Here is a 56,604-nt window from a genome sequence, read left to right on the forward strand (position 1 = left end):
CGCGGCAGCGGCGGCGGGCGCGGCGGGGAGGGCGGCCGGTGCGAGCGCGGCGGCAGCGGAACCGGCGAGGAGGCGTCTGCTGAAGCTGCGGCGGGCGAGGTTTCCGGGCTTCTGAGTCATCGGTCCCCCTGTCGGCGTCGGCCCGAACTGCCCTGCGGCGCCCAGGCGTTGAGGTGAGCCGAGAAGGACGGTAGCGGCGCCGGACGCGTTTATCCAGATCCAGGACAAAGTTCGTTGAATCCTGGTCATAGCTCTTGGCGTTCTGCCAAAAGAGGTCTAACTTCATCGTCGTTTCTGTGACTTAAGAGGGGTGGAGCAGTCATGCGGCTCGAACCGCATCAAATGCCCTCAGACCCACGAGGGTTGCGCACGTCACGGCGGAGATCCCGGCGGGGATGGCTCGCGGCGCTCCTGGCGGGGGCGGTCTCGGCCTCCCTGCTCGGCGGCTCCCCGGCCCTCGCGGGCACCGCACCCGATCCGTCCGTTCCGAAGCTCCAGCTCCCCAGTCCACCGGGCGGGGAGAACGTACGCGTACTGGTCTTCCACGGCTCCGCGGGCGAGGAGCCGCCGACCGTGGACGCCGGAATCGAGGCGATCGAGGAGATCGGCCGGAGCGGCCCCGCGGCGAAGCGCTTCACCATCACCGCGACCGGCGACCCGGCGGTCTTCGCCACCGAGAAGCTCGGCCGGTTCAACGCGGTGGTCTTCCTCAGCGGCGGCGGCGACGTGCTCGACCCGGCACAGGAAGCGGGCCTGGAGAGCTACATGGAGGCCGGCGGCGGCTTCCTGGGAGTCCACGACGCGGCACGGGCCGAGCCCTACTCGGAGTGGTTCAGCGGTCTCGTGGGCGCACGTCCCGCGGACGGCGCCCCCGGGAAGGTGCAGCGCGCCACCGTCGAGACCGGGGACCGCCGCAACCCGGCGACCAAGGACCTGCCCGTCGAGTGGAAGCGACCTGACAGGTGGCTGAACTGGGCCGAGAATCCCAGCGGTTCGGTGCACACCGTGGCCCGCGTACGGGAGAGCACCTACAGCCCCGGCGAAGGGGCCATGGGCTGGGACCACCCCGTCTCCTGGTGCCGTGACTACGACGGCGGCCGGTCCTTCTACACCGGGATGGGCGGCACGGCGGACAGCTATCAGGAAGCCGACTTCCGTACCCACCTCCGCGGCGCCCTGATGTGGACGACACGGCTGGCGCGTGCCGACTGCCAGGCGACCATCACCTCCAACTACAAGGCGGAACGCCTCACTTCACCCAACAAGCCCGGCGAGTCCGACCAGATCGGCGAACCGCACGGGCTGGCGACTGCCGAGGACGGACGCGTCTACTACATCGGACGCGGCGGCGGCGACGCCGAGGCCCCCGTCGTCACCGACTGGGAGAACCCGGAGATCGGCAAGGGCGAGGGCACCGTCCACGTTTGGGATCCGGCCACGGGCAAGGCCGCCGAGGTCGGTTCTCTGACGGTGTTCGGCAACAAGGGCGGCGGCGACGAACTCGTCAAGGTCGAGGAGGGGTTGCTGGGGATCGCCCTCGACCCGGGCTTCGCCTCCAACGGCTGGATGTACCTGCACTGGACCCCGCACTCGGAGCTGGACCGGGACAAGCACATGGCCCAGCGCCGGGTGTCCCGCTTCACCGTCGACGCACGGACGGGGAAGCTGGACGAGTCCTCCGAGAAGGTCCTGCTGGAGTGGCCCGTACAGGTGCACAGCTGCTGCCACGCGGGCGGCGGCATGGCCTTCGACTCGAAGCGCAACCTCTACATCGCCACGGGCGACAACAACTCCTCGCGGTTCAGCGAGGGTTACTCCGGCAACAATCCCGAGCCGGACTTCAAGGGCGTCTCCTTCGCCGACGCGCGGCGCACCGCCGGCAACACCAACAACCTCAACGGCAAGATCCTGCGCATCCACCCCGAGGACGACGGCACCTACACGCTGCCCGAAGGGAACCTCTTCACCGGCGAGGAGGACGACGAGGGCGGCGGCAAGACACGCGGTGAGATCTACGTGATGGGCGTGCGCAACCCGGCCCGGATCTCCGTCGACACCAGGACCGACGTCCTCCACGCGGGGTGGGTCGGCCCCGACGCGGGTGCGCCCAGCACCACTTGGGGACCTGCCAAGTACGACACGTTCGCCCGGATCACGAAGGCCGGCAACCACGGCTGGCCGTACTGCATGGGCAACAAGCAGCCCTACCGCGACCGCGGCCTTCCCGACCCGGAGAAGCCGCTGGGCTGGTACGACTGCGACCACCTGAAGAACGAGTCCCCCAACAACGACGGTCTGGTGAACATCCCTCCCGCCGAGGCCAACAACATCTGGTACTCGCCGCAGGGCGGCGGCCCCGACTACCCGCGCGACGAGAACGGCGTGCCCAGCTACGAGGAGGACGAGCAGAAGCTGCTGCTGCCCTGGCTCAAGGGCGGAGGCCAGGCCACGATGAACGGCCCGGTGTACCGCTTCGACGCCTCCACGGCGTCGAAGGAGAAATGGCCCGCCTACTGGGACGGCAAGTGGTTCGTCGGCGACTTCTACGACCAGGAGCAGCCCCGGCACGCCGTGGTGATGCCGGACGGCGACGAGCCGGGCGCGCTGCCCGTGCATGCCGAGAGCCTGCGCAGGATCATCCCCATCGGGGAGGACGGCATCCGCAACCTCATGGACTGGAAATTCGCTCCCGACGGTTCGCTCTACGTCCTCGACTACGGCCGCGGCTTCTTCACCTCGGACGACAAGTCCGCGCTGTGGCGCGTGAGTTACAAGGGCGGCAAGGCCACTCCCCGGCCGGGTGACGTGGTCGGAAAGGCGGCAGCCCGATGAGGACCTTCCGGACAGGCATCCCCGTGAGCGCATACGCCCGGAGAAGGCGCCGCGCACGCCGGGCCGTCCTGGCCCTGTGCTCGTCGCTGCTGATGGTGCTGGGGCTCACCTCCGCCCCGGCGCATGCGCAGCAGCCTCCCGCCGGAGGCGGCGCCCGCGCCGAGCAGGTGCTGAACTGGACCGCGGGCAACGACATCACGCGCTACACCTCGGCACCGGAGACAGCCGTGGCCGGGGCGGCGACGATCGTCTTCGAGAACAGTGAGGCGACCGGCAACACGACGTCCATGCCTCACACGTTGACGTTCGTCACCAGCGACCCCGACTACAACAGCGACGTGAACGTCAACATCCTCGCCAATCCCTCGGACGCGCAGGGCGGCAAGCACTCCGTCGAAGTCACCCTGACCCCCGGGACGTACAAGTACCACTGCACCATTCCCGGTCACGGCCAGATGCAGGGCACGTTCGTCGTCACCGACGGCGGCGGGGGCGAGGACACCACTCCGCCGGAGACGGCGGCGAAGGTCGAGGGCGACCAGAACGCCGACGGGGCGTACGTCGGCATGGCCACCGTCACCGTGACCGCCACCGACGAGGGCGGCAGCGGAGTCGACACGATCGAGTACGCCCTGGGCGACGGCGGCTACCAGGCGTACACCGAGCCGGTGATGGTGCACGAAGTCGGCGAGCACACCTTCCGCTACAGAGCCACCGACAAGGACGGCAACGTGGCGGAGGAGAAGACGGCGGAGTTCACCGTCGTCGCGCCGCCGACGGACGACACCACACCGCCGGAGACCTCCGCGACGGTGGACGGCGAACAGGACGCGGACGGCGCCTACATCGGCATGGCCACCGTCACCGTGACCGCCTCGGACGCGGGCTCGGGCGTCAACACCATCGAATTCGCCCTGGGAGACGGCGAGTTCCAGCCCTACACGGCACCGGTCATGGTGCACGAACCGGGCACGCACACCGTGCGCTACCGGGCCACGGACAAGGCCGGCAACGCCGCCGAGGCGAAATCGGCCGAGTTCACGGTCGTGGAACAACCCGAGGAGGACACCACTCCGCCGGAGACCACAGCGAAGACGGAGGGCAAGCAGAACTCCGACGGACACTACCTGGGCAAGGCGACCGTCACCCTGACCGCGAGCGACGAGGGCTCGGGCGTCGACAAGGTCGAATACTCCCTGGACGGCGGCCCGTTCCTCGCCTACGAGGACCCCGTCGTGGTCGACCGGGCCGGCCACCACAGCGTCGCTCACCGGGCCACCGACAAGGCGGGCAACACCTCGCAGGCGGTCTCGGAGTCGTTCGACGTGGTTCCCGGCGGAGGCGTCCCGGCCCCGGACTGCCCGGAGTACGACGAACGGCCGACCGTCTTCATCGGTGAGACCGACACCGGCGTGCCCAACCGCATGACGGGTGAACGCTGCACCGTCGGCGAGTTGATCGAGGACGAGAAGGACTGGTCCTCGCACGCCCTCTTCGTCAAGCACGTCACGGAGGTCACCGGCGCGCTGCTCGACGACAAGGTGCTCGACGCGCGGGAGCGCAGGCTGATCGTCCGTGCGGCGAAGAGTTCGGACATCGGCAGGCCGGGCCAGCAGGAGGGCTACAAGAAGCTGTTCGACGGGACGAAGGACTCCTTCGAGCAGTGGCAGCACGTGGGCGGCGGCGCCTTCGGTCTCAACGGCGACGGCTCCATGACCAGCAGCACCGAAGCCGAGGGCATGGGGATGCTGTGGTACCCCAAGCGCAAGTACGGCGACTACTCGCTGAAGCTGCAGTTCCGTGACGACGCCCCGGGTGACGGCAACGCCAACTCCGGCGTGTTCGCCCGCTTCCCGTACGTCCACGACAACCCGGAGGAGTCACGGCCCGAATGGGTCGCCATCAAGTACGGGCACGAGCTGCAGATCCTCGACCGGCCCGACGGCGACATGTACAAGACGGGCTCGGTGTACGGCTTCGACCGGGTGGGCCTCGGCGGTGCGGGCGTCACGCCCAAGGGCACCTGGAACGACTACGAGATCAAGGTCGTCGGCCAGCGCTACTCCGTTTACCGGAACGGAGAGCTGATCAACGAGTTCGACAACAAGGGCGGCCAGGTCTTCGAACCGCCCCGCGACGACGACCCGGGAACGGACGGACGGCGCTACGCCTCGGGCTACATCGGCCTCCAAGTGCACGGCGTCACCGACGTGATCTCCTACCGGGACGTACGGATCAAGGAGCTGTAGCGCGGCACCTCTTCGGGCCTCCGGGCCCGTGGCGGGCGGGGTCCGGCCGGAGTTCGGCCGGACCCCGCCGTGCTCCTCCGGCGCCGGGCGCCGCCACGCCGAGCGGAGATGATTCCGGGGCTTCTCCGATCCCGGTCCGGACCGGTGGACCCGGCATGCGCCGGGGCGCGCCCATGGACCTGTTGCGAAATGTGTGCGGCAGCGGGTGTGCCGTAGTACTCCTGAAGCGTCCGGAACCGTTCACACCTGGAGTCGTCGATGGCTGTTCGCCGTGTCATGCCCGTCATCCCGTCGGAAGCTCAGCAGGAGAGCCGGGATTTCTACGGCCTGCTGGGCTTCGAGGAGGTCATGAACCTCGGCTGGATCCTGACGATGGCGTCCCCGTCCACTCCAGCGGCGCAGGTCAGCTTCATGACGGGTGACAAGACCGCCCCTGTCTCCCCCGACATGAGCGTCGAGGTGGATGACGTGGACGCGGTCTACGCGGCCGTGCGGGACAGTGGTGCGGAGATCGTTCATCCCCTGCAGGACGAGGAGTGGGGTGTCCGGCGCTTCTTCGTCCGCGACCCCAACGGCCGGGTAGTGAACGTGCTGAGCCACCGCTGACATCGTTCCGCCCGGCCCCGGTGCGCGGCGCCGGGCGGGCCGGCCCGTCCATGCTCGGGCTCCCGCTTCCGCGGCCGAAATCGGATTGCTCCGAGCACGCGGCAGGAGCACCATTCCGAGGTGCGCTTCTCAGTGAACGTCCCGAATTTCGGCGACTTCTCCGACCCGAGAGCCGTGGCGAAGGTGGCCGCCGCGGCCGAAGAGGCAGGCTGGGACGGCCTGTTCGTATGGGACCACGTCCTGCACCGGCACCACCCGCTGCCGTTCGGCGACCCCTGGATGCTGTTGACGGCTGCCGCGCTGGCGACCACCCGGATCAGGCTGGGCACGCTCGTCACCCCCGTCGCCCGGCGTCGGCCTCAGCAACTCGCCCGTCAAGTGGCCACGTTGGACGCCCTCAGCGGCGGCCGGGTGATCTTCGGCGCGGGGCTGGGCGGCCCGGTCGAGGACGAGTACGGCAGCTTCGGCGAGACGACCGACCTTGTGGTCCTCGCCGAACGTCTGGACGAGGGCCTGGAGTTACTCCGCCGCTACTGGTCCGGCGAGGCGGTGACCCACGAGGGGCGGCACCATCAGGTCCGGGATGTGCGACTCCTGCCCGCCACGGTGCAGCGCCCCGCTCCCCCGGTCTGGGTCGGCGGCTTCTGGCCCAACCGCCCACCGATGCGGCGTGCGGCCAGGTGGGAGGGCGCGGTGCCGCTGTTCGCGTCCGCACGGCACGGCCGCGTACCTCCTGTCGAAGAAGTCCGCGAACTGGTCGCCTGCGTACGACGGCACCGCCCTGACGAAGCAGCGGAGAGGCCCTTCGACATCGTCCTCGGCGGGGCCACTCCCCCGGACCCGGCGAGGGCCCGCGATGCCGTCGGACCGCTGAGGGACGCGGGCGCGACGTGGTGGGACGAGAGGCAGTTGCAGGCGAGCGAGGACCTGCACAGCCTCGCGGCGGTACTGCGCCGCGTCCAGGCGGGCCCGCCGTCGCTCTGACCACCGAACCGTCAGGGTGGCCAGTACCGCCGCCCCCAGACGGTGCAGCGGGATCTCCAACTCATGGGAGATGTCCGGTCGGGGCGAGTCGACCGGACGAGCCGGACGATCCCGCCGAGTCGGGACGCGGCCTGCCCGTCGTGGCGGCGCTCGCCGTGCGCCGGGGCGTGGACTCCGCCGTCGTCCCGCAGAATTCCGTCCGGGCAGTCGTGCTCCTCCGGCGTCCACCTGCCACTCGCGACGGTGTCAGTCCCTCCGGACACACTGAGGCGTACGAGCCAGCGCCCCCTCCCGCTACTGAGAGCACCGATGATCACCACCCTCGCCGTCGAGAACTACCGTTCCCTCAGCCGTCTGGTCGTGCCGCTGGAGAGACTCAACGTGGTCACGGGCGCCAACGGCACCGGAAAGTCCAGCCTCTACCGTGCGCTGCGGCTGCTGGCCGACTCGGCACGGGGCGGTGCCGTGGCCGCGCTCGCCCGGGAGGGCGGGCTGCGCTCCACGCTGTGGGCCGGTGCGGAGAAGCCGGCGCAGGGCGCGGGCCGCAGCGGACCGGTCGGGCTGCGGCTCGGGTTCGCCGGGGACGACTTCGGATACGCCGTGGACTTCGGACATCCCGTACCGGCCGCGTCCTGCTTCGACCTCGACCCCGAGATCAAGCGCGAGTGCACCTGGGCGGGGCCGGTGCTGCGTCCGGCCGCGCTGCTCTCGGACCGCTCGGGACCGTCCGTACGAACTCGCACAGCGGACGGCGAGTGGCACCGCTCGGCGGGCGAACTCCGCCCCTACGACAGCATGTTGAGCGAGTTCGCCGATCCTCAGCTCGCGCCGGACCTGCTGCGGCTCCGGGAGCGCATCAGGTCGTGGCGGTTCTACGACCATGTGCGCACGGACGCGGACGCCCCGGCCCGCAGCGCTCAGATCGGCACCAGGACACCGGTGCTCGCACACGACGGCGCGGACCTGGCGGCGGCGCTGCAGACGATCCGGGAGACCGGCGACGCCGCGGCGCTGAACGCAGCGGTGGACGCCGCCTTCCCCGGCAGCAGTGTGGAGATCACCGGCCAGGGCGGCCGTTTCGAGGTGCAGTTGACGCAGCCCGGTCTGCTGCGGCCACTCGGCGCCGCCGAACTGTCCGACGGGACCTTGCGCTATCTGCTGTGGACGGCCGCGCTGCTCACGCCACGTCCCCCGGCGCTGCTCGTCCTCAACGAGCCGGAGGCCAGCCTCCACCCGGAGCTGCTGGCGCCGCTGGCCGGTCTGATCCTCACCGCCGCCCGGCACACCCAGGTCGTCGTGGTCACCCACGCCACCGAACTGGCCGACGAGTTGGAGCGCGGGGCGGGCCCTCACCGGCTCGGCGTGAACTCCGTGGAGCTCGTGAAGGACGCGTACGGACAGACTGAAGTGGCCGGTCGCGAGGGCCCGTTGGACCAGCCTCCGTGGCACTGGCCCAAGCGGTGAGAGGCTCCCTCAGAGTCGCCTCGCTCTGCGGTCTCGCCCGCAAGCCGTGACGTGTACGGGCCGGTTCCCCGAGAGGGCGGCCGGGGCCGGACGCCGCCAGGCACGGCTCAGCCACAGCCACAGCCGCGAGGTCACCAGCCGTTCTCGTGCAGCACCTCGTCGAGCGGTGTCCGCCGGGCGGGCTTGAAGGTCTCGCCCGTGTAGTGCGCCGTGGGGATCAGGGCGGCCTGGCGGACGTCGTCGGGAAGGTTCAGAACGCGGGCGGCCTCCGCCTCGTACGCGAGGTGCAGCGTCGTCCACGCGGTGCCGAGGCCGCGGGAGCGGGCGGCGAGCATGTAGCTCCACGCCGCCGGGAGCACGGACCCCCACACGCCTGCCTGGTTGCCCTCGGGCAGGTCGCCCGACGGGAGTTGGAGGCAGGGGATCACCAGCACGGGCACCTCGCCCATCCGGTCGGCGAGGTGGGCCACGCTGTCGTTGACACGGGCCTGGACCTGCGAACGGGCCGGGTCGTTCGCGTACAGGCGGCCCGCGGCGCCGGGCGAATCGAGGTAGGCGCGGCACGACTTCCGGTAGAGCGCGCCGATCTCACGCCGCTTCTCGGGGTCGGTGAGGACGAGCCAGTGCCAGCGCTGCGCGTTGGACCCGCTGGGAGCCTGGAGGGCGATCTCCAGGCACTCGCGGACGAGGGCCGGATCCACCGGGCGCGTCATGTCGAGGCGTTTGCGGACGCTGCGGGTGGTGGTCAGCAGCTCGTCGGGGGTCAGCTCGGGCACAGCGGGCTCCATCGGGTGTTGCGAACGGACGGTCTGCGGGCCGGACTTCACGGACGACGACCGTTCACGTCAGCGTCGACGGGCCGCGCGGCATTCCCGTCCGGCGGTCGCGGCCGGGGCGCGGCCACGCGTGCGGGTGGGGTCAGCGCAGCACGAGCAGAACGGCCAGTGCGACCAGCAGCGAGTCGATACGGTCCAGCAGACCTCCCGACCCGGGTATCCAGTTGCCCGCGTCCTTGCTCCGCGCGCCTCGCTTCACCATCGATTCGAGCAGGTCTCCCGCCGGACCGCCGACGGCGACGGCCACCGCGGCCGCCCAGTCGAAGCCGGAAAGGGCGACCAGTACGCCGAGCCCTGCCGCTGCCCCGGCCAGGGTTCCGCTCCACCGCTTGGCCGGCGACAGCGGTGAGAGGAGGGGACCGCCGAGATGCCGTCCGGCGAAGTACGCCGCGATGTCGCCGAGTGAGACAGCGACGAACAGGACGAGCGCCTGCGCTCCGAGCGGCACCATGCCCGCCAGCACACCGAGCCAGGCCAGCCCGAACAGGCCGCCGGCCGCGCGGTGCAGGCCGCCTTCCGCGTCACCGGCGACGAGCGGGACCGCGACCACCGCGAGTGCCGCGGCGGCGGCCACGCGCGGCAGCTGTTCCGGTGCCAGCCACGTCGCCAGCACTATTGCGGCGACGCCGGCTGCGATCGCCAGCCGGTCCGGAACGGGGAGCCCGAGCAGCCCGCCGTACTCCGGCACGGCGATCAGGGCTGCCAGCACGGCGAGAGCGGCGACGCCGGGCGGCCCCAGCCAGAACGCTCCCGTGACCAGGGGCACACCGACGGCCCAGGCGCACCACCGGTGCAGCAGCTCACGGCGCCGGGACACCGCCACGGCAACGCCGCTCACCAGCAAGGCCCCTCCCAGCCAGGGGAGGAGCGGAGCGACTGCGTTCACGGCAGGGGCCGTTCGGCGAGGACCGCGGCGCCGCCGGTCCCGTCGGCGGTCGGGGCCGGCAGCCGCGAGGCGGTCGTCCCGCGCTGCGGGCCGAGGACGTCGAGGGCGGCTTCGAAGGCAGCCACGATGCGCTCGTTCCCGGCCGGCTCCCGGACCGCGATGCGCACGGCGCGCCCTTCGTACTGCGGTGAGAGCGGCGAGAGGTCACGGAGGTAGACGTCGTGGCGGCGGCACTCCGCCACCACACGGGCGGCGCTGGGCCCGTGGGACGGCAGCGTCACGGTGAGGAAGTTGGCGACGCCCTCCTCCACCGTCAGCTCGCCGCCCAACCCGGCCAGGCCGTCGGCCAGTTCGCGGCGCAGCGTGTGCGTGCGCTCCCAGCACCCGGCGTAGTGGGAGGGGTCGCGGAGCGCCGCGACGGCGGCCAGCTGCGCGGGAAGGCCGACCTGCCACGGAGGTGTCCGCCTGCGGAGCTCCGCGGCGGTGCCGGGGTCCGCGACCAGGTAGGCGGCGCGCGCACCCGAGAGCGCGTACATCTTCGACAGCGAAGTGCACACGACCACCGGGGAGTTCTCCGCCGCGGCGAGACCGCTCAGGGACTCGCCGAGGCCGGCGTAGCCCAGGTACGCCTCGTCGATCCACCACCGGGTACGGGCAGGCGTGCCGGCGACGACCTCGGCGAGTCCGGCGGCCGGGGCGTGCCGGCCGGTGGGGTTGTTGGGGTTGACGACCACCACCAGGTCGTAGTCGCCGGAGCGGGTCAGGGAGGCGAGCCGGTCCATGTCGATGTGCCAGTCCCGGTCCCGGCGCAGCCGGAGCCTGTCCACCCGGCAGCCGGTCACCTTCCCGGTGACGTGGGCGTACTCGCCGTAGGCCGGGTCGAGCAGGAGGACCCTGCTGTCCCCGGTCAGCCAGTGGCCGAAGGCGCGGAAGATCAGGTCGGAGGAGCCGGCGCCGGCCACGAGACTCTCCACCGGAAGACTGCGGGCCTCGCTGATCTCCGCGAGCAGTCCCTCTGCTCCGGCGGGCGGGGACGTCCGGGCGGTCCAGGCGGGGTCCTCGGCGAGTACGGAGCACACGCCGGGAGCCGGAGGGAACCAGGCGTCGAGTACGTCCGCGGCGACGACCTCGTGGCGGCGGTGGAGGCTGCGGAAGCCGGTGCCGATGGCGGTGAACGAGGCACCGCCGTGCTGGCAGGCGTCCGGCGGGGTGGAGAAGGGCACGTCGAGACGCCAGTCGAGACGGGTGCGCATGCGCCGGAGGGTGTCGCCGTGTTCCTCCATGGCGGCTTCCGTGAGCTGCTCGACGTCTCCGGTGAGCACTTCGAACGTCAACGCGCCGCACTCCACGGTCCGTTCGACCTGGTGCAGGCCGGCGGAGAGGTACATGCCGAGGAGTTCGGTGCGCCCCATCGCCATCACGCGGCGTCCGCCCCGGGATGCCGCCCAGCGCAGAGCCGCGTACATGAGCAGCGGGCCGGCGGCCGTACCCCGCCATTCCGGTTCGACGGTGAGGATGCGGATCTCGAAGACGTCCTCGTCGGCGAGGAGGGGGAGTTCGCCGCGGTCGAGGTACTTCTCGAGTCCGTAGCGGCCCGCCCAGGGAGGGGTGATGCTGATGAAGCCGATGCGGACCGGCCCCCGCGCCGCCACCAGGTAGACGTTGTCGCCGTCCAGTTCGTCGCTCAGGCGTCCCGTCGGGTGTGAAGGGTGCTGGCCCAGCTCCTGTGCGTACACGCGGTGGCGCAGCTCGTGGATCCAGTCGCGGTCCTCGAGGGTGGCCTCCCGCAGTTGCAGGGTCCGGTCCATGGCGCACCTCTTCCGGGGCGGGGTCGCTGTCGTGCCGGCTGGTCCGGGCTCGTCGGGACAGAGTGCGGGACCGGTTCTCCACGCGCCTGAGTAGGAGTACTCAGAACGCCCTGCCTTCGTCGCAGGAACCCCCTGGTGAGGGGCGGGACGGTCCCGTGTGCCGCCGATTCCGGGAACCGCGCCACTTGTCCGTGCGGACTGTACATGATTCAGTGGCTCATCCACTGAGTCACTGAGAGGGAGAGGCCGACGTGGAGACTCTGCCCCGCGAGACGATCGTCGACGTACTGGAGAACAAGCTGCGCGAGGAGATCCTCGCCGGGAACCATCCCGCCGGCAGCTACCTCCCGCCGGAGCGCGAACTGGCGGACGGTTACGGCGTCACCCGCACCACGCTCAAGCACGCCTTCGGCAGGCTCGTGCAGTCCGGCCTGCTGGAGACACGGCACGGAGTGGGCACGCGCGTACGCGACTTCGTCCGGTTCGGCGGCGCCGACCTGCTGCCCATGCTGGTACGGCACAGCCCCGACTGGCTGGGCGAGATCTTCGAAGTCCGGCGCAGCATCGGCGCGTTGATCGCCGAGCGGGCCGCGATGAAGGCCACGCGCGAACAACGCGCGGAACTGAGGTCGCTGCTGGCAGCCGTCGGCGACGCGGAGGACGGCGGCGACGCCCAGCTGGCGGACATCGAGGTGCACCGGGCTCTGGCGCGCGCGACCGGCAACCGCGTCTACACGCTGCTCACCAACACCCTCTTCAACGCCTACGTACCGATGCGTGCCCATCTCGTCGCCCCCTTCAGGGATCCGGAGGTGGCGCACGCCCGTCTGGAGCCGGTCGTCTCCGCGGTGGACGCGGGCGACGCGGGGGCCGCGAAGAAGGCCGCCGACGCATATCTGGCAGCCACCGAGCGCATCATGCTCGACGCCCTCGGGATCGCCTGATGGGGGCCCGGGGAACGACCTTCTCGGAAGTCATGACCGGCTCCGTGCAGTTGGCCGGAGAGAGCGAGGCGCGGCCCGTCCGGCTGGACCTGGCCGTGCGGGCGGACGAAGTGCTGCGTCCGCTGGGAACGACCGAAGGCCGGCTCACGGGCCGGGTGCGGGTCGCGGGGTGGGCCGACGACACCGGAATGCTGGGCGAGCTGGAGATCTCACCGGTCGCACGGCGCCGCATCCGCTACCGGATCGGCTTCTCCGCCGGAGGGCGTCGCTGCACGCTCGACGGCTGGAAGTCGATATCGCCCGGGCGTCCGGTCAAGTCGATGACGGTGCTGCCGTTCGTGCTGCTGGAGGACGGCGAGCAGATCGGCAAGGGCACGCTGCGCTTCCCCGTCGCGACTCAACTGCTGCCGTTCCTCGGCAGTTTCCGCTTCCCGCGCCTCAGCGGTCCGACGCCCGGCGCGGACCCCGGGGGTCTGCTGCCGCCGCGCTGGGACGGCGCCGCCGGACGTACGGAGGTCTGGTACACGACGGTGACCGACCCGAAGAGCGGCACGGGGCTGTGGCTCCACCACGAACTGGTCGCGCCCTCGGACGGCTCCGAGGCGTACGCCCACGGCTGGGTGGCGCAGTTCCCCGGCGACGGCGAAGGTCCGGTGCGGCACGCACGGTTCGGTCCCGAGCCCTGGAAGCCGCCGCGCGACCGGGCTGCCGCCCGTGAGGACGGGACGGAACGCAGCGGCTTCACCGCCGGCGGCATCGAGGCGGTACCCGGCCGGCTGCGGGGCTCCGCGGGCGCGTTCAGCTGGGACCTGGCGGAACAGGCGGGCGACGAACCGCTGTTCACCTTCCCGCGCTGGTCGTGGCGGCGTCCGCTGCTGCCGGCCGCTCAGATCGTCCCCGCGCCCCAGGGCTCGTACAGCGGCACCTTCACCTACGAGGGCGGCGAGTTGCAGCTCGCGGACGCACCGGGCGCGACGGCCAGGATCTACGGGCACGGCAACGCTCGCCGCTGGGCCTGGCTCCACGCGCACCTGGGCGGCGGCGACGTGCTGGAGATCGTGGCGGCCGTCTCCATGCGTCCCGTGCTGCGCAGGCTGCCGCCGCTGGTCTTCCTCCGGCTGCGCAAGGGCGGCCGCACGTGGCCGCGGCGGGTCGAGCGCGCCGCCGTCGGGTGGGCGGGCGTAGGCCGTTTCCGCGCGGACATCGGCCTGCCCGTCTGGAACGTCACCGGACGGTCCGGGATGCGCCGCATCAAGGTCGTGGTCACCCAGCCCGAGGAGCGCACCCTCGCCCTGGACTACACCGACCCCGACGGCAGCGGCGCCGTGTGCCGCAACAGCGAGACGGCCGACGCGCACATCCTGCTGGAGCGCTGGTGGGGCCGCTGGCGCAAGGAGGCCGAGTGGTTCCTGGACGGTACGGCACACGCGGAGGTCGGCGACCGATGAGCTATCGACTGGACGGTCTGGTGGGCGCGTTGCTCGCCGACGACGGCAGCGAGGCGTGGCCCGGCGCCGTGCCGCGGCGCGTGGAGAACGTGCTCGAATCGATGCCGAGGGCGGCCCGCGCCGGGGTACGGGCGGCGGCAGCCGCCGTCGACGCCTACGCGACGGTGCGGACCGGGCGGGGAATGAGCAGGCTCACCCCGGAGGAGCGGGAGGCAGTGCTCTCCTCACTCGCCGCACGGCCCTCGCTGCTGCCGGTGCTGGACGCGCTGAAAGTGCCGGTGATGCTCGCGGCCGGTACGGAACGGATGCTTCACAAGGAGCCGGCCGTCCGCCCAGTGCTCGCACCGCCCGCCGATCCGCCGCTGGACTGCGTGCCGTCCGCCGAGTGGCCGGACCGTGCCACCGCCGACGCGGTCGTCATCGGGTCGGGGGCGGGCGGTGCCGTCGCCGCGCGCACCCTCGCCCGGGCCGGTATGCGCGTCCTCGTACTGGAGGAGGGACGCCACCACACCACCGCGGACTTCGGGCGGCGGACCCCGCTCGACAGGTTCGCCGAGCTCTACCGCGACGGCGGCGGCACGATCGCGCTGGGCAACCCGCCCGTGGTGCTGCCCGTGGGACGGGCCGTCGGCGGTACCACGGTCGTCAACTCCGGTACGTGCTACCGCACTCCGGACCATGTGCTCGGCCGGTGGCGGGACACGTACGGGCTGCCGCTCGCCGACGCGGACGCCTTCGGCGACTGCCTCGACGAGGTCGAACGCACCCTCCAGGTCGCCACTCAGCCCTTGGACGTCCTCGGGCGCAACGGCCGCACCGCGCTGCTCGGTGCGGAGCGGCTGGGCTGGCAGGCCGGTCCGCTGCGCCGCAACGCGCCCGGCTGCAAGGGCTCCTGCCAGTGCGTGGTCGGCTGTCCCACGGGAGCGAAGCAGAGCGTCCAGCTGTCGGTGCTGCCCGACGCGTGCAGTGCCGGTGCCCGCATCGTCACCGGGGCGTACGTGCAGCGCATCCTCGTCGAACGGGACCGGCCGGGCGGCCCTCAGGCGTGCGGCGTCGCCGTACGGCGGCCGGACGGCAGCAGCTTCGAGATCCTCAGCCCGCTGGTGGTCGTGGCGGCCGGCGCGCTCAACTCTCCGCCACTGCTGCGACGTTCGGGCCTCGGCGGCCATCCGCGGCTGGGCCGGAACCTGGCTGTCCACCCCGCCGCCAGTGTCGCGGGCCGCTTCGCGGAACCGGTGACCGCCTGGCAGGGCGTGCTGCAGAGCGTCGGCGTGGAGGAGCTGCACAGCGACGGCATCCTCATCGAGGCGACGGCCGGACCGCCCGGCATGGGGTCGTTCGTCCTGCCCGGCGTCGGCCGGGACCTGCGCAGCGAGCTGGACGGCGCGAAGTCCCTGGCGACGGTCGGCGCGATGATCGCCGATCTTCCGTCGGGCAGGGTGCTGGGGGCCCGGCGCTCACTGCTGCGCTACGACCTGGCCCCCCGTGACGGCCGCAGGCTGATGCGCGCGGTGGGGGCGATGGGCGAGCTGCTCTTCGCCGCCGGCGCCGAGGAGGTCCTCACCGGCATCGCGGCAGCCCCCCGGGCGCGCTCGCTGTCCGAACTGAAGGAGAAGCTCAGCGGCTTGAGTGCGCGTCAGCTCCATCTGTCGGCGTTCCATCCGACGGGGACGGTCGCACTCGGTGCCGATCCGCAGACGGCGCCCGCGGACGTGCGGGGCAGACTGCGCGGCGTACGCGGGGTGCTCGTCGCAGACGGTTCGGCGCTGCCCAGCTGCCCGGAAGTCAATCCCCAACTGACCATCATGGCGACCGCGTTGGCTGTTGCGAAAGCGTCAGTCTAAGCCGAATCAACGGCACCCGGTGCCGTTTTGACCCCGAACGTGCATGACCTGCCTGGAGGTTGGCAGTATGGAATTGTGCACGGTGCCGTGACGATACGGGGAGAATGATGAAGAAGAAGAGACTGGCGGTGCGTCTCGCCGCTCCCGCCGCCATAGCCGTGGCCGCCATAGCGATACCGTCGCTGGGCGGAACGGCACAGGCGGGGGCGATCTGCGCCGTGGTCCACGACGGCACCCCGCGCTACGCCGAGGACAGCGTGGAGAGCAAGGTTCTCGGAACGATGAAGTCGGGACAGGAAGTGGCCGCCACCGGGCCGTTCGACATGTGGCAGGTCTCACGCGCGGACAACGGCGAATTCCTCGGCTACATGCGCCAGGCCGACCTCAGCTGCAGCGGCGGCTGACACTCTTCTTCGCGTGCGCGCCCCGGCCGGGCGGTGAGCGGACCGGCCGGTCCCGAGGACCCGGGCAGCCCCGTCGAACCCCCGCCGCCGGCCGGCACTCGCGCTGCCGGGCCCGGCGAGCCGGCACCTCCGGGCACGCCCCACCCGCAGGAGCGGACGGGATTCCGCCCCTACTGCGCTGCGACGTCCGCGAGTTGGGCCACACCGCTGCGCGGCGAGGTGAGCACCGGGACCCCCGGTCCGCCCCCGGGGAGGGTACCGACGGCGGCGGCCATCGATGCCTGGGCAAGTACCAGGACGTCGTGCGAAGGCGCCATCCGCCTCACCTCCTCGGCGATCAGGCGGTCGTGCTCCTCCCCCTCCCCTGCCTGGCGCGCGTCGTACGCACCCGGGCAGGTCGTCGTGGTCACGGTGGCCCGGACGCCTCCGGCAGCGGCATGACGGCGAATCAGCTCGGCCGTCGGGACGAGGGTGGACTCCAGGGTGGCCAGCACGCAGATGCGCGGCCCCCGGCGTACGGCCTCGGCGGCCATCGGTTCGTCCACACGCAGCACGGGAATCCCCGTCAGCGCCCGCACGGCCTCCGCCGCGGGGCCGATCGAGGAGCAGGTGACGAGCACGGCGTCCGCTCCCGCCGCTTCGGCGTGCGTGACGTAGGCCGCCAACCGGGCGGTGGTACGGGGCAGTCGGCCGTGTCTGACGGTGTCCGCCAGGAGGCTCTCGTCGACGACGTGGTAGGCGCGTACATGCGGCGCCTCCTCCCGCAGCAGCGGTTCGAAGGATGCGGGGAGCGCGGCGACCGTGTGCAGGATGCACACTCTCGGGCGGGGGCCTCCGGCCGTCCCCGCGTCCGTCGTGTCATCCGTCGTCATGCCGGTCCCTCCTCGTCCGCGGCGCCCGGCGTACCCGCGCCCGCAGCTGCGGCAGGGGCGTGCCACCAGGGCCTTCCGTGGGTGTCGACCGTCTCTCCGAGACGCCGCAGCCGTTCCAGGCACCGCCCGCGGAGCTGGGCGTCCCGGTCGTGGGCGTCGAGCGCGTCGGTCCACAGGGCACGGCCGGCGAGAAAGCCGGAAGCACCCGCCCGGCAGGCCCCCTCGACCGCACGGGGGAAGTCAGGCGGCGCGACGCCCTGGGAGAGCACCACCCAGGGCACGTCGACCACGCGGTCGATCCGCTCCGCCTGCGCGGCCGTCTCGGCCACGGTTCCCGTCCCGCCGTCCGGGACCTGGCACTTGTAGAGCGACGGCTGCAGCGGTGCCAGTTCCCGCGCGGCCTCCACGATGGCGTCGTTCAGCCGGAAGGTGTTCGCGCCCTCCTCCTCGCGGGTGGGGCGCGCCACGGGTTCGAGGACGGAGGCGAGACCGGCGTTGCTGCACAACTCGACGAACCGGGCGGCGAGTTCGACACGCCGCTCGCGGTGGGAGTCGCTGCGCCAGATGACGAGGAGCTTCAGTCCGCGGGTTCCTTCGGCGGCGGCCGCTGCCGGTTCGGCACTCTCGTCCAGGCACGTGTCCTCGACGGGTCCGCCGGGCTGCTGGTCGAGGATGTCGACGGCGAGGATCGGTGCGCACGATCCGGGCAGCACCGCCGCGTCCATCAGCGCGCGGTAGCCGTAGTCGCGGTCGATGAGCAGCGCGGACGCGGCGGGGCCCAGGCTCCGGGCGACCGCGAGCTTGAAGTCGGTGAGCGCGGAGTCGGGTACGGCCGCTCCCGCACCGCCCGCTCCCCCGCGCCCGACCGCTGCCCCGGTGAGGCGCGCCGCCATCATCGTCCGCAGTGAGTCGCGCTGGTCCATGGCGACCATGGCGAAGGTGCCGGAGGGCCGGGCGAGCGCCGCGGGGACGGGGGAACCGCCCGCCAGCCGCCCGGGGGCGGCCGGCGGAGGCGGGGAGGCTGGAGCGGAGGGCGGGGGTTCGGCGGGCGGCATGGCCTTCTCCTCAGTCGGTACGGCTTGTCCGGGACGGTCAGTTGCCGGGGGACGGCAGCAGGACGTGCGGCAGGAAGCGCTCCCGGTAGGCGGTCCGGTGTGCGGCGGCGTTGGATCCGTCGACGTGCAGCGTTCTGCTCGGCGGCCTGATACCGGCGGGGTCCAGGCCGATGGCCGCGCCGCCCCAGGCGGCGGCGCCCAGGCAGGGGGCTTCGGCCTCGGTGCACACCTCCGTGGTCCAGGGGCTCACGGCGGCTTTCAGCGCCGTCCAAGTGCGCTGTCGTGTCGACCCGCCGACCAGGGTGACCGTCTGGGGGGTGGTGCCGGCCAGCTCGGCCTGAACCTCCGCCATCCAGCGTGCGTGGTAGGCGGCGCCCTCCAGCAGGGCCAGTGCGAGGTCCGCGGGTCCGTGCCGGGAGGCCATCCCGTGCACGGCGAGCCGGGCGGCGGGATCGGGACGGGGAGCGCTGCGTCCTTGCAGGTAGGGCTCCACCGTGATGCCGGTGGGCCGCGCCGGCAACCCCGTCCCCTCCGCGCCGTCCTGCTCGACGAGACGGGCGAAGTCCCGGTAGCGGACGGTCAGTTCGTCCGGCGAGGGCGCGGACGGGGCGTCCGGCCCGGCCGCGCCCGCCGTGCGGTCCCCGGAATGCGCCCGGCCGTTGGCGGCTGCGGCTGCCCCCTCCCGGCCCACCGGGTAGAGGAAGCGGTCGCAGAACCACTCGACCAGTGCCCCGGAGGTCGACATCCCGGCGAGCGTGACCCAGTGGGTTCCGTCGACGTGACGGCCCCACGACATGCCTTCGGCAGCGGCGGCGGCCAGGTCCGGCGGCGTGTCCGAGACGGTGAGGACGGCCTCGGCCGTTCCCATGGAGTCGGCCGCCCGGCCCGCTCCGCGTGCCCCGCTGATCCAGGCGCCGACGAGGTGGTCGTGGCCGGCGACGACGACGTGCGCCCCCGCCCGCAGACCGAGACTGCGGGCGACCGCTCTGGTGACGGCGCCGACAGGGCGCCCAGGGGCATGGACGTGAGGCATGTGTGCCGGTGTCAGTCCGGCCTCGGCGAGCAGTTCGGCGTTCCAGCGGCCGGACTCCGTGCCCGACCCGTGTTCCCAGGCCATCGTGCGCTGCGCGAAGGTGACTTCGGTGCCGACCCGTCCCGTCAGCGACCTGGCGACGAGGTCCGCGGCCCCGGCCCACTGCCGCATGCGGTTCAGGCGCTCCGGGTGGTGCTCGCTGAGCCAGCACCAGCGCGCCAGTGGGACCTTGGCACTGGGGAGCACTCCGGTACGGGCGTGCAGCTCCGCCGTGCCGTGAAGACGTGCGAGGCGCTCGGCATGCGGCGCGGGAGCCGGGTCGGACCATGCCAGTACGGGGCCGATGGGTGCTCCGTGGCGGTCGAGCGGCACGCCTGTCTCGGCCATGCCGGTCAGGCCGATGGTGTCCGGTGCCCGTCCGGCCGCGCGTACGCAGTCGGTGAGGGCACCCAGCGCGGCGCTGGTCAACTCAGCTGCGTCGTAGGTGAGTTGATCCGAACTGCGGGGAGTCGGACGCTGGGCGCGGGCCACGACGCCGCCGGTGGGTGTGCACAGCAGGGCCTTGCAGTGGGTGCTGCCGATGTCGATGCCCGCGAGGAGTGGCTGCCGGGATCTTCCGGCCGGACGGGCGGTTCTGGCTGCGGTTGCCTGCTCCCCGTCTCTCCCCCCGCCCCTTCCCGTCCCCGTCCCCGTGGTGTTGCCTGTGCCCGCCGTCGTCGCACCGGTGGCCGCGTTCATGTCGCTGGTCATGACACCTCCTCCCCGTCCTTACCCGCGCGACCGCTTGCTGTTACCGCGACTTCCGCCACTGCGCCCGGAACCCCGGCCCGGCCACACCCGCTTCCACCGGGACGTCCTATGGCATTGCGGGCACCTCGCCGCTGCGGGTCACGCGGGCGTACAGAGGCCGCTGTCCTTGACCGTCCGGCGCTGGGTCTCCCTGTCGAGGTGCACGAGGCCGAAGCGCGGCCGGTAGCCCATCGCCCACTCGAAGTTGTCGATGAGCGACCAGTGGTAGTAGCCCTCGACGGGCACTCCGGCCTCCAACGCCCGGCGAGCGGCGAGCGGACGACCGTGGAGGAAGCGGACGCGGCGCTCGTCGTGCACGGCGCCGTCGGGTGTGGGACCGTCGTCCAAGATGCCGCCGGTCTCGGTGATCACCAGTGGGGCTCCGGGGAATTCCTCAACCGCACGGGCAGCGCGGTGAGTTCGTCGGAGAACGATCTCCCGGCCGAGGTCGCGCGGGGCACTATGGGCCTGCCCCGTTCGACCTTCCAGGGCCACGGCCCGCCCCCCGCTCGTCCACGGCACCGAGGATGCGGCGGGTGCAGCAGTCGACCCCGTCCCGTCAACCGCCGAAGGCGTGCTCAGCCGCGGTGACCGCCCTCACCGGGTCGAAGCCGCCAGGTCACGTCGATGCCCCCTTCACCGGGGGCGCTCGGCCCTCCCTGCACCGGCGCCCGGCCCACCTCGGTGAATCCGAGACGGCGGGGAACAGCCGCGCTGGCGGCGTTGGCAGCATCGTGGTGGATCTCCACACGATCGGTTCCCCGCAGTTCGAACGCCCAGCGGACGAGCGCCGCAACCGACATCGTGGCCAGGCCCTGCCCGGTCCACGCGGGGTGGAGCCAGTAGCCGATGTCCAGCCCGCCGGGGCCGATCCGGCGCATCAGCCCACAGCTGCCGGTCACCTGACCGTCCCGGACGACGGCGTACTCGTAGGCCTCGCCGTTTCGCCATGCCTCCTCACTGCGGGCCAGGAACGCGGCGGTCCCCGCCAGGTCCTGTCCGGAGGCCCAGGGCATCCAGGGAGCGAGATGCTCGCGGGACTCGCTGATGATCGCGTACAGGCCGGCGGCGTCGTCCACGCGCAGGCGACGCAGTTCTGCCTGCCCGGAAAACCCGCTCTCAGGTGGCTGGTCCATGCGCAGATGCTGGACCAGGAGGGCCGGGGAACGCCACACGATTACGGCGGCGCGCGCGGAGTGGACCAGGCGGCCGAGGCCGACTGCGCCGTCCGGCCCGTACGACGTGACTCGCGTGCCCGGCACCTCCGCCCCACCCCCGGCCGCCCCACCCCCGGACGGCGCAGCCCCGGACGGCGCAGCCCCGGGCCGCCGGGGGTGGCGCAGGAGCCGGGCCCCCGGGGGTGGCGCAGAAGCCGGGGCCCCCGGGCCGGGGCTGCCGGGCCGGGGCTGTCCGGTCGCAGACTAGACCGCGGAGGGCGGGGTCCAGTCCGGGCGCCGGCCGCCGAGGCCGACGGCCCGGTCGAGCAGCGGAGCGTCCGGCGGGACCTCGACGACCGGCCCGAAGATCGAATCGCGCATCTCCTGCCCGGCCGACTCCGAGAGCATCTCGACAGAGACGCGCAGGCTGCCGGGGTCGCCCGTGTAGGGCTGCCCCGTCGCACGCGCCAAGTCCCACCCGTGCAGCACCAGTTCGTTGAGGGCCACCGTCCCCGCGACGGCGCCGGGGAGTTCCACGCCGCCGGCCCGCGTCTCGCCCTCCCACGCGTCCTCGCTGCGCCAGGCGGCCGCGAGCTCGTCCAGCTGCACCGCGAGCCGGCTGCGCCAGTCGGCGGGCAGCCGGGGGGCGGCATCCCCCGGGTCGGTGTCCGTCGTGGGGCCCAGCTCCTTCCGCGCGGCGTCACGGAAGGCGGCGGTCAGGCCCAGGAAGTGAGCGAGCAGGTCGGCCACCGTGTAGGACTCGCAGGGCGTGGGGGAGCCGAGCTGCCCGTCCGAGACGCCGTCGAGCAGCGTCTTCACGTGGCGGGCCTGCGGCCCTAGATCGATCATGGTCGTCACTGCATACACCTCGTCCTTGTGGGTCCTCGGAGAGTCCGCGGACGGCGCCGGTCCCATCCCGGTCCTTCCGCGGCCGTCCAGGGGTCACCTGTACGGACCGCCTGGAGCCGGTGAAGTCATCGCGGCACCGGGTGGAACAACAGCCGGCCAGGGTGCGTTGTCGTGACATCGGCTGACGAAGAACGGGAGATTTCGCATGAGCGGCCTTCTCAGAGAGTGGAGACCCCTGGCCTTCGGTGCCGAGCCGACAGGTGAACGGCTGGCACGCATCGAGCGGTCGCCGCACTACGACAAGGAGGCCGCCCAGTTCCGCAACCCGGTGACGGCCTCGATCCGCCCACGGCCCACTCGCGGCCGGGGCGCACTGCTGCGCGCCCTGCTGCGCAACGAGGGCCGCAGGCCCGGCAGCGCTGTTCCGCTGACGCGTCCCGACCTGGGCTCGCCCCCGGAGTCCGGGCTTCGGCTGACCTGGCTGGGACACTCCACGGTGCTGGCCGAACTGGACGGCAGAAGGGTGCTGTTCGACCCCGTGTGGGGCATGCGCTGCTCGCCGTTCTCCTTCGCCGGCCCGCGCCGGCTGCATCCCGCACCCGTGCCGCTGTCCGCGCTGGGACGGCTCGACGCGGTGGTCGTCTCACATGACCACTACGACCACCTCGACATGCCCACCATCCGTGAACTCGCCGCGAGCGACGTCCACTTCGCGGTGCCGCTCGGGGTCGGCGCCCACCTGGAACGGTGGGGCGTCGAGCCGGGTCGCTTCACCGAACTGGACTGGGACGAGACCGCCGAGATCGCCGGACTCAGCCTGACGGCCACCCCCGCGCGCCACTTCTGCGGCCGCGGTCTGCGCAACAAGCAGCAGACCCTGTGGGCCTCCTGGGTGGTCACGGGCCCCGAGCACCGGGTCTTCCACAGCGGCGACACGGGGTACTTCCCCGGCTTCGCCGAAATCGGCGCGCAGTACGGGCCGTTCGACGCGACGATGATCCAGATCGGCGCCTACAGCGAGTTCTGGCCGGACATCCACATGACTCCGGAGGAAGGTCTCCGCGCGCATCTCGATCTCACGGGCACCTCGGGGGCGCTCCTGCCGATCCACTGGGGGACCTTCAATCTCGCGCCGCATCCGTGGGCGGAGCCGGGCGAGCGCACGCTGACCGCCGCGAAGGAAGCAGGTGTGAGGGCTGCGGTCCCGGTCCCGGGGGGCTCGTTCGAGCCGTCAGCGGCGGCGCTTCCCGACCGTCCGTGGTGGCGCGGGCCGGGTGCCGGAGCGAGGGCGGCTGTGGAATCCCCGCCGGGTGCCGCGCCCGGTCCCCTGAAGCTCGACCGGGCCTGATCACCGCGCCGGGCGCGGGGCTGCAGGCTCTTCCGGTCGTCCCGGTTCTTCCGGTCGTCCCGGTTGCTTTCCGCCGTACGGATCAGGAGTACTGCATCTCCTCGAGCATGCCGAGCAGGAGGGAGCGGGTCTGCCTCGCAGGCGCGGCATCCGTCACGAGACGGTCGATGACGTGCCGGTAGTGGTCGACCTCCTCCCGCTCGGCCGGGTAGGTGGCGCCGATCAGCTGCTCCAGGTAGATCAGGTCGGGCAGCTCCCGCTCGGGCAGCCGCACGAGCGTGACCGGTCCTCCCGCAGCGGCGTGACCACCGGCTTCGAACGGCATCAAGTGCACGGTGACGTGGGGGAGATCGCACATCGCGATCAGGTGCTGGACCTGGCCGCGCATCGTCTCCGGACCACCGACGGGACGCCGCAGCGCCGCCTCGTCGATCACGGCCCACAGGTGCGGGGGCTGCGCGCTGTGAAGTACGCGCTGGCGCTGCATGCGCAGTTCGACGCGGCGGCTGATCCGGTCGTCGGAGGCGCCGGGGTGTCCGAGAGCGACGACGGCGCGGGCGTACTGAGGGGTCTGCAGCAGGCCGGGGATGAACTGCACCTCGTAGGTGCGGATGACGTCGGCGGCCTGCTCCAGCCCCAGGTAGGTGCGGAACCAGTCGGGCACCACGTCGTCGTACGCGTTCCACCAGCCGGGCATGTTGCTCTGCGCGGCCAGGACCTGCATGGTGGCGCGCTCTGCCTCGTCGGTGACGCCGTAGATGGTGAGCAGGTCGGTCACGTCCCGCTCCTTGAAACCCCAGCGGCCCCACTCGAGTTGGGCGATGTCCACATCGGAGGTCCGGATGGCGTCGCCCGCCTCGCGCCTGGAAATGTACTGTGCCTCTCGCAGCTTCCGCAGCCGCTCGCCCAGCACGAGTCTGGGCACTGCGGGTCCGCTGGGACGGTCAGGGATTCTGCGGTCGGGCAGACCGCCCGACACCTCAGTGATGCGCATGATGAAGCTCCCCGTGCAGTGACCGGGTCGGTCTCGCCACAGTGAATTCGTCTCCGCTCAGGTCCACCCCGCCCCGCCCGCAGCGAGGCGTGAAATGCCACGACACTGCTCGTCCTCATTCCCGCACATGCCCCTGTCCAGTCTCCGCCACCATGACCATCAGGTCGGGACTGTTGCGCAAGTTACGCAAGGGACGGAATGTACGGCCTGTGGCGCCAATCGGCCAATGCCAGGGGCCGAAAATACTCCCTCACGAACGGTGCCACGCGCAAGCTGCGGGTTTCCAGGCGCATATTAGGCTCGTACGCGTCCCCGAAGGCTCGAACCCGTACGTGCCCGCCTGCACGAATCCCCACGTGCCCGCGGTTACCGGGAGCCCACCACCACCTCAGGAACGCGCATGTCCACATCCGGCGCACCGGCCACGAACTGGGCGGGCAACACCGTCTTCAACGCCCGTCGCACTCACCGTCCCTCCTCCGTCGAGGAGTTGCAGGACATCGTCGCCTCGGCGGACCGGATACGGGCCCTGGGCAGCGGCCACTCCTTCAACCGCATCGCCGACACCGACGGCGACCTGGTGCGTCTCGACGGTCTGCCGCCACTCGTGGATGTGACGCCGCCCGGCGGCGAAGGGCCGGCGGTGACCGTCGGTGCCGGAATGCGGTACGACGAGGTGGCCGGCATTCTGCACACCGCAGGTTCCGCTTTGGCCAACCTCGCGTCCCTGCCGCACATTTCGGTCGCGGGCTGCTGTGCGACGGCCACGCACGGCTCGGGCGATTCCGAGAAGTGCCTCGCCGCGGCAGTGACCGCGCTGGAGTTCGTCGGCCCCGACGGCGAACTGCTCGAAGTCAGCCGCCGCAGCGACCCGGAGACCTTCTCCGGCACGGTCGTCGGCCTGGGCGCTCTCGGCATCGTCACCCGGCTGACGCTCGCCGTCGAGCCCGCCTTCGAGGTCTCCCAGCACGTCTACACGGGTGTTCCGCTGACGCAACTCGCCTCCGCGTTCGACGAGATCTTCGGATGCGCCTACAGCGTCAGCGCGTTCACCGACTACTCCGACGGCCTGGCGCGGGTGTGGGTCAAGCGGCGCGTCACCGAACGGGACGGCAGTACGCGCCGCTCCCGCTGGGAGGGGGCGACCCCGGCGGATTCCGCCCAGCACCCGATCCCGGGCGCCGAACCCACGCACTGCACCGAGCAGTTGGGGGTCCCCGGGCCGTGGCACGAACGACTGCCGCACTTCAGGCCCGACTTCACCCCCAGCAGCGGGGAGGAGCTGCAGTCGGAGCTGCTGCTGCCGCGCGCCGCCGCACCCGGGGCACTGGCCGCGCTGCGGGAACTCGGCGCCCGCATCGCGCCCGTACTCCAGATCTCCGAAGTGCGCACCGTCGCAGCGGACGACCTGTGGCTCAGTCCCGCGTACCGGCGGGACTGCGTCGCCTTCCACTTCACGTGGGTCAAGGACGCCGCCGCGGTACTGCCCGTCATCGGGGCAGTCGAGGAGCTGCTGCTGCCGCTGGGGGCTCGCCCGCACTGGGGGAAGCTCACCACCATGCCGCACGCGGACATCGCCGGACTCTACGAACAGGCCGGTGCCTTCCGGCAGTTGGTGTCGGAGCGCGACCCGCACGGGAAGTTCCGGAACCCCTTTGTCGACGAGGTCTTCGCGCCCGCGTACGGCGTCTGAGACGGGCGGGGCCGCGGGCCGGCCGCTCGGCCCCCGGCCCCGTCCGTCCCCTTGGACGCGGCCTGCCGGGGAACCCGGAGCTGTGTCGTGCAGTCCGCCGATGCTCCGAGGGGACGGGAAGAATGTCATCGAAGCAGCCGACCGTCGTCGTCAACGCCCGTAAGCGCCCGCCCTGGTGGGTCACGCTTCCCGCCTCGCTGATCGTTCTGCTGCTCCTGCTGTTGCTCGCGCGCACCCTCAACGTGCTGCCGCAGTTGAGCAACCCCTTCGGCACGGAGACCAAGGACCGCACCGGTCCCGTACTGCTGAAGTCCATCCAGGACATGAGCCGTTACGAGGCGGCCTCCGGCAGCTTCCAGGTCGTCGTCGACCTGGACAAGGACGCCGAGTTCCTTCCGGACGCGGTGCGGGGCAGCCGGACCCTCTTCGTCGGCAAGGGAAGCGTCGGCGCGTACGTGGATCTCGGCGACGTCGGCGAGGACGCCGTCGAGGTCGGCAGCGACCGCAGGTCCGCCGCGGTGACGCTGCCGCCCGCCCGGCTGGAGAAGCCGGCGCTGGACGCGGACCGCTCCTACGCGGTGACGAAGGAGCGCGGCATCCTCGACCGGCTCGGTGACGTCTTCTCCGACAACCCCGGCGACGAGCGGCAGGTTCACAAGCTCGCCGTCCGGCACATCGGTGACGCCGCCCGGAAGAGCGGTCTGGAGGCCCGCGCCGAGAAGAACACCAGGAACATGCTGCGGGAGCTGCTGCGTTCACTCGGCTACGAGAAGGTGTCCGTGGACTTCACGGACGGCCGCGGGAAGAGCTGATGCCGAGGCGGTGCCACCAGTGGGGGCGGCGCGGGTGCACGGCGAGGCCCAGCCGCCGCCCGATGATCAGGTAACCCAGCATCGCGCCCGTGGTGTTGAGGATGACGTCGTCGATGTCGAAGGCGCGGCCGGTGACCAGCGCACCCTGCACGAGTTCGACGAGCAGCATCACCAGCGCCGTCGCCACCATCACACGCAGCAGGCCGCGGGTGCGGGGCACCAGTGCCGGCAGCAGCGCGCCGAACGGCATGCCGAGCACGATGTTCCCGCCCAGCTGTTTGAGCGTGTCACGCATCTGGGGTTGCGAGAGATAGTCGCGGATGGAGTCGCCGGGACGCAGGTTGCTGTGCGTGAGCGATTCGGAGGCGGCGGAGGGCCCCAGCGTCAGTTTGGAGAGGACGACGGCGAAGCCCACCATCGCGGCGAACGCCACGACGAGGATCACCACACGTGCCGCCGGCGGAAGCTGGTTCCGCCTGAGGGCGTCCGCCGACCGGGCGGCAGCCGAACCGGTCCTGCCGGTCCTGCCGGTCCTGCCGGTCCTGCCGGTCCTGCCGGTCCTGCCGGTCTTGCCGGAACGGGCGGTGCTCTTGGCGGACTTGGTGCTCCCGGCGGACTTGGACTTGCCGCCCCTGCCCGCACTGCCCGGTTTGGCGGACTTCGCGGACGTCTTCCTGCCGGTCGTCGCGCTCGCCGCCCCGCTCTTCGCCGACGAACTCCTGCCCGCCGTGCCCGCCTTCGCGGACTTCGCGGACTTCGCGGTTCCCTGCCCGCTCTTCCCCGTCGTCGCGGTGGTCGTCTTCGTGTTCGCCTCGTTGCCGAACATGCGCACCCGCAAGCACCTCCAGAGGACCTGGGCCTTGTCTGGCCTGCAGTTACCCCCGGTGTGTACAAGCATGCGCGGACTCCGTCGTGCGGGCCGGGGCGGCCCGCCGTCAGGGCTTGCGCGCGACGCCGCCGTAGACGGGGAACTCCGCGTCGGTGATGTCCGGTTGAGGCTCGCCGTCCTCGGGCCGCCAGCGGTGGGCGACCACGACACCCGGGTCGAGGAGTTCGAGTCCGTCGAAGAAACGGCTCACTTCCGAACTCGAACGGATCTGCCCCTCCGCCACGGAGGACTGGTACGCCTCGGCGACGCGCGTCAGCAGGTCCGGGTCGAAGTCCGCCGTGGCGTGCGAGACGACGAGGTAACTCCCGGACGGCAGTGCGTCCATGAGCTTGCCGACGATCTCGTACGCGCCCCGCTCGTCGGTGATGAAGTGCAGGAGCGCGATCAGAGAGAGGGCGACGGGCTGCCGGAGATCGAGCGTCTCGCGCAGCTCGGGCGATTCGAGGATGCCGTCCGGGTCGGTGAAGTCGGCGTGCACATACGCCGTACGGCCCTCGGGCGTACCGCTCAGCAGTCCCTGCGCGTGGTGCAGGACTATCGGGTCGTTGTCGGCGTAGAGGACCCGGGTCTCCGGTGCGATCAGCTGCGCGACCTGGTGCAGATTCGGTTCGGTGGGGATGCCCGATCCGATGTCCAGGAACTGCCGCACCCCCGCCTCCTGCACCAGCCAGCGCGTCGCCCGGTGCATGAAGGCCCGGTTGAGCTGCGCGCCGAGGACCACACCGGGCCACACGCGCACGACATGCTCGGCAGCTGCTGCGTCCACGTCGTAGTGGTTCTTGCCGTCCAGCCAGTAGTCGTAGACGCGGGCCGGATGTGGTCTGCTGCTGTCGATGTCGTCTTTCGCGGTCACTGCTCTCTCCCACGCTCACGGTCGGTGGCGACACACTGTCTCACCGGAAGCGCCACCGACAGCCCAGAACCGGCCAGCCGTCATGTCATCGCGTCGACGCCCGTCAGAGCCCGCCCGATGATCAGTTTCTGCACCTGGCTCGTACCCTCGTAGAGGGTGAGAACGCGGGCGTCCCGCAGGTACTTGCCCACGGGGTACTCGTCGATGAAGCCGTAACCGCCGAACGTCTGCAGGCAGTTGTTGCTGACGCGCACCGCGGTCTCACTCGCGTGGTACTTGGCGACGGAGGCGTCCGTGGCGTACTCCTTCGGCGAGGCCCCCGCGTCAGCCATCCTCGCCACCTGGTGCGTCAGCAGGCGGGAGGCGCGGATGTCCACCTCGGAGTCGGCCAGCAGCTCCTGGACCAGCTGGAAGGACGCGATCGCCCTGCCGAACTGCTCACGCTGCCCTGCGTAGTTCAGGGCGGCGTCCAGCGCGGCCTGTGCCACGCCCACCGCGCCGGCCGCCACCGAGATGCGGCCCCGGGAGAGCGCGCCGAGCGCGATGCCCAGTCCGCGGTCCTGCGCGCCGAGACGTGCCGAGTCCGGCACCCGTACGCCCTGGAAGGTGAGTTCGGCGGTGGCCTGGCCCCGCAGGCCGAGTTTGCCCTTGATCTCCGTGGCGGTCAGGCCGGGACTGGCGGTCGGTACGAGGAACGCGGTGATCCCGGACTCGCTGGTGCGGGCGAAGGTGAGCGCGATCTGCGCGACGGTTCCGTTCGTGATGAACATCTTGCTGCCGTCGATGATCCAGTCGTCTCCGTCTCGCCTGGCCCTGGTGGTCAGCGAGCCGGCGTCGGAGCCGGTGCCGGGCTCGGTCAGCGCGAAGCAGCCCAGCGCCCGTCCGCTCACCAACTGCGGGACCCATTCCTCGCGTTGCTCGTCGGTTCCGTGCGCGACGATCGTCTTGGTGACCAGGCCCAGGGAGACGGAGACGATGCCGCGCACCGCCGAGTCGCCCCGTCCGAGTTCCTCCGTGGCCAGCACGTACGAGAGAAGGTCGCACTCCACTCCCCCGTACTGCTCGGGAACGGTCAGCCCCAGGAAGCCCAGTTCGCCGAGGCGCCTGGCGACGGCCGGGTCGACCTGTTCGGCCCGGTCCCACTCGCGGGCGTGCGGGGCGATCTCCGCGTCTGCGAAGTCGGCTGCCATGGCGCGGATGTCTCGCTGTGTCCCGGTGAGACCGAAGTCCCGTGAATTCATGGGGTTCTCCTGGGCGGTTGCGCAGTCGGCCCCCTGTGGAGGAGGGGCGTCCCTGCGGTGTGGTCCGGTTACGTGAGCGGGGCGTCCGGTGCGGTGAGCGGCAGGCCGAGCTGCGCGCGCTCGGTGACCCACCGGGTCGGCCGGTAGCGCGGGTCGCCGGTCGTGGCGTACAGGGCGCGCTGGAGGCCGAGCATCCGGCTCGCGCCGATCCGCTCGCCCCAGGCCAGCGGACCGTGCGGGTAGCCCAGGCCCGCCGTGACCGCCAGGTCGATGTCGGCGGGGACGGCGATGTGGCGCTCGGCGATGGAGGCCGCCACGGAGACGATGGAGGCGAGCAGTCGCTGCGCGACCGAGCCCGCCGTGTCGCGTACGACGGTCACGGCTGCCGAGGACCCGGCGAGTACGGCGGCGGCGTCCCGTACGGCGTCCTGCGCGGTCGCCGGGGTCACGGCGAGGACGCGGCGTGAGGTGCCCAGCGAGAGCGGATCGACGCCGACGGTGGTCGCGGCGGGAAGACCCTCGTCGGCCACCGCGGCGGCCACGGTTCCGCCCCAGGTGACCACGAGGTGGAGCGCACCGTCGCCGGCGGACCGGCTGCCGCCGGCGCCCGCGGCGAGTGCCTGGCGCAGCTCATGAGCCTCGGGGCTTCCGCCCACCACCGTCACCGGCCGGGCGGCGTCGCCGCCGGACGGCGCGGGTGACGGTGCGGCGGCGTCCGCGGGCGCGTCCGGCCCGTAGGGGTAGAAGCCGCGCCCCGTCTTGCGCCCGTGCAGCCCGGCGGCGACCCGGTTGGCGGTCAGGTACGACGGGCGCAGCCGGTCGGAGTGGCGGAAGCCGCGCCAGACGGTGTCGATGACGGAGGCGGTGACGTCGAGTCCCGTGAGGTCCATCAGCTCGAACGGGCCCATGCGGAGACCGAGTACGTCGCGGGCGACGGCGTCGAGGTCCGCGGGGGCGGCAACGGCCTCCTCCAGCAGCGCCAGCGCCTCCGTGGCGAGGCCGCGCCCGGCGTGGTTCACGAGGAAGCCTGGTGTGTCGGCGACGGTGACCGCCCGGTGCCCGCACCCCTCGACGAAGGCGGTGAGGGCGGCCGGGATGTCCTCGCGGGTCGACGCGCCCGCCACGACCTCGGCGATCTTCATCAGCGGCACGGGGTTGAAGAAGTGCAGCCCGGCCAGCCGGGTCGGATCGGGCAGCCGCGCGCCGATCTCCGTGACCGAGAGGGAGGAGGTGTTGGTGGCGAACACGGTCCGCTCGGGCAGTGCCTTCTCCAGTTCCGTGAAGAGAGCGGCCTTGGTCTCCAGGTCCTCCCGCACTGCCTCGATGACGAGTTCCGGTGCGCCGCCCTCACCGTCCGGTGCCGCGAAGGGAGAGGACAGCGGTACGAGCCGGCCCGTCGCGGCGTCGGCGTCGGCCCGGCTCATCCGGCCCTTCCCGACGGCCCGCTCCAGCATCCCGCGCACGAAGTCGACGGCTTCCGTCACCGACTCCGGTCGCGCGTCGGCGAGTTCGACGGTGTGACCCGCTGTGGCCGCCAGTTGGGCAATGCCGCGTCCCATGACTCCGGTACCGACGATTCGTGTGCGCATCTCTTCTCCGCCTTCGGCTCGGCGGTGCCCGTCCGGCCCGCCTGTTCGGTCCGTGCTCCGGCGACGTCCACCCGCCGCCCGGGCGGGCTCAGGCCCCCGGCCCGCCCCTCGACGTCAGCGCAGGTAGACGCGCTCAGGGTCGACATCCTCGCGCAGCAGGGCGAGTTCGGCCTGAGTGGGTGGCTCGATGACGGTCAGGTCGTCGGCTGTCTTCAGCTCCCAGCCGGTGGCGGCCCGTACGTCCTGCGCGCCGACGCCGGGGTGCACGGCGGTCAGCCGCAGCTCCTCGCCGACGCCTTCACGGGCCAGGATGCCCAACTCGGTGATGACACGCGTGACTCCGGCGCCCAGCGGACGGATGCCGTCGGCCAGCGCCCGGTCCGGACCGGGCGAGGTGCAGAAGTCCAGCCTTCCGGTGAAGGACCGCGGATCGTGGCGGCGCATGACGACGAACACCTCACGGGAGTTGGCCATCACCTCGTTGGCGCCGCCCGATCCGGGCAGCCGGGCCTTGGGGTGGTGCCAGTCGCCGATGACGGAGGAGTTGAGGTTGCCCCACTTGTCGATCTGGGCGGCGCCGAGGAAGCCGACGTCGATGTGCCCGCCCTGGAGCACCGAACCGAAGAGAGTCGGCATCGGCAGCACCGCTTCGGCGCCGGTGATGAGCACGGCGTCGGCGATGGTCTCGGGCAGGTGGGAGGGGTGCGCCCCGCACACCCCCGACTCGTAGACGATCTCCAGCTCGGGCGCGACGGTGAGATGGGCGAGCGAGGCGGCCAGCGTGGGCAGGCCGATACCGGCGAAGACGGTGCGCCTGGCGGCCAGTTCGCGGGAGGCGACGACGGAGAGCAGTTCGGAGGAGGTCGCAGTGGCGGCGGTCATGAGCGGCTCACTTTCGGGTCGCGGGACGGCATGCGGCTGGGCGGGGCGCTCCCGGCCCTCACAGACGCCGCCCGTAGTTGACGGGCAGGCTCATCGCCTCACCGACGGCGAGCCCCTCCCAGAACTCCTCACCGAGCTTGCCGACGTACTCGGCATGGTCACGGGTTCCGTACACCCACTCCGCCAGCCAGGCCGTCAGCCGCTCCTTGTCCCGGCTGATCCCGGACCACGAGCGGTAGAAGGCGTTGTCGCGGTCGTAGTAGCCCTGGGCGAAGGACGGGTGGGCGCCGCGCGGGCAGGCGACGACGGCGTTCACGGCGTGCGCGGGGATGACCGTGCGGTTGGGGTCGGAGCGTACGACCTCGTCCTCGACGATCTCCTCCACGACGACCACGGCCTTGCGCGCGGCGTAGACGGCCTCGGCCTGCACTCCCGTGAGTCCCCAGATCTGGGTGTTGCCCGAGCGGTCCGCCCGCTGGGCGTGCACGATCGTCACATCCGGGTTGACGGGCGGCACGACGTAGATCTGCTCGGTCTCCCCGTCCGGCCCGGGATAGGGCGAAGTCACCTTGCGCAGCGAGGGGTTCACCTCGGGGAGGTCGCTGCCTCCGTAGCTGCGCAGCGGGTAGAACGGCAACCGCTGCGCGCCGGCCAGGTAGCGGCAGATCATGCCGTAGTGGCTGTACTCCTCGAACTCCAGCGGCTCGGGCTGCGCGCTCTCCACGCGGCGGCGCAGCTCGCCGAGCGAGCCCGCCGAGGAGTTGCCGACGAAGGAGGAGACGAGCTTCGAGACACACCCGGCGGCGAGCATCTGGTCCACCACGATGTCGGCCGTCATGCGGATCACGGTGAGGCCGCGGCGGCCCTGGCGGATGATCTCGTGCCCGGCGGCGGTGGGTATCAGGTGCGTGAAGCCTTCCAGGGAGACGGTGTCGCCGTCGTGCACGTAGGCAGCGACGGCTTCCCGCATCGTCATCGTCTTGTCCACTGCGGTCTCCACGGCGGCTCCACGGCGTCTCGGTGCGTTCCGGTGCGCGTCCCGCCGGGGTCCGAAGCGTCCGGACCCGGACACGGGCAACGGCTCGGCACCACGTTCCCACCCCCCATTGATTGGCGTCCAATACCGAATTAAGGTCAGTTTGAGACGGAAAACCGATAACTGGCCGCCGAGCGGACCTGCTCGCCGCCACTGCCCCCGGGACACTCGTGGAACTGCGCCATCTCTCCTCCTTCGTCGCCGTCGCCGAAGAGCTGCACTTCGGCCGCGCCGCCCGGCGTCTGCAGATGGCGCAGCCGCCGCTCAGCCAGCAGATCCGGCAGCTGGAGAAGGAACTCGGGGTGCAGCTCTTCGAGCGCAGCACCCGGTCCGTACGCCTGACCAGCGCCGGGGAGGCATTCCTCAAGCCCGTCCGCACGGTGCTGGAGGACCTCGACATCGCCCGGCGCGTCGCCAAGGCCGCGGGGCGCGGTGAGTACGGGCGGGTCAGTGTCGGTTTCGCCGGCGCGTCCAGCCACGCGACCCTCCCCCGTCTCACCCGGGCGGTGCGGGCCGCACACCCCGGTATCGAGCTGGTCATGCGCGGCCAGACCTACGCCAACCGCGCCCTCGCCCGCGTCGCCGACGGCACCCTCGACCTGGGCTTCGTACGGCTCCCGGTCACACAGCCCGGCGTGGAGCACCGGGTGATCGGCGAGGAGGAACTGGTCTGCGCGCTCCCCTCGGACCACCGGCTGGCGCGGCAGCGCAGCATCGCCGTCGAGGACCTCGCCGACGAACCCTTCGTCAGCTTCCCCGCGCGCACCGGCTCCAGCCTGCGGGATGTGACTCTCCAGGCGTGCGAGGCCGCCGGCCACCACCCGCGGGTCGTGCAGGAGGCGCCGGACTCGTACACGATCCTGGCCCTGGTGGCGATGGGGGTGGGCGTGACGCTCACCCTCACCTCGTGCATGCACATCCAGCAGACGGGCCTCGTCTACCGGCCGCTGAGCGGCAGACCGGTGGTGCTTCAGGCGGCGCTGGCGTGGCGCCCGGACAATCCGTCTGCGGCGCTGCGCAGCGTCCTGGACGTCGCGGCGGAGGCTCTGCCCGCGCCGGAGCCCGCACCGGAGCCCGCACCGGAGCCCGCGTCGGGGCCCGCACCGGAGTCCGTACCTGCGGAGGAGGACCGACACGGCGCCGCCGGACAGGCGGGCGAAGGCGATTAGGTGGCAGCCCGTCTCAGTCCCGAGCGGATCGGATATTGGACCGGATCAGTGCCGGGTGGAAGGGTCGTCAGCAGCGGGGGCCGCCCGGCCCCCGCTGCACCCGCCTCGGACCACCCCGGCAGCCGTCCGCCGTGAGCACACGAACAGCCCACCGGGGAGAAGGGCCCCGAGCCGGGGCGTCGGCCGGAATCCGCCGGTGGGAACCCCGAGCCGCCAACCGTCAGCCGCAATCCGCCAGCCGCCAGCCGCAATCCAGGGAGGCCCCGTCCATGTCAGCCCGGTCCGATGTCGTCATCTGCCTGCCGCTGCGTACACCGATCGGACGCTTCGGCGGCGCCCTGGCCGGGCAGCGGCCCGCCGCGCTCGCCGCTCGCGTCATCTCCGAGGTCGTCGCGCGCAGCGGCATCGACGGCGAACGGATCGACGAGGTGATCCTCGGCCACGCCTATCCCAGCTCCGAGGCACCGGCGATCGGCAGGGTCGCCGCCCTCGACGCCGGACTCCCCCAGTCGGTGACGGGCGTCCAGATCGACCGGCGCTGCGGCTCCGGCCTCCAGGCGGTGCTGGACGCCGCGATGCAGATACGGTCGGGTTTCAGCGACGTCGTCGTCGCGGGCGGAGTCGATGTGATGAGCGGGGCTCCTTACTACACGCACGAGGGACGCTGGGGCATCAAGGGCCCCGGGCTGCAGCTCCACGACTCCCTCGCCCGCGGGCGCGTGACCGCCGGCGGCGAGAACCACCCCGTGCCGGGCGGCATGATCGAGACGGCGGAGAACCTGCGCCGCGAATACGGCATCGCCCGCGCGGACCAGGACGCCCTCGCACTGCGCTCGCAGCAGCGGGCCGCGCACGCCATGGAGGCGGGCTGGTTCGCCGAGGAGATCGTGCCGGTCACCGTGCGAGGGCGTAAGGGAGAGACGGTCGTCGAGGTGGACGAACACCCGCGCCCCGAGACCACCGCCGAGCAACTCGCCGGGCTGCGCCCGGTGATGGGCAAGAGCGACCCCGGGGCCACGGTCACCGCCGGCAACGCCAGCGGACAGAACGACGCCGCGGCGGCCTGCCTGGTCACCACTGCCGGGACGGCGGAGCGCCTCGGTCTCACGCCTCTGGTGCGCCTGGTCTCGTTCGCGCGTACGGGCGTCCCGGCGAAGACGATGGGCATCGGACCGGTGGGCGCGACGAACGCCGCCCTCGAGAGGGCCGGGCTCTCGCTCGCAGACCTGGACCTCATCGAGCTCAACGAGGCGTTCGCCGCCCAGGTCCTGGCCTGCACGAGGGAGTTGGGCCTGACGGAGACGGATCACGAGCAGCGGATCAACACCTGCGGATCGGGCATCTCACTCGGCCACCCCGTCGGCGCGACCGGGGCCCGCATCCTCACCACGCTGACGCACCACATGCACCGCACGCAGTCCCGGTACGGCCTGGAGACCATGTGCATCGGCGGCGGGCAGGGACTGGCCGCGGTCTTCGAGCGCGTCGCCGCCTGAGCCGGTACGGACCGCCCGGCGCTCCTCGCTTCCAGGTGGCCCTCACCCTGGGCAGCATGCTGCTGCGCAAGACGCCCGACCACGACCGGCTCGCACCGGGCGAGGCCGGGGAGGCCGCCGCCCGGGAGCGCGGCCGTCCGGACCGGGTGGCCACCGGGCAACACGAGGGCCCGGCAGCCGAAATCGTCGGCTGCCGGGCGTCGTACGTACGCACGTACGTACTGCGCACGTCCGCTGCCCGGCCGGAGCCGGGCGGCGACGGAGTCAGATCAGTTCTGCGCGCTGCGGCGCTTGCGCGAGACCATCACCAGGCCCGCACCCGCGACCAGGACGACGCCGGCGGCACCGGCGATCATCGGGGTGGCGCTGGAGGCACCGGTCTCGGCGAGGTCGTCGCCGCCGCCTTCGGGCTTCGGAGCGGAGCTGGGCTCCTCCGAGGGCGCCGGGGCCTCGCTGCTGGACTCGCTGGGCGAGGGGGCGGGCGAAGACTCGGTGGGCGTGGGCGAAGGCGTCTCCTCGCACACGGGCGACATCTTCCGCTCGTCGCGCGAGTGCTGGTCACCGTCGCCGGCCTTGACGACCAGGTGGACCTCGAGCGGCTTGCTGTGCTTGGGCAGATCGAGCTTCTTGTTGAACTCGGCGCCGAACTTCTGCTGCTTGAGCAGTTCCTTGCCGCCGGCCTCGATCTTGATGGTGTTCTCGACACGCGGGTCGTAGTTGGTCAGGTTGACCGACACCGAGTAGCAGTCCACCTCCCAGCCCGGCTTGTGGGCCTGGGCGGGGCTGGCGGCGAGTATTCCGGTGCCGACGAGAGCGGCGACGCCGGTCGCGACGACTGCGGCGGAGCGGTGCCATCTCTGGCGAATAGCGGTCATGATCTCCCTCTGATTATGCAGAAGCTTTGCAGAGCGGATGTCGTGCGAGGACAGCACGGTACTCCCCGGTACACCATTCGTCGCGCCCGCCCCCCAATTCACCAACTTGCCTCATGAAAAGGGCAGTTCAGGCGTGTGCGTGCGATGTGAATCCCCCCGTGCGGTCCGGTGGCTGCCCGCCCGTTCACCGCTGGAACCCGCTGACTCTACCGCCCCTGCCGTAACCGCGGTGGAAACTCACGGAGATTGAGCGGTCTCAACACCGAATCGCAACAAGCGAGTACCAATTTCGTGGCGTGCCACTGCGCCGGGCCGGCATCAGGGGTCGGTCCACCACCCAGGGGAGGTCAGTGAGTTGAGCCATCGACGCAAGGACAAGAAGCGAGCGTATGTGATAGCCGGCGCAGGCACCGCGGCACTGGCCACCGCGGCGGTTCTGCTTCCGTACGCCAATGCGGGTGAGGAAGGGCAGCAGCGGCCCCAGCTCCGCACTGCCGAAGCCGCAGCCTTGATGGGTTCGAAGCTTGCGGACGAGAACGGCGACCGTACGGCGGGCTGGTTCCTCGACGGCAAGTCGAAGAACCGCCTCGTGATGAATGTGCTCGACCAGGAGACCGCCGAGCGCGTCGAGCAGAGCGGAGCGACGGCGAGAATCGTCCAGAACTCCAAGGCCGAGCTGAAGAGGGTCTCCGACACGCTTGCGGGCGGCGCCTCCGTGGCCGGTACGGCCTGGTCGGTCGACCCCCGCACCAACAAGGTCTCGGTGCTCGCCGACCGTACGGTCGACGCCGCGGGCTGGAACAGCCTCAACAAGACCGCCGCGAACATGGACGGCATGATGTCCGTGAAGCGCTCCGGCGGCGAGTTCAAGCCCTTCAGCGGCAACTCGTCCGGTGGCGGCGGCATGAACGACGACGGCTCCGGTGCCGGTGACGGCGCGGGCGACGGTGCGGGCGACGGTGCGGGCGACGCCGCAGCGGGCGGTGCCGGTGACGGCGCGGGCGACGACGGCTCGGGTGCCGGCGACGGCTCGGGTGCCGGTGACGGCCAGGCGGCCGAAGGAGTCCTCGGCGGCGACGCCATCTTCGCGGCCGGCAGCCGCTGCTCCCTCGGCTTCAACGTCGAGGTGAACGGTGCTCCCGCCTTCCTCACCGCCGGCCACTGCGGCAACGCCGCGGAGCAGTGGACGTCCGACGAGGCCGGGGCCGAGGCCCTGGGCACGGTCGCCGACTCGCAGTTCCCCGAGAGCGACTTCGCCCTCCTCAACTACGACGACGCGCAGGCCCAGCCGACCAGCGCCGTGAACCTCGACCCGCTGGGCCAGGGCCAGGGCGGTACGCAGGAGATCACCGGGGCCGCCGAGGCCGCCGTGGGCATGGAGGTCCAGCGCAGCGGCAGCACCACCGGTGTGACCGACGGAACCGTCACCGGCCTGGACGCCACGGTCAACTACGGCGGCGGCGACATCGTCAACGGCCTGATCCAGACCGACGTGTGCGCCGAGCCCGGCGACAGCGGCGGCGCGATGTTCTCCGAGGACAAGGCCGTCGGCCTCACCTCCGGCGGCAGCGGCGACTGCACGCAGGGCGGCGAGACCTTCTTCCAGCCCGTCACCGACGCGCTGGAGGCCACGGGCGCCGAGATCCCGGCCGCCGGCGGCGGTCAGGCCGAACAGCAGTAAGCCGTACGACCCGGCCGCCGGTGGTGTCCTCCGGCGGCCGGTCGCCCGGTCCGGCTCCGGCTGACGGGCCCGCCCGGCTGCGGACGATGTCGTCCCGGCAGCCGGGCGGGCCCGTCAGCCGCTCACGGTGAAGACGGGACTGGTGCCGGAGATGGCGCGCGGGTCGCCCGCCAGCGGCTTGGCGTCGCCCTCGTACCTCAGGCGGTACTCGCCCGTCGCCGTCCCCCCGGGGACGTCCCAGGTGAGCGTCACCTTCGAGGCGGCGACGCCGTAGCGCTCCCAACGGAAAGTGGTGGACCAGTCGCCGTCGTCGGCGACGGTCCGCCACTCGCCGTTCACACGGTGCTCCACGCGCAGGTAGGTCCCGCCCCGGTGCAGCACGTTGCCGGGGTGGGCTCCCGCGAAGACCACGCTCACCCGTTCCCCGGCGCGGTAGTTGGCCCGCGGCGCCGTGAGCACGTCGCCGAACTCCTTCTGCAGCGGCGGCGCGTCGACGACGATGGGCGGCTGCAGCGAGATCGTCTTGTCGGAGATGTCCGGCGCGACCGGCCCCAGGGGCAGGTCCTTTCCGTCCCGCATGGCGCTCGCGAGCTGCGCCGCCGTCTGCTGCAGGGCGGGCAGCTGCCAGCGTCCGAAGAGGGTGCTTCCTCCCTCGTACTGCTGGGAGTCGTACTCCTCGGGCGTGGTCACGTAGTGGAAGTAGGAGTTGGCGTAACCCGCGACGAGGACGTCCTGGAGGTCCGCCCCCACCACGTCCGCCACCGTCCGGCGCAGCCGCAGCCCGGCCCCGATCGTCACCTCTCCCGGCACGCCGATCAGGTACAACTGCCCGATGCGCAGCAGCTGTACGGGGATCTGCTCCTGCACCCAGGGGTAGATCCCGTTCATCAGTCCGACCGGCGCGAAGATGTCCTTGGGGGACTGCGCCTCACGCAGTTCGGGTGACGCCTCGTAGATGATCGAGTCGGAGATCGCGTCCCAGAAGGGGTTCTCGCCCTCCTCGAACCCGGGGAACGCGGGTCCGTCCTCGATGCTCCCCGCCGCCATGGACGCGCCGATGGACGCCTTGGACGTCTTGTGGGACTTCCCGTCGCCGGTGAACTCGGCGTCGACGGTCGTGTCGGAGAGGTCGATGTAGACCAGCCGCGAGTCCACACCGCCGGTCATCTGCTTGCCGCGCGCGTCGAGTTGGCGGACGGCGGCCTCGTACTGGCGCATGCCGCACGCGCGGGTGCTCTCGAAGTCCGCGGGCGTCGTGGGCGGCTTGAGGTCGAGGTTGGGTGACATGTCACCCGCGTTGGTCTGCGCGAAGGCGGAGATGAAGTCCGGAGCGGCGCCGGCGAGATAGTCCGCGCCCTCCACCTCCCGCTCCCAGTGGTAGGCGGCGTAACCCTTGTTGTCGGCGCTGATGAGCTTGTTCTCACCGGACATGCTGGTGCCGTGGGTGGCGAACCAGTTGACGGCGCCGGCGACGCGTCCGTCCCGTTCGATGCGCAGCAGCGAGGTCTGGGTGTCCACCGCGTCGGGGAAGTGGCCGCGTATCTCCCCCGGGTTGCGCTCGAAGGCGTCCCGTGACCTGTTGGCGTTCGCGCCCTTCAACTCGCCGTGGGTGAGCGTGAGTTCGGCCGGCGCGGCGTCCTCGTGCGCACGGTCCACCGCCTCGACGATGCCGTCCGTCAGCGCCCCGAAGGTCTTCTTGTGGAAGCCCAGCGTCGTGACGTTGTAGAGCAGATGGTGCGAGGACCCACCCGGGCCGCAGTGGGTGTGGGTGGCGGTGAGCATGACGTTGCGGTGCGTGTAGAGGTCGCCGTACTTCTCGCCCAGCCTTCTCAGGACGGCCTGGTGGACGCTCTCGAAAATCATGGCGGTGTCGACGACGACGAGGAGCACGCGCTCCTTCGTCGCTTCGTCGGCGAAGACGAAGGCCCGGGCGCGCAACCGTGTGTGCAAGCCCTGTGCCTGCTGGTCGACGCGCCCGTACCCCATCATGCCGACCTCGGCGATCTCACCGGTGGCGTCGGAGATGCCCCGGCCCACGAGATAGGTGGCCGCGGCCTTGGCTGCGGCTTCCGGCGGCAGTGCGCCCGCGCCCGGCTGTGCGGCTCCGGCGGTGGACCCGACGCCTGCGAGGCCCAGCCCCGCCGCCGCGGCCCCGGCCCGCAGCACCGTGCGGCGGGTGCTGCGGGAGACGGGGGGCGGCACGCTGTCCGGAGCGTCGGACGGGGTGCCGTCAGGGCCGTCGGAGGGGGGTGTGTGGGAGTGCGTGTGGGGGGTGCTGCTCACGGGTGCTCCTCAGTAAGGCTACTTCCCGGTAACGGTTCCGTGAGCATGTCACCCCGTACCACCGGCCACAATGCGCCGGAGAGTATTGCTCGAATTGCGTCAACCGTCGCGCAGCACGGTCAGTTGCTCCTCGAGGGAGTACAACTCCCCTGCGGTGCACGGAACTTCGAACGGCCGACGTCGTCGCCTGCTCCCCCGAGCGCGCCCCCGCACACGCGCTCCGCCTACGCGCTCCGCCGGCCGCCCCTGCCTGTCGCCCGCACAGCCCCGCTTCAGCCCACGTCAGCCCCCGTCAGTCCACGTCAGGCCACTTCAGTCCACTTCAGCCCGCGTCGGGCCGCGCCGTGCCCGAAGAGACCGTGTCCGGGGCGCCGTCGGCAGCCGCGGCGTCGCGCCGCGCGACGAGGGAGGCATGCGTCGGCGCCCCGGGCACCCCCTCGGGCCGTCCCTCGGCGAACTCCCGCCGCAGCACCGGAACGACCTCCTCGCCGAGGATGTCCAGCTGTTCCAGCACGGTCTTCAGCGGCAGCCCGGCGTGGTCCATCAGGAACAGCTGGCGCTGGTAGTCGCCGAAGGACTCGCGGAAGGTGAGCGTCTTCTCGATGACCTCCTGCGGGCTGCCCACCGTCAGCGGCGTCTGCTCGGTGAACTCCTCCAGGGACGGGCCGTGACCGTAGACGGGCGCGACGTCGAAGTAGGGACGGAACTCGCGTACCGCGTCCTGGGAGTTACGGCGCATGAACACCTGCCCGCCGAGACCGACGATCGCCTGCTCCGGGGTGCCGTGCCCGTGGTACGCGAAGCGTTCGCGGTACAGCCCGATGAGCCGCATGTAGTGCTCCTTGGGCCAGAAGATGTTGTTGGCGAAGAAGCCGTCCCCGTAGTACGCGGCCTGCTCGGCGATCTCCGGACTGCGGATGGAGCCGTGCCACACGAAGGGCGGCACTCCGTCCAGCGGACGCGGCGTCGCGGTGAACCCCTGGAGGGGTGTGCGGAAGCGGCCCTCCCAGGTCACCACGTCCTTGCGCCAGAGCTCGTGCAGGAGCGCGTAGTTCTCGATCGCGAGCGGGATGCCCTGGCGGATGTCCTGTCCGAACCACGGATAGACGGGAGCCGTGTTGCCGCGGCCCATCATCACATCGACGCGTCCGTCCGCGAGGTGCTGAAGCATCGCGAAGTCCTCGGCGATCTTCACCGGGTCGTTGGTGGTGATCAGAGTCGTCGAGGTGGACAGGACGAGCCGCTCCGTGCGGGCGGCGATGTAGCCGAGCATCGTCGTGGGCGACGACGGCACGAACGGCGGGTTGTGGTGCTCGCCGGTGGCGAAGACGTCGAGGCCGACCTCCTCGGCCTTCTGCGCGATGGCGACCATCGACTTGATCCGCTCGTGCTCACTCGGCGTGCGGCCCGTCGTGGGATCGGTCGTGACGTCCCCGACGGTGAAGATCCCGAACTGCACCGCTCTCACCCTCTTCGACGCTTGGTGATTCCTAAGCTTAGTTAATTCTTGAACTATCTATCCACCAGTCTCCCATGCGCCCCTCTTCCATGGTGCGCGTGGGCCGGGCCGGACGAGCGGGGACGGACGACCGGCACCGCGGAGGGGCGGCGGACGCGGCAGCGCCGCCGGAGGACGTCCTCCGGCGGCGCTGCCGTGGCGCACGGCGCGACGATCCGATGAGAGCTCGCGGAGCAGCGCGGATCGCCCTCGTAGTGGGCCACTCGATCGATGCGACAACGCTGGGGGCGCCTCCCGCGAAGCGGGGGAGGAGGTGCGTGCCGGTCGTCGCGAGCAAGGCGAGACTTGTCAGACAGACAGGGCCTAACCTCCGATGTTCACGTCCACGCAGGCGTAGAACGCGTTCGCGGTGTCGGCGATGTTCCACACCGCGAGCACCTTCTTCTGGCCGCTCAACCCGCCGAAGTCGACCTGGTGCGTCACCGTCTCGCCCGGCTGCGCGCCTCCGTCGTCGAATTCCGCGATCTTCGAACCGTCCACGAAGTACTGCCACGTGCTGGTCGAGTGCCGTGCCGTCAGCTTCCACTGGAAGCTCTGGGAGCTCCCGACGGGCGTGACCGCCCACCCCTTGCCGTCGTCGTCGAGCTCGGCGAACTGCTCGTTCCCGCCGCTGCAGCTGGTGAGTCCCTTCGGCCCCTCGACACTCTGCGGCTCCCACTTGATGGCCCCGCAGTCGACCGTGCCGGCAGCGCACTGCGCCTGCCTGCTCGGCGGTGAGTTGACGTAGCCGTGCGCACTCGCCGGGGACGCCGGCAGCGTGAGCACGAGCAGGGGCGCGATTCCGGCGCCGATACCCGCGGCGAGCTTCCTCTTGAAGTCCATGCCACTCCTTGACGGTCCGGGCCGCCTTGCGCGGTGGGGGCAGGGCGGGCACGTACGCACGCGCCGCACACCCTTCGCGGACGGCCTCTTCGAACGCGGAGGCAGCGCGAAGACCCACTCCACCAGCGGCGAGGCCAGCCGTCCGCGGACATCCCGACGGCTGCGAGCTGGGGGACCCGGTATCACGCTCGCCATTAGTCTAGACCTTATAGATTGTCTGTCCTCGGTCAAGAGAGCGGACAGAACGAACCACCCGCTTCGGCCCGGTGCGGCGCCGGGCAGGGCTCTGCGACGCGGAACCGGCCCCGCCGGAACATCCGTGCGGCACCGGCGGTTTACGCCGCACCGCCCCGTGGGAACGCGGACCCAGACCCCCGGTGTCCGCCGCCGGGAACGATGCGGACCGCCGCGTCCGGGACAGCCGTCGACAGCAGGAGAAGACATGAGCACCATGGAGCTCACCAAGGACAACTTCGACGAGGTCGTCGCCGACGACGGCTTCGTGCTCATCGACTTCTGGGCGGATTGGTGCGGTCCCTGCCGGCAGTTCGCCCCCGTCTACGAGGCCGCGGCCGAGCGGCACTCCGATCTGACCTTCGCCAAGGTGGACACGGAGGCCCAGCAGGAGCTGGCCGCCGCCTTCGAGATCCAGTCCATCCCGACCCTGATGATCGTCCGCGAGCGCATCGTGGTGTTCGCCCAGCCGGGGGCGCTGCCCGAGGCCGCGCTGGAGGACCTGATCGGCCAGGCCCGTGGGCTGGACATGGAAGAGGTGCGCGAGTCCGCCACATCGCCGGAAGAGGCGGCTCAGGCGGCGGAGCCCACCACGCCCTCCGACCCCTCGGCCTCCTCCGGGCCCTCCTCGGCCTGAGTCCGCAGCCGCCTCGAGACGGTCAAGGCGGCCGCAGCGGCGGTGACGGCGAAGGTCACCGGCAGCATCCACGGCCGGTTGAGCCGGTGCCCGAGGAGATGGTCCAGGGAGTACCGTCCGGGGCCCGAGACCGCGAGCGCCGATCCGGCGAAGCCCAGGTAGGCCGGGAATTCGAGACCGCCCTGGTCGTTGAAGAACCCGGCCGGCGCGTGCACGGAGGCGGCTCCGGCCATGGCCCCCGCCACTGCCGCACCCGCCACGGGCGAGACCAGGCCCAGAGCGAGCAGCGTGCCTCCGCCGGCCTCCCCCAGGCCGGAGGCGAGCGCATGCCGGCGGCCGGGCCTGAAGCCGATCTGCGCCATCGACTGCCCGGTGGCCTCCAGCCCTCCGCCGCCGAACCAGCCGAACAGCTTCTGCGCCCCGTGGGAGAAGAGCAGGCCACCGGTGCCGAGGCGCAGGGCGAGCAGCCCGAGGTCGGCCCGGTGGCCGTGGCTGTGACCGGAGCCGTGCCGGTGACTGTGGCTGTGGGCGTGGCGGTGGCTGTGACGTTTCGTGCGGCACATCGTGCGGCCCATGGGAGGTCCCTTCTCAAGTGGCGCTGGGAGTCGTCGAGTCGGGGTGGTGTCCTGCCGTCAGGTGGTGTCGTTCGTGCCGGTGAGCATCTGGCGCAGGTCGTAGCCGACCGGCTCCTCCAGCTGTGCGTACGTGCAGCTGCGGGGGTCGCGGTCGGGCCGCCACCGGCGGAAGTGCGTGGTGTGCCGGAAGCGGTCCCCCTCCATGTGGTCGTACGCCACTTCGCACACCCGTTCCGGCCGCAGCGGCAGCCAGGACAGGTCCTTGGTTCCGGTCCACCGGCTCGGCGCCCCCGGCATGCGGCTCTCCGCGTGCGCCTCCTCACGTTGCCAGTGCGCCCAGGGATGCCCCTCGGGCGTCTCCATGCGCAGCGGCTCCAGCTCGGACATCAGCTCCCGGCGGCGGCTCATCGTGAACGACGCGCACACGCCCACGTGCTGGAGCGTCCCGGCGTCGTCGTAGAGGCCGAGGAGCAGCGAGCCGACGCCCTCGCCGCTCTTGTGCGGGCGCAGGCCTGCCAGTACGCAGTCCGCCGTCCGTTCGTGCTTGACCTTCACCATGATCCGCTCGTCGGGCCGGTACGGCGAGTCGAGCCGTTTGGCGACGACACCGTCGAGACCCGCTCCTTCGAACTGGTCGAACCACTGCCGGGCCAGCTCTTCGTCCTGCGTGGCGGGGGCCACGAAGACCGGGTCCCCGGCGTTCCGGAGCGCGTCCACCAGCGACCGGCGGCGTTCGCGGAGGGGCGTTTCCATCAGGGATTCGTCGCCCAGGGCCAGTACGTCGAAGGCGATGAAACTCGCCGGGGTCCGCTCGGCCAGGAGCCGGACCCGGGAGTCGGCCGGGTGGATGCGCTGCTGGAGGGACTCGAACTGCAGCCGGCCGTCCTGGGCGACGACGATCTCCCCGTCGAGGACACAGCGCTCGGGCAGGTTCTCCCGCAGCGCGGCGACCAGCTCCGGGAAGTAGCGCTTGAGCGACTTGCCCGTACGGCTGCCGATCTCGGTCTCGTCGCCGTCGCGGAAGACGATGGCGCGGAAGCCGTCCCACTTCGCCTCGTACTGCATGCCTGCCGGGATCCTCGCCGCGAGCTTGGCGAGCATGGGTTTCACGGGCGGCATCACCGGCAGCTCCATGGCGGGAACTCTATTCCCGCCCGTCCGCTCCCGCCTTCCGGAATCCGCTGACCGGCGGCCCCGCCCCCGCGGTCCGGGTGCCGGTCTCCCGTAGAGTCCCGCGGCTGAGGATTCTGCTCCCCGCCGGGAGGCGCCGGGCTCCGCGGCCGCATAGCGTGGCCGCATGGGAGAGGCAGTGGAGCTGACGGTCGGCGACCAGCAGGTGAGGCTCTCCAGCCCGGACAAGGTCTACTTTCCGGAGAGCGGCTTCACCAAGCTCGACGTCGCCCGGTACTACGTGTCGGTCGGTGAGGGGATCACACGCGCCCTGTTCGAGCGGCCCACGACGCTGGAGCGCTACCCCGAGGGCGTGGGCGGTGAGTCCTTCTTCCAGAAGCGCGCGCCCAAGAACCTTCCCGGATGGATCCCGACCGCCCGCATCAGCTTCCCCAGCGGCCGGCACGCGGACGAGATCTGCCCCACCACCCCGGCCGCCGTGGTCTGGGCGGCGAACCTGGGCTGCATCACGTTCCATCCGTGGCCGGTACGCCGCGCCGACACCGACCACCCCGACGAACTGCGCATCGACCTCGACCCGCAGCCGGGCACGGACTTCGGGGACGCCGTCCGCGCCGCCGAACAACTGCGGCCGCTGCTGGAGGAGTTGGGCCTGCACGGCTGGCCGAAGACCTCCGGCGGCCGGGGCCTGCACGTCTTCGTGCCCATCCTGCCCGAGTGGAACTTCGCGCAGGTGCGCCGGGCTGCCATCGCCGTGGGCAGGGAGCTGGAGCGCCGTGACCCCTCACGGGTCACGACGAAGTGGTGGAAGGAGGAGCGCGGCGAACGCATCTTCGTCGACTACAACCAGACGGCACGCGACCGCACCATCGCCAGCGCCTACTCGGTCCGTCCGAACGCCCGCGCGACGGTCTCCGCCCCGCTGCGCTGGGAGGAGCTGGCCGACGCCCACCCGGACGACTTCACCGTGGGGACGATGCCCGCCCGCTACGCCGAAGTCGGCGACGTGCACGCGGGGATGGACGAGCACCCCTGCCGCCTGGACGCAGCCCTGGAACTCGCGGCGCGCGACGAACACGAGCACGGCCTCGGTGACCTGCCCTATCCGCCGGAGCACCCGAAGGTGAAGGGCGAGCCCAAGCGCGTACAGCCCAGCAGGGCCAAGCGCCCCGCCGAGTGAGCCCGGGGCGGCCGAAGCGGCCCGGTGCACGGGTGTGCCGGTCACAACAGGGGTGAGGGGGGCTAGGGTTCGGCTCTGGACGGGGTGCACAGGGGGAGCGGAGAGACCGAGGTGACCGACCAGGACCGGCTGCTGGCCGGGAGATACCGGCTGGACCGGGAGCTGGGCCGGGGCGGCATGGGGACCGTGTGGCTCGCGGAGGACGCGCTTCTCGACCGGCGCGTCGCCGTGAAGAAGCTGCACGTTCCGCCGCAGCTCGACGACGACGAGCGGACGCGGCTGTACGAACGGACCCGCCGCGAGGCCAGAAGCGCGGCGCGCATCAGCCATCCGGGCGTGATCGTCGTGCACGACGTGGTGGAGGAGAACGGGCTCCCGTGCATCATCATGGAGTACGTACCTTCCCGCTCCCTGAGTGAACTCCTGCGTGAGAACGGGCCGTTGGCGCCCGAGGAGGCGGCGCGTACAGGGCTGGCCATGGCGTCCGCGCTGCGCGCCGCACACGCGGCGGGCGTGCTCCACCGGGATGTGAAACCCGCGAACGTGCTGGTTCAGGAGGGGTCGGAGCGCATCGTCCTCACCGACTTCGGCATCGCCGCCGCGTCCGGCACGGACACGCTGACCCGGACCGGGGAGTTCGTCGGTTCCATCGACTACGCCTCTCCGGAACGGATGCTGGGCCGCGACGCGGGCCCCTCCGCGGATGCCTGGGCGCTGGGCGCCACGCTGTACGAGGCGGTCGAAGGTGTACCGCCCTTCCGCCGCGGCAGCTGGGTGGAGACGGCCTGCGCGGCGTCCGGCGAACCGCCGCGTGCGATGGAACGGGCGGGTGAGCTGGGCGAGTTGATCGAAGGGCTGCTGCACAAGGACGCCGGCGAACGGCTCACGCTGGACCAGGCGGAGGTCTGGCTGAGGGGCGCCTCCGGTACGGTCCGGCTGCCCGCTCCGCGTGAGGCACCGCCCGCCGGTCCGGAACACACGGATCAGCAGCAGACGCAGATCCAGCCGCAGCCGCGGGACGCAGGGCCGGAAGAGCCGGCCCCGCGGCCACAGGCGCAGGCGCCGTCCGACTCCGGCTCGGGGCAGGCCCGTTCGGCAGGCCGGCCGGGACGCGGTGCCCGCACCGTGGCGTGGGCCCTGTGCTCGGCGCTGGCTGCCGCCGCGATCGCCGGCGGCGCCTGGTGGATGGCGAGGGACGCCGGCGGCGACGGGCCCGGCTCGCCCGGCCCGTCCGCCTCGCATTCCGGCCCGTCCCAGTCCGCTCCCCCGCCGCGTCCGCCCGTGGCGGAGGGATACGAACGCGTGGAGGACGAGCTGGGGTTCTCCGTGGACGTGCCCGAAGGCTGGAAGCGCAGGGGGCAGCCCGGAGGCCAGCAGGTGGACTACGTCGCGCCGTCCGGACTGACGGGGCTGAAGTTCAGCGTGGTCGACTTCGCCGGTGACAGCCCGCTCAGGCACTGGCGCCAACTGGAGCCGGAGGTACGGGAGAAGTCGCCGGGATACACACGGCTGCGGATGAACGCCACCACGTACCAGGGCCGGGACGCCGCGATCTGGGAGTACAAGTGGCAGGGCAGGGCCCGCCCCTACCGCGCCGTCGATCTCGGTTTCGGCAGTGAGGGCAAGGCCCATTACGCCCTCTACCTCTCGGCGCCGGAGGCCCAGTGGGACGCGGCCAAGCCGCACTTCGACATGGCGGTCGAGACCTTCCGCGTCACGCCCCGGGACTGAGGGGCCCCCGGCGAGCCGGAGCACCGGGGCTGCGGAGAAGGACAGGCATGACCGGACCCTGTCAGCCGCGCTCCGGGAGAACGAACGGATGTCGCGGCGCGCGTCCTGGGTTCCCGCCGAAGGCGGGTGTCCGGAAGATGCCCGGTTCAGGTGCCGGGTTCAGGTGCCGGGTTCAGGTGCCGGGTTCAGGTGCCGGGTTCAGGTGCCGGGAGCCCCGCCGACGGCCCCTTCCCCGTCCCGTCCACCCAGTTGCGCCGGCCGGCGCTGATGAGCAGGAGCTGACGGCACGCGGTACGGGCGACCGTCTCCTCGTCGGGCCCCTCGCCGAGTGCCGCGTCCAGGAACGCGGACGCCGTCATCACGACGTGGTCGACGTACAGCTGCCCCAGCATCCGGATGTCCTCCGCGCTCCACCCGGCCGATACGTCGTCGGCTGCCAGCGCCTGGGCGACCTCGTCGGCGAACCGGTCCAGCTCGCGGCCTATCGCGGCCCGCACGGCCGGTACGCCGCCGTGCCGTTCGCGTGCGACGAAGCGTACGTGCGTGGGGTGTTCGCGCACGTAGCGGGCGATGGCGCCGACGGTGCGCTCGATGCGCTCGACGTCGTCCCGGGGGCCTTCGAGGATCTCGCGGACGACGGAGTGCAGACTGCCGAGCGACTCGTCGACGAGGGCGACACCGAGGTCGCTCATGTCGCGGAAGTGCCGGTAGAAGGCCGCCGGCGCCATGCCCACGACGCGGGTGACCTCGCGCAGGCCGAGGCTGCTGAGGCTCTTGTTCTCCAGCAGTCGCAGGCCGGCGTCCAGCAGGGCACAGCGCGTTCTGGCCTTCTGGGTCTCGCGGGACGTCCGGGCGGAGGTGCTGGTGTGGCTCATGTCATTCAGTAAACAGGTGTTCGCGCACCTGTGCCAAGGTAGACTCAACTCAGTGAACAGTTGTCATCCCAACTGTTCACTGAGACCCGATCATTGGCCCCACACGCAGAAAGGCCAGAGATGATCTTCCTGGTTGCCGCGTTCCTCCTGCTGGGATTCCTGGTGGGCACCGCGGCACACATCCCGCTCCCGGCCACGTTCGCCGCGGCTGCGGCCATCGGTGCCTGGCTGCTGGTCTTCGCGGTCCGCGAGCGCAAGCATCACCGTCAAGGGAGCTGACTGAGACATGAACGCCGTGAACACCCTTGTCCGTCCCGGCCCATCGGACTCCGCCGACGACCACGACGTCCGCGACATCCATGAAGTCCGTGACGGCCGCCGGGAGTCCGCAACTGAGAACGCCGGAACGGCGGAAACGGGCGAGCAGACCCCTCCCGGCGGCAGCACGAGGCGCGCCACGGCGCGCCTGCGCGATGCCGACGGCATGGCCGTCGCCTCCTTCGTGATGGGCCTGGCCGGGCTGCTGGTCTTCAACGCCGTTCTCGGTCCCTGCGCCCTCGTACTCGGCTCTCTCGCGCTGCTGCGCGGTACGTCCCGCCGGGGCCGCGCGCTCCTGGGCCTCTCGCTCGGAGCCGCCGACCTGATCGTCCTGGCCGCGGTGACGGCCGCGGACCAGTCGTTCTCGTGGAGCCTCGGCGGCTGAGCGCCGGCCGGGGACCCCGCGGGGGAACCGCGCGGACGGACCGACCGGGGCGGTGGGCCTCTTCAACGGCCCACCGCCCCGGCGGCGTCCGCTGCCGGACGCCGCCGGACACCGTCCGGCGCCGCCGGGCCGGCCCGCGGTCGGGGAGTCACGGACCGCCGGTGCCGGACGGCTCGGCGAGGAGCAGCGCGAAGCGCCCTCCGTCATCCGTCCACCAGTGGCTCATCTCGAAGCCCGCACGGGCGAGTTCCGAACCGAGCACCTCACGCCGGAACTTGACGGCGATCTCCGTGAGCACCTCCTCCCCCTCCTCGAACTCCGCGCTCATCTCCAGCGCGGGAAGCGGCACCGTCTGCCCGCGGAGGGAGACCAGCCGCATCTCGACGCGCTCCTCCTCCGCGTTCCACACCGCGCGGTGCCGGAAGGCGTCCAGGTCGAAGGCGGCGCCGAGTTCACGGTTGAGGACCCGCAGCACGTTCTTGTTGAACTCGGCCGTCACGCCCTGCGCGTCGTCGTACGCGGGCACCAGCGTGCCGGGGTCCTTCACCAGGTCCACACCCATCAACAGGCTGTCTCCCGGGACGAGTTCCCTGCGCAGCCGCGCGTAGAAGGCCGGCCGTGCGTCACCGTCGAGATTGCCGAGCGTTCCACCGAGGAAGGCCACCAGGCGGGGGCCGCGCACTCCTGGCGGCATCCCCGGATCGGTCTCCAGGTCGGTCACGCACGCCGTGACCCTCAGATCCGGGTAGTCGCGGCACAGTGCCTCCCCCGCCGCGACGAGCGCGTCGGCACTGACGTCCAGGGCCGCATAGTGCTCCAGAGTGCCGTGCCTCAGAAGGCTGTCCAGCAGCAGCCGCGTCTTGCGCGACGAGCCGGAGCCCAGCTCGACGAGCGTACGTGCGCCGGTGGCTGCCGCGATGTCGTCGGCGCGTTCGAGGAGGATGCCGTGCTCCGCCCTCGTCGGGTAGTACTCGGGCAACCGGGTGATCTCTTCGAAGAGTTCGCTGCCGCGGGCGTCGTAGAACCACTTCGGCGGCAGGGACTTGGGACGCCCCGTGAGCCCCTTGAGGACGTCGGTGTGGAGTGCGTCGTCGAAGTATCCGTCGGGGAGACGGCGGGTGAGTGCGAAGCGGCCCGTCATGCGATGGGGATCCTCTCGGAGGCGTGAACCAGCGGGACGGTACGGACGGTTGTGGCGGTCGCCACGAGCAGCGACTCCTCCGGGACCTCCTGCCATCCGGCCTCGGAGCCCGGATCGGGGCCGCGCTGCCGGACGTTGTCGCCGCGGTTGTCGCCACGGTCGTCGCCGCGGTCGTCGCCGGCGTCCGGTTCGGAGGCGACCCATACGCACTGCGGCCCCGTGCGGTACCACAGGGTGTCGCCGCGGCGGGTGGCGAGGATCGTGCTGCCGTCCGTGAGCAGGAAGTTGAGCCGTGCGTCGGGACGTATGCGGGAGACGCGGACGGTGAGCGACGCGAGAGCCTCCTCGACCGGTTCACCGGCGTCCATGTGCCGGGTGAGGAGCGTCCACAGCAGCGCCGAGTCGCAGCGGGACTCCAGACCGAGCAGCCGGCCCGGGGGGACCCGCTCCCCCAGGTCGTCGAGGAGGTCCTCCCAGTCCCGCACGGCACCGTTGTGGCTGAACAGCCAGCGGCCGTGCGCGTAGGGGGCCGCCGCCGTCTCCTCCTGCGCCGTGCCTTCGGTGGCGTCGCGGACCGCGGCGAGCACGGCACCGCTGCGCACCGCCCGGGTCAGGTCCGGCAGGTTCGTGTCCGCCCACACGGGAACGGCGCGGCGGTAGCGGGCCGGCCTCCACTCGTCGCCGGGGGCCGCCGTCCCGTGCGGACCGGACGGGTCCGCAGCCGCATCGGCCGCCTGAGCCGTGTGCGGGTACCAACCGAGCCCGAAACCGTCGGCGTTGACGGTCCCGTACCTCTGGAGACGCGGCGCCCACGACTGCTCGTAGAGTCCCTTCGCCGGCCGGGTGACGACGTCCGCGAGCGGCAACGGCGGCCCCAGATAAGCCAGATGACGGCACATCAGCGCCCCCCGCTGGACCGGGCGGTCCGGAATCCCGCGAAGATCTGGCGGCGGACGGGCAGGTCCCAGTTGCGGAACGTCCCCCGGCAGGCGACCCGGTCGGTGCCGAAGGACCCGCCGCGCAGCACCTTGTACTCGCTGCCGAAGAAGACCTCGGAGTACTCGCGGTAGGGGAAGGCTTCGAACCCCGGATAGCCGGTGAAGTCCGAGGAGGTCCACTCCCAGACGTCTCCGATGAGCTGCCGCGCTCCGCACGGCGCCGCTCCGGCCGGGTAGGCGCCCGCGGGTGCCGGACGCAGATGCCGCTGCCCCAGGTTGGCGTGGCCGTCGCCGGGCTGCTCGTCGCCCCACGGGTAGCGGCGGGAGACGCCCGTGGCCGGGTCCCAGCGGGCGGCCTTCTCCCACTCGGCCTCCGTGGGCAGCCGCCGCCCCGCCCAGCGGGCGTACGCGTCGGCCTCGTACCAGCTCACGTGCAGCACGGGCTCGGCGGGCGGCACCCGCTCGGTGTAGCCGAACCGGCGCCTCGTCCACGTCCCGCCGTCCCGGTGCCAGAACAGCGGCGCACCGAGGTCCGCCTTCTGGACGTACGCCCATCCCGCTGGGTGCCACCAGCGTGCGTCGCGGTAGCCGCCGTCCTCGATGAAGCGCTGGTACGCGCCGTTGGTGACGGGCACGGCGTCCAGGTCGAAGGGCGGAACGTCGACGGTGTGCGCGGGACGCTCGTTGTCCAGCGCCCAGGGCTCCGTGCTGGTGCCCATCGTGAACGGTCCGCCCGGCACGTGGACTTCGCCGTGGTCCTCGTCCCGTGCCCGGGACGTCGGGGCGGGCGGGTCCGGGGCGTCGAGCACGGCGGGTCCCCGGCGCAGCTGGTGCGTGGCCAGCATCGTCTCGTCGTGCTGCTGCTCGTGCTGGGCCACCATGCCGAAGACGAAGCCGTTCTCGAGGAGCGGGTCCGAACCCCCGTCCGCGGGCGCGGCGGCCAGCGACTCACGTGCCCGTTCGCGTACTTCGGCGATGTAGGCGCGTGCCTCGTCGGGGCTGAGCATGGGCAGCCCCGGCCGGTCCGCCCGCGGGGTCAGGAACGCGTCGTAGACGGAGTCCAGGTCGGGGCGGACACCGGGACCGCCGCCTGCCGCCCGTACCAGCCAGATGTCCTCCTGGTTGCCTACGTGGGCCAGGTCCCAGGCGAGTGGTGACATCAACTTCGAGTGCTGCGCGGTCAGTTCACCCTCGTCGAGACAGTCCGTGAGCGCCAGGGTCCGGCGCCTGGCCCGCTCCAGAGCCTCGTACGCACGCTCACGTCCGTCCCCGTTCGGTGCGCCTCCGGGGTCCGGTGAGGTGGTGCCGGCGTGAGATCGTGCGGTGGCCGGCGCGGCCGCGTGCTCGGACATCTTCCTTCTCCTTTCCGTGTGTACGGCACGAACAGCGGTGCGCTGCACGGGAGGTCGTCACCCGCGCAGCTTCTCCAGCTGGTCGTGCGCAGGGCAGCGTCCGCGCTCGGAGTAGCGCTCGGCGAACTCGAGGACCGAGTGGTGCACCAGGCTGCCGGGATCGATCCGGGCGAGGGCGGACTCGGCCGCTGCGACGCACTTGCGCACCGCAGGGCCCAGCAGCGGGTCGGCGGGTCCGTCGCGTGCGGCGCGCTCCCACAGGGCGTCGTCGCCCTCCAGCGCCTCGGTGGCGTCCCAGGCGGACTCGGCCGCCCGCACGTCGTCGAGGAGCGTCGCGGCCACCGCCGTCGCCGCGATCCAGCCGTCGCCGCACTGCGCGTCGATCATGCGCAGCTCCAGCCAGCCGCGCGGGCGGACGGGCGGGAAGAGGGTGCCCAGGTGGTAGTCGAGGTCCGCGCGGGTCGGCCGCCGTTCACGGTGCGCGCCGCGCAGCCAGGAGCGGAAGGAGAGCCGGGGCGGTGCCGTCCAGTCGGCGGGCGGTTCGCGGCGCAGACAGAGCAGTTCGGCGTCCAGCGCGTAGCGGGCCCATCCCTCGCGGGGGTCGGTGTGCGCCCGGGGCGGGCTGGTACGGCCGGGGTCGGCGCGGGCCCAGACGCTCTGGCGCGTGGAGAGCCAGCCTGTGGGACGGGAGCGCCACAGCGGGGAGTTGGCGAAGGCTGCCACCAGCACGGGGCCGAGCCGGTGGGCGAGCCGCCAGCGGTGCCGGTAGCCGGTCGGTCCTTCGGTGTCGTCACCGGCGTCGAGGCTGACCTGCACGGCGGCGGTGGCCCGCATCATCATCCGGCCCCACGGGCCGGTGCGGTCGAAGTGCGCCTCCATGGCGCGGTAGCGGGGGTCCTCCACGACGCGCGGCGGGCTCAGATACGGGTCGAGGCCGCGCCCGTAGAGGAGTGCGCCGGTCTCTGCGACGCTCTTGCGCAGCACTGTCAGGTCGGCTGCCGTGGTGGCGATGCATTCGGCGAGGGTCTCGCCCGGAGGTGAGCTGACCTCCAGCTGTCCGCCGGGTTCCCTGGTGAGCCTGCTGCCACCGGGCAGGCCGCGGGTCCACAGCGGTGCCAGTGCCTCTGCCATCCGTTCGGGTGGCACGGCGCGGGCCGGGGCGGAGCGGTCCCGGACCAGCCATTCCAGTTCCACCCCGACGCGGCGCGGGGGCCCCGTCTTGAAACAGATGCCGCCCACGTACGCGGCTGCCTCGTCCTCGTTCAGCACGGCATCCATGGCTTCCGCCGCCTCCCGTCCACGTCGGAGGGCCTCCGGGACCACCCGGCCCTGAGAAGTCCGAGACTGCTGCCGTCCGCGGCGGCGCGCAAGACGGCGGCGTCGGCCAGAGTGAAGCGTGCTCCCCGCACCGGCCCCGGAGGACGGCGGCCGGACCTCGCCCGGCGCCGCCCGTCCACTCCTGTGCCCGTCCGTCCCCCCGGCCATGCCCACCCGTTTCCGTTTGCGCCGCCCGTACCGGTCAACTCGTCGCAGGGTGAAGGACATCGAGATCAGCAGACCCGAGAAGGTCCTCTTCCCGGACGACGGAATCACCAAGAGCGACCTGGCCCGCTACTACCGCCGCGTGGCCACCCGTGCCGTCCCCCGGCTGCGGGGCCGTCCGCTGATGATGGAACGTCATCCGGACGGCATCGGCGGCAAGCCGCTCATGCAGAAGAACGCGCCCGAGTACTTCCCCGACTGGGTGCACACCGCCGAACTGTCCAAGCAGGGCGGGACGGTCAGGCACGTCGTCTGCGACAACGCCGACACCCTCGTCTACCTCGCCGGGCAGGCGTCCGTCACCCAGCACCGCTGGCTGTCCAAGGCGGACCGGCCGCACGATCCCGACCTGCTCGTCTTCGACCTGGACCCCAGCGGCGACGCGGACTTCGAGGACGTGCGGTGGGCTGCGTCCTGCGTGGGCGGACTGCTGGAGGAGGTGGACCTTCCCACCCAGCTGATGACGACGGGTTCACGCGGGCTGCACGTGATCGCGGCGCTCGACCGCCGCGCGGACTTCGACGCCGTGCGGGACTTCGCACGGCGCGTCTCCCAGGTCCTCGTCGCCCGCCATCCGGACCGCCTCACGGACGAGCCGCGCAAGGCGAACCGCGGCGACCGCGTCTACCTCGACATCCAGCGCAACGCCTACGCGCAGACGGCCGTCGCCCCGTACGCGGTACGTGCCCGGGCCGGCGGCCCGGTCGCGATGCCGATCAGCTGGTCGGAGCTGAACGAGTCGGACCTCACGCCGGACCGGTGGAAGCTCGGCGACATGGAGGCGATCGAGAAGCGGCTGCGCGGCGAGGACCCGTGGGCGGGCGGCACCGCACGCGGCCGGTCCGTGCGCGCAGCGGACCGCAGGCTCTCCGTTCGCGCCCCCGAACTGCGCGGGCGCGCGGCGCGGTAGACGCCCGCTGCCCCCGCGGCCCGTGGGCGGGCGGCGCTCGCGGCACCGGACCCCGGCTGCGGTGCGTCCGCCGCAGCCGGACCGCCCGCCGGGCTCAGCCCCGGTACGCCTCCAGCAGCCGCAGCCACACCTCGCTGATGGTGGGGTACGCGGGAACCGCGTGCCACAGCCGCTCCAGCGGCACCTCGCCCGCCACGGCGACGGTCGCCGAGTGCAGCAGTTCGCCGACGCCCGCGCCCACGAAGGTGACCCCCACGACGACCCCCCGGTCGAGGTCGACGACCATCCGGGCCCGCCCGCGGTAGCCGTCGGCGTAGAGCGAGGCCCCGGCGACCTCCCCCAGCTCCACGTCGACGGCCCGTACCCGCAGTCCGCGCCGCTCGGCCTCGTCGGCCGTCAGTCCGACGGAGGTG

General features: G+C 71.9%; 49 protein-coding genes (1 of these 49 only partly in view). 21 read left to right on the forward strand and 28 right to left on the reverse strand.

Features of this window, described 5'->3' with window-relative positions; all coding sequences use genetic code 11:
* Positions 1-321 precede the first annotated feature (321 nt).
* The 5 genes from ACFPA8_RS17750 (at position 322) to ACFPA8_RS17770 (ending at position 8,135) form a co-directional block, all read left to right on the forward strand.
* Entirely contained in the window at positions 322-2,832 is a 2,511-nt protein-coding gene (locus ACFPA8_RS17750) for a ThuA domain-containing protein (RefSeq protein ID WP_386449598.1), read from the forward strand.
* Positions 2,829-5,081, forward strand: a complete 2,253-nt coding sequence (locus ACFPA8_RS17755; protein WP_386449600.1) for an OmpL47-type beta-barrel domain-containing protein — start codon at positions 2,829-2,831, stop codon at positions 5,079-5,081. Before ACFPA8_RS17750 ends, ACFPA8_RS17755 begins: the two co-directional genes overlap by 4 nt.
* Before the next feature lie 258 nt (positions 5,082-5,339).
* Positions 5,340-5,687, forward strand: coding sequence for a VOC family protein (locus ACFPA8_RS17760; RefSeq protein ID WP_386449602.1), 348 nt, complete (start codon positions 5,340-5,342; stop codon positions 5,685-5,687).
* A gap of 120 nt (positions 5,688-5,807) precedes the next feature.
* Entirely contained in the window at positions 5,808-6,671 is an 864-nt protein-coding gene (locus tag ACFPA8_RS17765) for an LLM class flavin-dependent oxidoreductase (protein ID WP_386449604.1), read from the forward strand.
* 309 nt (positions 6,672-6,980) lie between these two features.
* Positions 6,981-8,135, forward strand: coding sequence for an AAA family ATPase (locus ACFPA8_RS17770; protein ID WP_386449606.1), 1,155 nt, complete (start codon positions 6,981-6,983; stop codon positions 8,133-8,135).
* A 131-nt stretch (positions 8,136-8,266) separates the two neighbouring features.
* On the opposite strand, the gene ACFPA8_RS17775 is transcribed toward ACFPA8_RS17770, so the two are convergent.
* The 3 genes from ACFPA8_RS17775 to ACFPA8_RS17785 form a co-directional block, all read right to left on the reverse strand.
* Positions 8,267-8,911 carry a nitroreductase family protein gene (locus tag ACFPA8_RS17775; protein WP_386449608.1) on the reverse strand — a complete coding sequence of 215 codons (645 nt, stop codon included), beginning with the start codon at positions 8,909-8,911 and terminating at the stop codon, positions 8,267-8,269.
* A gap of 142 nt (positions 8,912-9,053) precedes the next feature.
* Positions 9,054-9,857 carry a phosphatidate cytidylyltransferase gene (locus ACFPA8_RS17780; RefSeq protein WP_386449609.1) on the reverse strand — a complete coding sequence of 268 codons (804 nt, stop codon included), beginning with the start codon at positions 9,855-9,857 and terminating at the stop codon, positions 9,054-9,056.
* Positions 9,854-11,665, reverse strand: coding sequence for an aminotransferase class I/II-fold pyridoxal phosphate-dependent enzyme (locus ACFPA8_RS17785; protein ID WP_386449611.1), 1,812 nt, complete (start codon positions 11,663-11,665; stop codon positions 9,854-9,856). Before ACFPA8_RS17785 ends, ACFPA8_RS17780 begins: the two co-directional genes overlap by 4 nt.
* A 251-nt stretch (positions 11,666-11,916) precedes the next feature.
* Between ACFPA8_RS17785 and ACFPA8_RS17790 the strand changes: the two genes are divergently transcribed.
* The 4 genes from ACFPA8_RS17790 to ACFPA8_RS17805 all read left to right on the forward strand — a co-directional run bounded on the left by ACFPA8_RS17790 (position 11,917) and on the right by ACFPA8_RS17805 (position 16,305).
* Positions 11,917-12,609: a FadR/GntR family transcriptional regulator gene (locus ACFPA8_RS17790; RefSeq protein WP_386449612.1), complete on the forward strand. Its 693-nt coding sequence runs from the start codon at positions 11,917-11,919 to the stop codon at positions 12,607-12,609.
* Positions 12,610-12,641: 32 nt separating this feature from the next.
* Positions 12,642-14,057 (forward strand): hypothetical protein, encoded by a 1,416-nt coding sequence (locus tag ACFPA8_RS17795; RefSeq protein WP_386449614.1) that lies wholly within the window; start codon positions 12,642-12,644, stop codon positions 14,055-14,057.
* On the forward strand, positions 14,054-15,901 hold the full coding sequence (locus ACFPA8_RS17800) for a GMC family oxidoreductase (RefSeq protein WP_386449616.1): 1,848 nt from the start codon (positions 14,054-14,056) through the stop codon (positions 15,899-15,901). The genes ACFPA8_RS17795 and ACFPA8_RS17800 overlap by 4 nt, the downstream gene beginning before the upstream one ends.
* Before the next feature lie 107 nt (positions 15,902-16,008).
* Positions 16,009-16,305 carry a hypothetical protein gene (locus ACFPA8_RS17805; RefSeq protein WP_386449617.1) on the forward strand — a complete coding sequence of 99 codons (297 nt, stop codon included), beginning with the start codon at positions 16,009-16,011 and terminating at the stop codon, positions 16,303-16,305.
* Between the two features lie 170 nt (positions 16,306-16,475).
* On the opposite strand, the gene ACFPA8_RS17810 is transcribed toward ACFPA8_RS17805, so the two are convergent.
* The 6 genes from ACFPA8_RS17810 to ACFPA8_RS17835 form a co-directional block, all read right to left on the reverse strand.
* Positions 16,476-17,177 carry an aspartate/glutamate racemase family protein gene (locus ACFPA8_RS17810; protein ID WP_386449619.1) on the reverse strand — a complete coding sequence of 234 codons (702 nt, stop codon included), beginning with the start codon at positions 17,175-17,177 and terminating at the stop codon, positions 16,476-16,478.
* Positions 17,174-18,232, reverse strand: a complete 1,059-nt coding sequence (locus ACFPA8_RS17815) for a hypothetical protein (protein WP_386449621.1) — start codon at positions 18,230-18,232, stop codon at positions 17,174-17,176. Before ACFPA8_RS17815 ends, ACFPA8_RS17810 begins: the two co-directional genes overlap by 4 nt.
* A gap of 37 nt (positions 18,233-18,269) precedes the next feature.
* Positions 18,270-20,015 (reverse strand): FGGY-family carbohydrate kinase, encoded by a 1,746-nt coding sequence (locus ACFPA8_RS17820; RefSeq protein WP_386449623.1) that lies wholly within the window; start codon positions 20,013-20,015, stop codon positions 18,270-18,272.
* A 138-nt stretch (positions 20,016-20,153) separates the two neighbouring features.
* Positions 20,154-20,576 carry a family 1 glycosylhydrolase gene (locus ACFPA8_RS17825; RefSeq protein WP_386449625.1) on the reverse strand — a complete coding sequence of 141 codons (423 nt, stop codon included), beginning with the start codon at positions 20,574-20,576 and terminating at the stop codon, positions 20,154-20,156.
* Between the two features lie 56 nt (positions 20,577-20,632).
* Positions 20,633-21,190: a GNAT family N-acetyltransferase gene (locus tag ACFPA8_RS17830; protein WP_386449627.1), complete on the reverse strand. Its 558-nt coding sequence runs from the start codon at positions 21,188-21,190 to the stop codon at positions 20,633-20,635.
* Positions 21,191-21,475: 285 nt separating this feature from the next.
* On the reverse strand, positions 21,476-22,060 hold the full coding sequence (locus ACFPA8_RS17835; RefSeq protein ID WP_386450426.1) for a TIGR03086 family metal-binding protein: 585 nt from the start codon (positions 22,058-22,060) through the stop codon (positions 21,476-21,478).
* 205 nt (positions 22,061-22,265) lie between these two features.
* On the opposite strand from ACFPA8_RS17835, the gene ACFPA8_RS17840 reads away from it, so the two are divergent.
* On the forward strand, positions 22,266-23,408 hold the full coding sequence (locus ACFPA8_RS17840) for an MBL fold metallo-hydrolase (protein ID WP_386449629.1): 1,143 nt from the start codon (positions 22,266-22,268) through the stop codon (positions 23,406-23,408).
* Positions 23,409-23,490: 82 nt separating this feature from the next.
* Here ACFPA8_RS17840 and ACFPA8_RS17845 read toward each other — a convergent pair whose 3' ends face one another.
* Positions 23,491-24,402, reverse strand: coding sequence for a helix-turn-helix domain-containing protein (locus tag ACFPA8_RS17845; protein ID WP_386449631.1), 912 nt, complete (start codon positions 24,400-24,402; stop codon positions 23,491-23,493).
* Between the two features lie 400 nt (positions 24,403-24,802).
* Between ACFPA8_RS17845 and ACFPA8_RS17850 the strand changes: the two genes are divergently transcribed.
* A complete protein-coding gene (locus tag ACFPA8_RS17850) occupies positions 24,803-26,095 on the forward strand; it encodes a D-arabinono-1,4-lactone oxidase (protein WP_386449633.1) in 1,293 nt (430 codons plus the stop codon).
* A gap of 122 nt (positions 26,096-26,217) precedes the next feature.
* Entirely contained in the window at positions 26,218-26,907 is a 690-nt protein-coding gene (locus ACFPA8_RS17855) for a DUF4230 domain-containing protein (RefSeq protein WP_386449635.1), read from the forward strand.
* Here ACFPA8_RS17855 and ACFPA8_RS17860 read toward each other — a convergent pair.
* The 6 genes from ACFPA8_RS17860 to ACFPA8_RS17885 all read right to left on the reverse strand — a co-directional run bounded on the left by ACFPA8_RS17860 (position 26,882) and on the right by ACFPA8_RS17885 (position 33,337).
* On the reverse strand, positions 26,882-27,733 hold the full coding sequence (locus ACFPA8_RS17860; RefSeq protein ID WP_386450428.1) for a VanZ family protein: 852 nt from the start codon (positions 27,731-27,733) through the stop codon (positions 26,882-26,884). The genes ACFPA8_RS17855 and ACFPA8_RS17860 overlap by 26 nt on opposite strands.
* A 109-nt stretch (positions 27,734-27,842) precedes the next feature.
* Complete coding sequence (locus ACFPA8_RS17865; protein WP_386449637.1) at positions 27,843-28,649, reverse strand: SAM-dependent methyltransferase; 807 nt, start codon at positions 28,647-28,649, stop codon at positions 27,843-27,845.
* Positions 28,650-28,729: 80 nt separating this feature from the next.
* Complete coding sequence (locus tag ACFPA8_RS17870) at positions 28,730-29,890, reverse strand: acyl-CoA dehydrogenase family protein (RefSeq protein WP_386449639.1); 1,161 nt, start codon at positions 29,888-29,890, stop codon at positions 28,730-28,732.
* Positions 29,891-29,958: 68 nt separating this feature from the next.
* Positions 29,959-31,479, reverse strand: coding sequence for a 3-hydroxyacyl-CoA dehydrogenase (locus ACFPA8_RS17875; protein ID WP_386449641.1), 1,521 nt, complete (start codon positions 31,477-31,479; stop codon positions 29,959-29,961).
* Between the two features lie 114 nt (positions 31,480-31,593).
* The gene (locus ACFPA8_RS17880) at positions 31,594-32,361 is read right to left on the reverse strand and encodes a CoA-transferase subunit beta (RefSeq protein WP_386449643.1); all 768 of its coding nucleotides are present in this window, start codon (positions 32,359-32,361) and stop codon (positions 31,594-31,596) included.
* A 58-nt stretch (positions 32,362-32,419) separates the two neighbouring features.
* On the reverse strand, positions 32,420-33,337 hold the full coding sequence (locus tag ACFPA8_RS17885; RefSeq protein WP_386450429.1) for a CoA transferase subunit A: 918 nt from the start codon (positions 33,335-33,337) through the stop codon (positions 32,420-32,422).
* 230 nt (positions 33,338-33,567) lie between these two features.
* On the opposite strand from ACFPA8_RS17885, the gene ACFPA8_RS17890 reads away from it, so the two are divergent.
* Together ACFPA8_RS17890 and ACFPA8_RS17895 are read left to right on the forward strand one after the other, a co-directional pair.
* Positions 33,568-34,566 carry a LysR family transcriptional regulator gene (locus tag ACFPA8_RS17890; RefSeq protein ID WP_386449645.1) on the forward strand — a complete coding sequence of 333 codons (999 nt, stop codon included), beginning with the start codon at positions 33,568-33,570 and terminating at the stop codon, positions 34,564-34,566.
* Positions 34,567-34,835: 269 nt separating this feature from the next.
* A complete protein-coding gene (locus tag ACFPA8_RS17895; protein ID WP_386449647.1) occupies positions 34,836-36,062 on the forward strand; it encodes an acetyl-CoA C-acetyltransferase in 1,227 nt (408 codons plus the stop codon).
* 269 nt (positions 36,063-36,331) lie between these two features.
* On the opposite strand, the gene ACFPA8_RS17900 is transcribed toward ACFPA8_RS17895, so the two are convergent.
* Positions 36,332-36,937: an LAETG motif-containing sortase-dependent surface protein gene (locus ACFPA8_RS17900; RefSeq protein WP_386449649.1), complete on the reverse strand. Its 606-nt coding sequence runs from the start codon at positions 36,935-36,937 to the stop codon at positions 36,332-36,334.
* Positions 36,938-37,292: 355 nt separating this feature from the next.
* On the opposite strand from ACFPA8_RS17900, the gene ACFPA8_RS17905 reads away from it, so the two are divergent.
* The gene (locus ACFPA8_RS17905; protein WP_386449651.1) at positions 37,293-38,618 is read left to right on the forward strand and encodes a S1 family peptidase; all 1,326 of its coding nucleotides are present in this window, start codon (positions 37,293-37,295) and stop codon (positions 38,616-38,618) included.
* Between the two features lie 114 nt (positions 38,619-38,732).
* Here ACFPA8_RS17905 and ACFPA8_RS17910 read toward each other — a convergent pair whose 3' ends face one another.
* The 3 genes from ACFPA8_RS17910 to ACFPA8_RS17920 all read right to left on the reverse strand — a co-directional run bounded on the left by ACFPA8_RS17910 (position 38,733) and on the right by ACFPA8_RS17920 (position 43,242).
* Complete coding sequence (locus tag ACFPA8_RS17910) at positions 38,733-40,820, reverse strand: neutral/alkaline non-lysosomal ceramidase N-terminal domain-containing protein (RefSeq protein WP_386450431.1); 2,088 nt, start codon at positions 40,818-40,820, stop codon at positions 38,733-38,735.
* A 403-nt stretch (positions 40,821-41,223) separates the two neighbouring features.
* Positions 41,224-42,360: an LLM class flavin-dependent oxidoreductase gene (locus ACFPA8_RS17915; RefSeq protein WP_386449653.1), complete on the reverse strand. Its 1,137-nt coding sequence runs from the start codon at positions 42,358-42,360 to the stop codon at positions 41,224-41,226.
* Positions 42,361-42,723: 363 nt separating this feature from the next.
* Complete coding sequence (locus ACFPA8_RS17920) at positions 42,724-43,242, reverse strand: lytic polysaccharide monooxygenase auxiliary activity family 9 protein (protein ID WP_386449655.1); 519 nt, start codon at positions 43,240-43,242, stop codon at positions 42,724-42,726.
* A 442-nt stretch (positions 43,243-43,684) separates the two neighbouring features.
* Between ACFPA8_RS17920 and trxA the strand changes: the two genes are divergently transcribed.
* Entirely contained in the window at positions 43,685-44,113 is a 429-nt protein-coding gene (gene trxA, locus ACFPA8_RS17925) for a thioredoxin (RefSeq protein WP_386449657.1), read from the forward strand.
* On the opposite strand, the gene ACFPA8_RS17930 is transcribed toward trxA, so the two are convergent.
* On the reverse strand, positions 44,050-44,688 hold the full coding sequence (locus tag ACFPA8_RS17930) for a DoxX family protein (protein WP_386449659.1): 639 nt from the start codon (positions 44,686-44,688) through the stop codon (positions 44,050-44,052). The genes trxA and ACFPA8_RS17930 overlap by 64 nt on opposite strands.
* A 57-nt stretch (positions 44,689-44,745) precedes the next feature.
* Complete coding sequence (locus tag ACFPA8_RS17935) at positions 44,746-45,822, reverse strand: ATP-dependent DNA ligase (protein WP_386449661.1); 1,077 nt, start codon at positions 45,820-45,822, stop codon at positions 44,746-44,748.
* A 163-nt stretch (positions 45,823-45,985) separates the two neighbouring features.
* Here ACFPA8_RS17935 and ligD (ACFPA8_RS17940) point away from each other — a divergent pair, with 163 nt between their 5' ends.
* Together ligD (ACFPA8_RS17940) and ACFPA8_RS17945 are read left to right on the forward strand one after the other, a co-directional pair.
* The gene (ligD, locus tag ACFPA8_RS17940; protein WP_386449663.1) at positions 45,986-46,999 is read left to right on the forward strand and encodes a non-homologous end-joining DNA ligase; all 1,014 of its coding nucleotides are present in this window, start codon (positions 45,986-45,988) and stop codon (positions 46,997-46,999) included.
* Between the two features lie 111 nt (positions 47,000-47,110).
* Positions 47,111-48,730, forward strand: coding sequence for a serine/threonine-protein kinase (locus ACFPA8_RS17945; RefSeq protein WP_386449665.1), 1,620 nt, complete (start codon positions 47,111-47,113; stop codon positions 48,728-48,730).
* Positions 48,731-48,915: 185 nt separating this feature from the next.
* On the opposite strand, the gene ACFPA8_RS17950 is transcribed toward ACFPA8_RS17945, so the two are convergent.
* Positions 48,916-49,605 carry a TetR family transcriptional regulator gene (locus ACFPA8_RS17950; protein WP_386449667.1) on the reverse strand — a complete coding sequence of 230 codons (690 nt, stop codon included), beginning with the start codon at positions 49,603-49,605 and terminating at the stop codon, positions 48,916-48,918.
* Positions 49,606-49,725: 120 nt separating this feature from the next.
* Here ACFPA8_RS17950 and ACFPA8_RS17955 point away from each other — a divergent pair, with 120 nt between their 5' ends.
* Positions 49,726-49,884, forward strand: coding sequence for a hypothetical protein (locus tag ACFPA8_RS17955; RefSeq protein WP_386449669.1), 159 nt, complete (start codon positions 49,726-49,728; stop codon positions 49,882-49,884).
* A 7-nt stretch (positions 49,885-49,891) separates the two neighbouring features.
* Positions 49,892-50,308, forward strand: coding sequence for a DUF4190 domain-containing protein (locus ACFPA8_RS17960; protein ID WP_386449670.1), 417 nt, complete (start codon positions 49,892-49,894; stop codon positions 50,306-50,308).
* 148 nt (positions 50,309-50,456) lie between these two features.
* On the opposite strand, the gene egtD is transcribed toward ACFPA8_RS17960, so the two are convergent.
* The 4 genes from egtD to egtA are packed head-to-tail and all read right to left on the reverse strand — an operon-like array spanning position 50,457 to position 55,017.
* On the reverse strand, positions 50,457-51,449 hold the full coding sequence (gene egtD / locus ACFPA8_RS17965) for an L-histidine N(alpha)-methyltransferase (protein WP_386449672.1): 993 nt from the start codon (positions 51,447-51,449) through the stop codon (positions 50,457-50,459).
* On the reverse strand, positions 51,446-52,348 hold the full coding sequence (locus ACFPA8_RS17970; RefSeq protein WP_386449674.1) for a class II glutamine amidotransferase: 903 nt from the start codon (positions 52,346-52,348) through the stop codon (positions 51,446-51,448). The genes egtD and ACFPA8_RS17970 overlap by 4 nt, the downstream gene beginning before the upstream one ends.
* Positions 52,348-53,739 (reverse strand): ergothioneine biosynthesis protein EgtB, encoded by a 1,392-nt coding sequence (egtB, locus tag ACFPA8_RS17975; RefSeq protein WP_386449676.1) that lies wholly within the window; start codon positions 53,737-53,739, stop codon positions 52,348-52,350. Before egtB ends, ACFPA8_RS17970 begins: the two co-directional genes overlap by 1 nt.
* A 57-nt stretch (positions 53,740-53,796) precedes the next feature.
* The gene (gene egtA / locus ACFPA8_RS17980; RefSeq protein WP_386449678.1) at positions 53,797-55,017 is read right to left on the reverse strand and encodes an ergothioneine biosynthesis glutamate--cysteine ligase EgtA; all 1,221 of its coding nucleotides are present in this window, start codon (positions 55,015-55,017) and stop codon (positions 53,797-53,799) included.
* Positions 55,018-55,222: 205 nt separating this feature from the next.
* On the opposite strand from egtA, the gene ligD (ACFPA8_RS17985) reads away from it, so the two are divergent.
* Positions 55,223-56,191 (forward strand): non-homologous end-joining DNA ligase, encoded by a 969-nt coding sequence (gene ligD, locus ACFPA8_RS17985; RefSeq protein WP_386449680.1) that lies wholly within the window; start codon positions 55,223-55,225, stop codon positions 56,189-56,191.
* Positions 56,192-56,285: 94 nt separating this feature from the next.
* Here ligD (ACFPA8_RS17985) and ACFPA8_RS17990 read toward each other — a convergent pair whose 3' ends face one another.
* On the reverse strand, positions 56,286-56,604 hold the final stretch of the coding sequence (locus ACFPA8_RS17990) for a dihydrolipoyl dehydrogenase family protein (protein WP_386449682.1). The gene runs 1,145 nt beyond the window's last position; 319 of the gene's 1,464 nt are visible here — the last part of the coding sequence; its start codon lies off the right edge, out of view; the stop codon is at positions 56,286-56,288.

The organism is Streptomyces ovatisporus (genome assembly GCF_042653885.1).
In the GTDB taxonomy this organism is placed as follows: Bacteria; Actinomycetota; Actinomycetes; order Streptomycetales; family Streptomycetaceae; genus Streptomyces; species Streptomyces ovatisporus.

Coding starts and splice junctions, on each gene's coding strand:
- ACFPA8_RS17750 (WP_386449598.1), top strand. CDS start 322: ATGCGGCTCGAACCGCATCAAATGCCCTCAGACCCACGAGGGTTGCGC.
- ACFPA8_RS17755 (WP_386449600.1), top strand. CDS start 2,829: ATGAGGACCTTCCGGACAGGCATCCCCGTGAGCGCATACGCCCGGAGA.
- ACFPA8_RS17760 (WP_386449602.1), top strand. CDS start 5,340: ATGGCTGTTCGCCGTGTCATGCCCGTCATCCCGTCGGAAGCTCAGCAG.
- ACFPA8_RS17770 (WP_386449606.1), top strand. CDS start 6,981: ATGATCACCACCCTCGCCGTCGAGAACTACCGTTCCCTCAGCCGTCTG.
- ACFPA8_RS17785 (WP_386449611.1), bottom strand. CDS start 11,665: ATGGACCGGACCCTGCAACTGCGGGAGGCCACCCTCGAGGACCGCGAC.
- ACFPA8_RS17795 (WP_386449614.1), top strand. CDS start 12,642: ATGACCGGCTCCGTGCAGTTGGCCGGAGAGAGCGAGGCGCGGCCCGTC.
- ACFPA8_RS17800 (WP_386449616.1), top strand. CDS start 14,054: ATGAGCTATCGACTGGACGGTCTGGTGGGCGCGTTGCTCGCCGACGAC.
- ACFPA8_RS17805 (WP_386449617.1), top strand. CDS start 16,009: ATGAAGAAGAAGAGACTGGCGGTGCGTCTCGCCGCTCCCGCCGCCATA.
- ACFPA8_RS17810 (WP_386449619.1), bottom strand. CDS start 17,177: ATGACGACGGATGACACGACGGACGCGGGGACGGCCGGAGGCCCCCGC.
- ACFPA8_RS17815 (WP_386449621.1), bottom strand. CDS start 18,232: ATGCCGCCCGCCGAACCCCCGCCCTCCGCTCCAGCCTCCCCGCCTCCG.
- ACFPA8_RS17820 (WP_386449623.1), bottom strand. CDS start 20,015: ATGACCAGCGACATGAACGCGGCCACCGGTGCGACGACGGCGGGCACA.
- ACFPA8_RS17830 (WP_386449627.1), bottom strand. CDS start 21,190: ATGGACCAGCCACCTGAGAGCGGGTTTTCCGGGCAGGCAGAACTGCGT.
- ACFPA8_RS17835 (WP_386450426.1), bottom strand. CDS start 22,060: ATGATCGATCTAGGGCCGCAGGCCCGCCACGTGAAGACGCTGCTCGAC.
- ACFPA8_RS17840 (WP_386449629.1), top strand. CDS start 22,266: ATGAGCGGCCTTCTCAGAGAGTGGAGACCCCTGGCCTTCGGTGCCGAG.
- ACFPA8_RS17845 (WP_386449631.1), bottom strand. CDS start 24,402: ATGCGCATCACTGAGGTGTCGGGCGGTCTGCCCGACCGCAGAATCCCT.
- ACFPA8_RS17850 (WP_386449633.1), top strand. CDS start 24,803: ATGTCCACATCCGGCGCACCGGCCACGAACTGGGCGGGCAACACCGTC.
- ACFPA8_RS17855 (WP_386449635.1), top strand. CDS start 26,218: ATGTCATCGAAGCAGCCGACCGTCGTCGTCAACGCCCGTAAGCGCCCG.
- ACFPA8_RS17860 (WP_386450428.1), bottom strand. CDS start 27,733: ATGTTCGGCAACGAGGCGAACACGAAGACGACCACCGCGACGACGGGG.
- ACFPA8_RS17870 (WP_386449639.1), bottom strand. CDS start 29,890: ATGAATTCACGGGACTTCGGTCTCACCGGGACACAGCGAGACATCCGC.
- ACFPA8_RS17875 (WP_386449641.1), bottom strand. CDS start 31,479: ATGCGCACACGAATCGTCGGTACCGGAGTCATGGGACGCGGCATTGCC.
- ACFPA8_RS17880 (WP_386449643.1), bottom strand. CDS start 32,361: ATGACCGCCGCCACTGCGACCTCCTCCGAACTGCTCTCCGTCGTCGCC.
- ACFPA8_RS17885 (WP_386450429.1), bottom strand. CDS start 33,337: ATGACGATGCGGGAAGCCGTCGCTGCCTACGTGCACGACGGCGACACC.
- ACFPA8_RS17895 (WP_386449647.1), top strand. CDS start 34,836: ATGTCAGCCCGGTCCGATGTCGTCATCTGCCTGCCGCTGCGTACACCG.
- ACFPA8_RS17900 (WP_386449649.1), bottom strand. CDS start 36,937: ATGACCGCTATTCGCCAGAGATGGCACCGCTCCGCCGCAGTCGTCGCG.
- ACFPA8_RS17920 (WP_386449655.1), bottom strand. CDS start 43,242: ATGGACTTCAAGAGGAAGCTCGCCGCGGGTATCGGCGCCGGAATCGCG.
- trxA (WP_386449657.1), top strand. CDS start 43,685: ATGAGCACCATGGAGCTCACCAAGGACAACTTCGACGAGGTCGTCGCC.
- ACFPA8_RS17930 (WP_386449659.1), bottom strand. CDS start 44,688: ATGGGCCGCACGATGTGCCGCACGAAACGTCACAGCCACCGCCACGCC.
- ACFPA8_RS17935 (WP_386449661.1), bottom strand. CDS start 45,822: ATGGAGCTGCCGGTGATGCCGCCCGTGAAACCCATGCTCGCCAAGCTC.
- ligD (WP_386449663.1), top strand. CDS start 45,986: ATGGGAGAGGCAGTGGAGCTGACGGTCGGCGACCAGCAGGTGAGGCTC.
- ACFPA8_RS17950 (WP_386449667.1), bottom strand. CDS start 49,605: ATGAGCCACACCAGCACCTCCGCCCGGACGTCCCGCGAGACCCAGAAG.
- ACFPA8_RS17955 (WP_386449669.1), top strand. CDS start 49,726: ATGATCTTCCTGGTTGCCGCGTTCCTCCTGCTGGGATTCCTGGTGGGC.
- ACFPA8_RS17960 (WP_386449670.1), top strand. CDS start 49,892: ATGAACGCCGTGAACACCCTTGTCCGTCCCGGCCCATCGGACTCCGCC.
- egtD (WP_386449672.1), bottom strand. CDS start 51,449: ATGACGGGCCGCTTCGCACTCACCCGCCGTCTCCCCGACGGATACTTC.
- ACFPA8_RS17970 (WP_386449674.1), bottom strand. CDS start 52,348: ATGTGCCGTCATCTGGCTTATCTGGGGCCGCCGTTGCCGCTCGCGGAC.
- egtB (WP_386449676.1), bottom strand. CDS start 53,739: ATGTCCGAGCACGCGGCCGCGCCGGCCACCGCACGATCTCACGCCGGC.
- egtA (WP_386449678.1), bottom strand. CDS start 55,017: ATGGATGCCGTGCTGAACGAGGACGAGGCAGCCGCGTACGTGGGCGGC.
- ligD (WP_386449680.1), top strand. CDS start 55,223: ATGCCCACCCGTTTCCGTTTGCGCCGCCCGTACCGGTCAACTCGTCGC.